This is a genomic window from Rhizobium sp. ERR 1071, from assembly GCF_007828675.1.
GTDB lineage: Bacteria > Pseudomonadota > Alphaproteobacteria > Rhizobiales > Rhizobiaceae > Rhizobium > Rhizobium dioscoreae.
On record NZ_VITM01000006.1, the window covers coordinates 1 to 55,842 of the forward strand.

General features: G+C 60.1%; 57 protein-coding genes, 1 pseudogene and 1 riboswitch (1 of these 59 only partly in view). Of the genes and pseudogenes, 31 read left to right on the forward strand and 27 right to left on the reverse strand.

Annotated elements, in window-relative coordinates:
* The 4 genes and pseudogenes from FBZ99_RS20870 to FBZ99_RS33195 form a co-directional block, all read right to left on the reverse strand.
* Positions 1–299 (reverse strand): annotated as a pseudogene (locus FBZ99_RS20870) (class 1b ribonucleoside-diphosphate reductase subunit alpha); the annotation flags it as partial.
* 116 nt (positions 300–415) lie between these two features.
* Positions 416–811, reverse strand: a complete 396-nt coding sequence (gene nrdI, locus FBZ99_RS20875; RefSeq protein ID WP_113350930.1) for a class Ib ribonucleoside-diphosphate reductase assembly flavoprotein NrdI — start codon at positions 809–811, stop codon at positions 416–418.
* A gap of 11 nt (positions 812–822) precedes the next feature.
* A complete protein-coding gene (nrdH, locus tag FBZ99_RS20880; protein WP_113350929.1) occupies positions 823–1,044 on the reverse strand; it encodes a glutaredoxin-like protein NrdH in 222 nt (73 codons plus the stop codon).
* Positions 1,045–1,159: 115 nt separating this feature from the next.
* Positions 1,160–1,309 (reverse strand): hypothetical protein, encoded by a 150-nt coding sequence (locus FBZ99_RS33195; RefSeq protein ID WP_156090755.1) that lies wholly within the window; start codon positions 1,307–1,309, stop codon positions 1,160–1,162.
* A riboswitch (cobalamin riboswitch) is annotated at positions 1,293–1,511 on the reverse strand. It overlaps the preceding gene by 17 nt.
* Positions 1,512–1,673: 162 nt before the next feature.
* On the opposite strand from FBZ99_RS33195, the gene FBZ99_RS20885 reads away from it, so the two are divergent.
* Entirely contained in the window at positions 1,674–2,912 is a 1,239-nt protein-coding gene (locus tag FBZ99_RS20885; RefSeq protein ID WP_113350928.1) for a metallochaperone AztD, read from the forward strand.
* A 210-nt stretch (positions 2,913–3,122) separates the two neighbouring features.
* On the opposite strand, the gene FBZ99_RS20890 is transcribed toward FBZ99_RS20885, so the two are convergent.
* The gene (locus FBZ99_RS20890) at positions 3,123–3,689 is read right to left on the reverse strand and encodes a hypothetical protein (RefSeq protein WP_331275826.1); all 567 of its coding nucleotides are present in this window, start codon (positions 3,687–3,689) and stop codon (positions 3,123–3,125) included.
* A gap of 232 nt (positions 3,690–3,921) precedes the next feature.
* On the opposite strand from FBZ99_RS20890, the gene FBZ99_RS20895 reads away from it, so the two are divergent.
* Genes FBZ99_RS20895 through FBZ99_RS20920 form a run of 6 tightly spaced genes read left to right on the forward strand, consistent with a single transcriptional unit; the run spans position 3,922 to position 11,246 of the window.
* Complete coding sequence (locus FBZ99_RS20895; protein ID WP_113350926.1) at positions 3,922–4,935, forward strand: LacI family DNA-binding transcriptional regulator; 1,014 nt, start codon at positions 3,922–3,924, stop codon at positions 4,933–4,935.
* Between the two features lie 24 nt (positions 4,936–4,959).
* Complete coding sequence (locus tag FBZ99_RS20900) at positions 4,960–6,279, forward strand: ABC transporter substrate-binding protein (protein ID WP_113350925.1); 1,320 nt, start codon at positions 4,960–4,962, stop codon at positions 6,277–6,279.
* Between the two features lie 51 nt (positions 6,280–6,330).
* A complete protein-coding gene (locus FBZ99_RS20905) occupies positions 6,331–7,176 on the forward strand; it encodes a carbohydrate ABC transporter permease (RefSeq protein ID WP_113350924.1) in 846 nt (281 codons plus the stop codon).
* Positions 7,173–8,006, forward strand: coding sequence for a carbohydrate ABC transporter permease (locus FBZ99_RS20910; protein ID WP_112342903.1), 834 nt, complete (start codon positions 7,173–7,175; stop codon positions 8,004–8,006). The genes FBZ99_RS20905 and FBZ99_RS20910 overlap by 4 nt, the downstream gene beginning before the upstream one ends.
* A gap of 28 nt (positions 8,007–8,034) precedes the next feature.
* A complete protein-coding gene (locus FBZ99_RS20915) occupies positions 8,035–10,143 on the forward strand; it encodes an ADP-ribosylglycohydrolase family protein (protein WP_113350923.1) in 2,109 nt (702 codons plus the stop codon).
* A complete protein-coding gene (locus FBZ99_RS20920) occupies positions 10,143–11,246 on the forward strand; it encodes an ABC transporter ATP-binding protein (protein ID WP_113350922.1) in 1,104 nt (367 codons plus the stop codon). Before FBZ99_RS20915 ends, FBZ99_RS20920 begins: the two co-directional genes overlap by 1 nt.
* A gap of 68 nt (positions 11,247–11,314) precedes the next feature.
* On the opposite strand, the gene FBZ99_RS20925 is transcribed toward FBZ99_RS20920, so the two are convergent.
* Positions 11,315–12,079 (reverse strand): GntR family transcriptional regulator, encoded by a 765-nt coding sequence (locus tag FBZ99_RS20925; RefSeq protein ID WP_113350921.1) that lies wholly within the window; start codon positions 12,077–12,079, stop codon positions 11,315–11,317.
* Between the two features lie 125 nt (positions 12,080–12,204).
* Here FBZ99_RS20925 and FBZ99_RS20930 point away from each other — a divergent pair, with 125 nt between their 5' ends.
* Positions 12,205–13,518, forward strand: coding sequence for an MFS transporter (locus tag FBZ99_RS20930; protein ID WP_113350920.1), 1,314 nt, complete (start codon positions 12,205–12,207; stop codon positions 13,516–13,518).
* 30 nt (positions 13,519–13,548) lie between these two features.
* Entirely contained in the window at positions 13,549–14,751 is a 1,203-nt protein-coding gene (gene manD, locus FBZ99_RS20935; protein ID WP_145634710.1) for a D-mannonate dehydratase ManD, read from the forward strand.
* 20 nt (positions 14,752–14,771) lie between these two features.
* Here manD and FBZ99_RS20940 read toward each other — a convergent pair whose 3' ends face one another.
* The 3 genes from FBZ99_RS20940 to FBZ99_RS20950 all read right to left on the reverse strand — a co-directional run bounded on the left by FBZ99_RS20940 (position 14,772) and on the right by FBZ99_RS20950 (position 16,993).
* Positions 14,772–15,890, reverse strand: a complete 1,119-nt coding sequence (locus FBZ99_RS20940; protein WP_113329262.1) for an FUSC family protein — start codon at positions 15,888–15,890, stop codon at positions 14,772–14,774.
* Positions 15,891–16,108: 218 nt separating this feature from the next.
* On the reverse strand, positions 16,109–16,651 hold the full coding sequence (locus FBZ99_RS20945) for a DUF1269 domain-containing protein (RefSeq protein WP_113350918.1): 543 nt from the start codon (positions 16,649–16,651) through the stop codon (positions 16,109–16,111).
* Positions 16,652–16,702: 51 nt separating this feature from the next.
* Complete coding sequence (locus FBZ99_RS20950; RefSeq protein WP_113350917.1) at positions 16,703–16,993, reverse strand: hypothetical protein; 291 nt, start codon at positions 16,991–16,993, stop codon at positions 16,703–16,705.
* Between the two features lie 274 nt (positions 16,994–17,267).
* On the opposite strand from FBZ99_RS20950, the gene FBZ99_RS20955 reads away from it, so the two are divergent.
* Entirely contained in the window at positions 17,268–17,534 is a 267-nt protein-coding gene (locus FBZ99_RS20955; protein ID WP_233788653.1) for a hypothetical protein, read from the forward strand.
* A 59-nt stretch (positions 17,535–17,593) separates the two neighbouring features.
* Positions 17,594–18,073 carry a pyridoxamine 5'-phosphate oxidase family protein gene (locus tag FBZ99_RS20960; RefSeq protein ID WP_113350915.1) on the forward strand — a complete coding sequence of 160 codons (480 nt, stop codon included), beginning with the start codon at positions 17,594–17,596 and terminating at the stop codon, positions 18,071–18,073.
* A gap of 72 nt (positions 18,074–18,145) precedes the next feature.
* Here FBZ99_RS20960 and FBZ99_RS20965 read toward each other — a convergent pair whose 3' ends face one another.
* The 3 genes from FBZ99_RS20965 to FBZ99_RS33200 all read right to left on the reverse strand — a co-directional run bounded on the left by FBZ99_RS20965 (position 18,146) and on the right by FBZ99_RS33200 (position 20,215).
* Positions 18,146–18,370, reverse strand: coding sequence for a hypothetical protein (locus FBZ99_RS20965; protein ID WP_113329267.1), 225 nt, complete (start codon positions 18,368–18,370; stop codon positions 18,146–18,148).
* Positions 18,371–18,639: 269 nt separating this feature from the next.
* A complete protein-coding gene (gene sfnG, locus FBZ99_RS20970; protein WP_113350914.1) occupies positions 18,640–19,743 on the reverse strand; it encodes a dimethylsulfone monooxygenase SfnG in 1,104 nt (367 codons plus the stop codon).
* A 304-nt stretch (positions 19,744–20,047) separates the two neighbouring features.
* Positions 20,048–20,215, reverse strand: coding sequence for a hypothetical protein (locus tag FBZ99_RS33200; protein ID WP_173002466.1), 168 nt, complete (start codon positions 20,213–20,215; stop codon positions 20,048–20,050).
* 145 nt (positions 20,216–20,360) lie between these two features.
* On the opposite strand from FBZ99_RS33200, the gene FBZ99_RS20975 reads away from it, so the two are divergent.
* Complete coding sequence (locus FBZ99_RS20975; protein ID WP_113350913.1) at positions 20,361–21,155, forward strand: putative nucleotide-diphospho-sugar transferase; 795 nt, start codon at positions 20,361–20,363, stop codon at positions 21,153–21,155.
* 40 nt (positions 21,156–21,195) lie between these two features.
* Here the strand turns inward: FBZ99_RS20975 and FBZ99_RS20980 are convergent, their stop codons facing one another.
* A complete protein-coding gene (locus tag FBZ99_RS20980) occupies positions 21,196–22,125 on the reverse strand; it encodes a phytanoyl-CoA dioxygenase family protein (RefSeq protein WP_113350912.1) in 930 nt (309 codons plus the stop codon).
* 97 nt (positions 22,126–22,222) lie between these two features.
* On the opposite strand from FBZ99_RS20980, the gene FBZ99_RS20985 reads away from it, so the two are divergent.
* Positions 22,223–23,050 carry a helix-turn-helix domain-containing protein gene (locus FBZ99_RS20985; protein ID WP_113389520.1) on the forward strand — a complete coding sequence of 276 codons (828 nt, stop codon included), beginning with the start codon at positions 22,223–22,225 and terminating at the stop codon, positions 23,048–23,050.
* A 38-nt stretch (positions 23,051–23,088) separates the two neighbouring features.
* Here FBZ99_RS20985 and FBZ99_RS20990 read toward each other — a convergent pair whose 3' ends face one another.
* Entirely contained in the window at positions 23,089–23,982 is an 894-nt protein-coding gene (locus FBZ99_RS20990; protein ID WP_113329272.1) for a helix-turn-helix domain-containing protein, read from the reverse strand.
* A gap of 95 nt (positions 23,983–24,077) precedes the next feature.
* On the opposite strand from FBZ99_RS20990, the gene FBZ99_RS20995 reads away from it, so the two are divergent.
* Together FBZ99_RS20995 and FBZ99_RS21000 are read left to right on the forward strand one after the other, a co-directional pair.
* Positions 24,078–25,640, forward strand: a complete 1,563-nt coding sequence (locus FBZ99_RS20995) for a 4-hydroxyphenylacetate 3-hydroxylase N-terminal domain-containing protein (RefSeq protein WP_113329273.1) — start codon at positions 24,078–24,080, stop codon at positions 25,638–25,640.
* A gap of 10 nt (positions 25,641–25,650) precedes the next feature.
* A complete protein-coding gene (locus FBZ99_RS21000) occupies positions 25,651–26,163 on the forward strand; it encodes a flavin reductase (RefSeq protein ID WP_015342805.1) in 513 nt (170 codons plus the stop codon).
* Between the two features lie 87 nt (positions 26,164–26,250).
* Here FBZ99_RS21000 and FBZ99_RS21005 read toward each other — a convergent pair whose 3' ends face one another.
* Together FBZ99_RS21005 and FBZ99_RS21010 are read right to left on the reverse strand one after the other, a co-directional pair.
* The gene (locus FBZ99_RS21005; protein ID WP_113350910.1) at positions 26,251–27,729 is read right to left on the reverse strand and encodes an aldehyde dehydrogenase; all 1,479 of its coding nucleotides are present in this window, start codon (positions 27,727–27,729) and stop codon (positions 26,251–26,253) included.
* Positions 27,730–27,781: 52 nt separating this feature from the next.
* Positions 27,782–29,236, reverse strand: a complete 1,455-nt coding sequence (locus tag FBZ99_RS21010; RefSeq protein ID WP_113350909.1) for an APC family permease — start codon at positions 29,234–29,236, stop codon at positions 27,782–27,784.
* A gap of 317 nt (positions 29,237–29,553) precedes the next feature.
* Here FBZ99_RS21010 and FBZ99_RS21015 point away from each other — a divergent pair, with 317 nt between their 5' ends.
* The 16 genes from FBZ99_RS21015 (at position 29,554) to FBZ99_RS21090 (ending at position 45,131) form a co-directional block, all read left to right on the forward strand.
* Positions 29,554–30,339 carry an IclR family transcriptional regulator gene (locus FBZ99_RS21015; RefSeq protein WP_113350908.1) on the forward strand — a complete coding sequence of 262 codons (786 nt, stop codon included), beginning with the start codon at positions 29,554–29,556 and terminating at the stop codon, positions 30,337–30,339.
* Positions 30,339–31,592 carry a Tm-1-like ATP-binding domain-containing protein gene (locus FBZ99_RS21020; RefSeq protein WP_113350907.1) on the forward strand — a complete coding sequence of 418 codons (1,254 nt, stop codon included), beginning with the start codon at positions 30,339–30,341 and terminating at the stop codon, positions 31,590–31,592. Before FBZ99_RS21015 ends, FBZ99_RS21020 begins: the two co-directional genes overlap by 1 nt.
* Positions 31,589–32,239, forward strand: a complete 651-nt coding sequence (locus tag FBZ99_RS21025) for an HAD-IA family hydrolase (RefSeq protein ID WP_113350906.1) — start codon at positions 31,589–31,591, stop codon at positions 32,237–32,239. The genes FBZ99_RS21020 and FBZ99_RS21025 overlap by 4 nt, the downstream gene beginning before the upstream one ends.
* Before the next feature lie 17 nt (positions 32,240–32,256).
* Complete coding sequence (locus FBZ99_RS21030; RefSeq protein ID WP_145634713.1) at positions 32,257–33,612, forward strand: aspartate aminotransferase family protein; 1,356 nt, start codon at positions 32,257–32,259, stop codon at positions 33,610–33,612.
* 2 nt (positions 33,613–33,614) lie between these two features.
* Positions 33,615–34,898, forward strand: coding sequence for an aspartate aminotransferase family protein (locus FBZ99_RS21035; RefSeq protein ID WP_145634715.1), 1,284 nt, complete (start codon positions 33,615–33,617; stop codon positions 34,896–34,898).
* A gap of 6 nt (positions 34,899–34,904) precedes the next feature.
* Positions 34,905–35,924 carry a homoserine kinase gene (locus FBZ99_RS21040; RefSeq protein ID WP_113350903.1) on the forward strand — a complete coding sequence of 340 codons (1,020 nt, stop codon included), beginning with the start codon at positions 34,905–34,907 and terminating at the stop codon, positions 35,922–35,924.
* Between the two features lie 54 nt (positions 35,925–35,978).
* Positions 35,979–36,365, forward strand: coding sequence for a 5-carboxymethyl-2-hydroxymuconate Delta-isomerase (locus tag FBZ99_RS21045; protein WP_113329282.1), 387 nt, complete (start codon positions 35,979–35,981; stop codon positions 36,363–36,365).
* A 41-nt stretch (positions 36,366–36,406) separates the two neighbouring features.
* Complete coding sequence (hpaE, locus tag FBZ99_RS21050) at positions 36,407–37,924, forward strand: 5-carboxymethyl-2-hydroxymuconate semialdehyde dehydrogenase (protein WP_113350902.1); 1,518 nt, start codon at positions 36,407–36,409, stop codon at positions 37,922–37,924.
* Between the two features lie 39 nt (positions 37,925–37,963).
* Entirely contained in the window at positions 37,964–38,944 is a 981-nt protein-coding gene (hpaD, locus tag FBZ99_RS21055; protein ID WP_113350901.1) for a 3,4-dihydroxyphenylacetate 2,3-dioxygenase, read from the forward strand.
* 69 nt (positions 38,945–39,013) lie between these two features.
* On the forward strand, positions 39,014–40,468 hold the full coding sequence (gene gabD / locus FBZ99_RS21060; protein ID WP_145634719.1) for an NADP-dependent succinate-semialdehyde dehydrogenase: 1,455 nt from the start codon (positions 39,014–39,016) through the stop codon (positions 40,466–40,468).
* Between the two features lie 23 nt (positions 40,469–40,491).
* Positions 40,492–41,364 carry a fumarylacetoacetate hydrolase family protein gene (locus FBZ99_RS21065; protein ID WP_113350899.1) on the forward strand — a complete coding sequence of 291 codons (873 nt, stop codon included), beginning with the start codon at positions 40,492–40,494 and terminating at the stop codon, positions 41,362–41,364.
* Positions 41,364–42,167 carry a 2-oxo-hept-4-ene-1,7-dioate hydratase gene (hpaH, locus tag FBZ99_RS21070; RefSeq protein WP_113329287.1) on the forward strand — a complete coding sequence of 268 codons (804 nt, stop codon included), beginning with the start codon at positions 41,364–41,366 and terminating at the stop codon, positions 42,165–42,167. The genes FBZ99_RS21065 and hpaH overlap by 1 nt, the downstream gene beginning before the upstream one ends.
* 11 nt (positions 42,168–42,178) lie before the next feature.
* Positions 42,179–42,985 (forward strand): 4-hydroxy-2-oxoheptanedioate aldolase, encoded by an 807-nt coding sequence (hpaI, locus tag FBZ99_RS21075; protein WP_113350898.1) that lies wholly within the window; start codon positions 42,179–42,181, stop codon positions 42,983–42,985.
* Positions 42,986–43,149: 164 nt separating this feature from the next.
* Positions 43,150–43,938 (forward strand): SDR family NAD(P)-dependent oxidoreductase, encoded by a 789-nt coding sequence (locus tag FBZ99_RS21080; RefSeq protein ID WP_113350897.1) that lies wholly within the window; start codon positions 43,150–43,152, stop codon positions 43,936–43,938.
* A gap of 16 nt (positions 43,939–43,954) precedes the next feature.
* A complete protein-coding gene (locus tag FBZ99_RS21085; RefSeq protein WP_113350896.1) occupies positions 43,955–44,734 on the forward strand; it encodes a MoaF C-terminal domain-containing protein in 780 nt (259 codons plus the stop codon).
* 7 nt (positions 44,735–44,741) lie between these two features.
* Positions 44,742–45,131, forward strand: a complete 390-nt coding sequence (locus tag FBZ99_RS21090; protein WP_113350895.1) for a nuclear transport factor 2 family protein — start codon at positions 44,742–44,744, stop codon at positions 45,129–45,131.
* A 40-nt stretch (positions 45,132–45,171) separates the two neighbouring features.
* On the opposite strand, the gene FBZ99_RS21095 is transcribed toward FBZ99_RS21090, so the two are convergent.
* The 11 genes from FBZ99_RS21095 to hpaR form a co-directional block, all read right to left on the reverse strand.
* Positions 45,172–46,116, reverse strand: coding sequence for a helix-turn-helix domain-containing protein (locus tag FBZ99_RS21095; RefSeq protein ID WP_113350894.1), 945 nt, complete (start codon positions 46,114–46,116; stop codon positions 45,172–45,174).
* Positions 46,117–46,127: 11 nt separating this feature from the next.
* The gene (locus tag FBZ99_RS21100) at positions 46,128–46,844 is read right to left on the reverse strand and encodes an SDR family NAD(P)-dependent oxidoreductase (RefSeq protein ID WP_113350893.1); all 717 of its coding nucleotides are present in this window, start codon (positions 46,842–46,844) and stop codon (positions 46,128–46,130) included.
* A gap of 15 nt (positions 46,845–46,859) precedes the next feature.
* A complete protein-coding gene (locus FBZ99_RS21105) occupies positions 46,860–47,576 on the reverse strand; it encodes an ABC transporter ATP-binding protein (RefSeq protein WP_113350892.1) in 717 nt (238 codons plus the stop codon).
* Position 47,577: 1 nt separating this feature from the next.
* Positions 47,578–48,282 (reverse strand): ABC transporter ATP-binding protein, encoded by a 705-nt coding sequence (locus tag FBZ99_RS21110; RefSeq protein WP_113350891.1) that lies wholly within the window; start codon positions 48,280–48,282, stop codon positions 47,578–47,580.
* Positions 48,279–49,316: a branched-chain amino acid ABC transporter permease gene (locus FBZ99_RS21115; RefSeq protein ID WP_113350890.1), complete on the reverse strand. Its 1,038-nt coding sequence runs from the start codon at positions 49,314–49,316 to the stop codon at positions 48,279–48,281. The genes FBZ99_RS21110 and FBZ99_RS21115 overlap by 4 nt, the downstream gene beginning before the upstream one ends.
* Positions 49,313–50,179, reverse strand: coding sequence for a branched-chain amino acid ABC transporter permease (locus FBZ99_RS21120; protein ID WP_113329296.1), 867 nt, complete (start codon positions 50,177–50,179; stop codon positions 49,313–49,315). Before FBZ99_RS21120 ends, FBZ99_RS21115 begins: the two co-directional genes overlap by 4 nt.
* A gap of 65 nt (positions 50,180–50,244) precedes the next feature.
* Entirely contained in the window at positions 50,245–51,498 is a 1,254-nt protein-coding gene (locus FBZ99_RS21125; RefSeq protein WP_113329297.1) for an ABC transporter substrate-binding protein, read from the reverse strand.
* 59 nt (positions 51,499–51,557) lie between these two features.
* Complete coding sequence (locus FBZ99_RS21130) at positions 51,558–53,153, reverse strand: GMC family oxidoreductase (RefSeq protein ID WP_113350889.1); 1,596 nt, start codon at positions 53,151–53,153, stop codon at positions 51,558–51,560.
* Between the two features lie 3 nt (positions 53,154–53,156).
* Positions 53,157–54,563, reverse strand: a complete 1,407-nt coding sequence (locus FBZ99_RS21135; RefSeq protein ID WP_113350888.1) for an aldehyde dehydrogenase family protein — start codon at positions 54,561–54,563, stop codon at positions 53,157–53,159.
* A 103-nt stretch (positions 54,564–54,666) separates the two neighbouring features.
* Complete coding sequence (locus FBZ99_RS21140) at positions 54,667–55,653, reverse strand: helix-turn-helix domain-containing protein (RefSeq protein WP_113350887.1); 987 nt, start codon at positions 55,651–55,653, stop codon at positions 54,667–54,669.
* Positions 55,654–55,749: 96 nt separating this feature from the next.
* Positions 55,750–55,842 carry the 3' portion of a homoprotocatechuate degradation operon regulator HpaR gene (gene hpaR / locus FBZ99_RS21145; protein WP_113351071.1) on the reverse strand. The gene runs 429 nt beyond the window's last position, so the window shows 93 of its 522 coding nt (coding positions 430–522); its start codon lies beyond the right edge, outside the window; its stop codon occupies positions 55,750–55,752.

Sequence of the window (55,842 nt, forward strand, 5' to 3'; positions counted from 1 at the left end):
CGCTTTCCATCGAAGGTCTTCAGCGTGTAGCTTGTGTAGTATTTGAAGGCGCCGAGGAAGGTCGGGAAACGGAACTTTTTCGCATAGGCGTGGTCGAAGAGATCGCGCACGAAATTGAAGGAATACTGATCCAGCACCTCCTGCTCGTAATAGCCCTCTGTCACCAGATAATCGAGCTTTTCCCTCAGGTTATGGAAGAAGACCGTGTTCTGGTTGACGTGCTGGAGAAAGTACTGCTTGGCCGCCATGCGGTCCTTGTCGAGCTGAATTTTTCCGTGCTCGTCATAGAGGTTCAGCATGGCGTTCAGGGCGTGATAGTCCAAAGCGGTTTCCGCGGCCTTGGCTTGCCGGTCATTCCCGGGATGAGAAAAAGTGTTATGCGGCTTTTCGCCCGCGTCCCGCGACAAAGAAGAGCTTAGCGTATCCAAAATCGTTCCAATCCATGTCTGACATTGGTGACATCCTCATCCGTGCCCAGAAGTTCGAACCGATAGAGATACGGCACCTGGCATTTGGCAGAGATGATGTCGCCGGCGATCCCGTAGGTCGCACCGAAGTTGCTGTTGCCCGCGGCGATGACCCCGCGGATGTTCGAACGGTTGCCCGCATCGTTGAGGAAGCGGATCACCTGCTTGGGCACGGCCCCCTTGCCGCCTTCGCCGCAATAGGTCGGAACGATCAGGACGTAGGGCGAGGCCGCACGAAACTCGTCTCCCACGGCAAGCGGGATACGAGCAGCCGGCAATGCGAGCTTGACAACGAAGCGATGGGTATTTTCCGACCGGCTGGAGAAATAGACGATCCCGCCCACCGCCCGGATCCTTAAGCGAGAGCGCTGATCATGTCGGGACGGAAGCCGGCCCAATGCTGTTCACCGGCAACAACGACGGGAACCTGGCGATAGCCGAGACCCTGCACCAGTTCATAGGCGGCGGCATCGGTCGACACGTCGACGATGGTGTAGTCGATGCCTTGGCGATCAAGCGCGCGGGTCGTTGCTGTGCACTGGACGCAGGCGGGCTTGCTGTAGACGGTGATGCTCATGAGATATCCTCGTATGGATGGGCATGGAAAATCGCTCGGGCATCGGGTGATGCCCGCTCGTCGGGTGAAAAGTGGAGGCAAACCTAGCGGGCGGCCGGACGCTTTTAAGCGTCCGTCACTCGCGCCGGCGACTATGGATACTCAGGAACATGCACTTCACCCCGAAGTTCTTCAGCGAGGTATTCGAGGAAGCGACGGCGGCCATCATGCCGCATGGATCATCGCTCGCCAGCCGGACACCCCGCCCGTGGACGTCAATGCTCAAGGCAGGTCTCCTGGCTCGCGGGTCATAACATTCGTCTCGCCTTCCCAAGACACGGGGGTCTCAGTGACGTCATCGAACGAATGCTCACCGCTCACAGTTGCGGGGGCAGCTCCGGCTTAGCGATCATCATGTTCGCCGACCGGATTCCCGTCTTAGCCTCCAATCCTTGCGAATCAGAAGAACCTCGAACACTATATATAGTATCTTCAGTTAAAATTGCGTCAACTGCTTCGATGGCCTCAAGCCCATTTCGATGTTGATGAATTCCGACAATCTCGCCTGATGCGTGCACAGGGGGGGCTGGACAGATACAGCGTTATTTCATTACGCTGCACACGTAATGTTATTACATAAAGGATCCTTCATGCCTAACACGAGCTCTGGTATCCTCCTGGCGGCCTCATCCCTGGCTTGCGCCCTCCTGCTTGCCTTTCCATCGTTTGCCGACGACGAAAAAGAGATGGAAAGCTGGCGCCTATTCGTCGCCGATCACAGCCTGCCGATCGTCCGCGCGATCGATGCCTCGAGTGGGAAGGAAATCGGCCGATTCGATCTTGACGGCCATGCCTCCCTGTCTCTCAGTCAATCCGGCCGCACCATATTTGCCGTGCAAGGCGAAAAGAATGTGGTCCACGCGATTGCGACCGGCATATCCCTCTCCGACCACGGCGAACATCGCGATATCGAGCTTTCCGATCCGAAATTGCTTCCAGCATCGGTCAAAGGCGAAAAGCCCGGGCACGTGGTGACACACGGCAACGATGTCGCGATCTTCTATGATCGCGACGACAAGTTCGATCTCCTGTCCGAAAGTGGCCTTGCCGAAGGCAAAGCAGATATTCGTTCATTCCGGACGATCGCCGCCCACCATGGCGTTGCCGTTCCGATGGGCAACCATCTTCTCGTGTCGGCGCCGAACATGGAGGCACCTCTCAAGGAAGGCGAATTGCCGCCGCGCTTCGGCTTGCGCGTGTTGGACCGAAAGGGAGAGCAGGTCGGCGATATCAAGCGCTGCACAGGGCTTCATGGGGAAGCGACCTCCGCCCGGCTGGTTGCCTTCGGCTGCGAGGAAGGTGTCCTGATCGCGCGCCCTGGCGGCATCGACGGCCCAAAGGTTGAGATGCTTGCCTATGCCCCCTCCCTGCCAAAGGGCAAGGTCTCGACATTGCTCGGCGGCACGTCCATGCAATACTTCCTCGGCAATTATGGTGAGCAGAACGTCGTATTGATCGATCCGGACAATTCTGACCAACCATACAAGCTGATCGAACTGCCGACACGACGGGTCGATTTCGTACTCGATCCGGCAAAGCCGCAGATCGCCTACATTCTCACGGAGGACGGCATTCTGCACCTTCTTGACGTCGTGAAAGGCGCGATCGTGAAATCCGAAACCGTTACCGAGCCTTACAGCAAGGACGGCCACTGGCGCGACCCGCGGCCTCGCCTGGCGATGGCCGGCAACCTCGTCGCCATTACCGATCCCCGCCACAGCCTCGTGCGCATGGTCGATAATCAATCGCTGAAGGAAGTCCGCACCATTCCCGTCGAGGGGCAACCCTTTGCAATCGTTGCGGCCGGCGGATCGGGAGCGGTGCATTGAGAGCCTGAGATGTAGAGATTGCGATCCGTCTCAGATCATTGATTGTTGGCAGCCAGTCTCTGACTGCCGCCGCCTATTTGGAGCGCCATGTTTTAAGCGCGATGCCATCGATCGCGACCTGTAGATCATCGCAACGGGAGCCGGTTGCGCGGCCAGCTCCCGACAATTGACGATCGATAAGAATCCGATTTGCCAAGCCCGCCCGTGATATCAGGCAGCGTGCGGGCGAAACATTGCGTTCGCGGCACTCTCCAAACGAAGCTTCAGTTCGTAAGCCACAGCGCAGATTGCCAAAGTCGCAACGGAAATCGGGATAAACGACACGGCGGACAAGAGCCCCATACGATCCAACCCATAGGCGATCAGCAGCATAACGGTCTGGTGGAGAACGTAGTAGGTGAGAACTGCCCTGTTGAGATAGCGGATCACGGCGTTTTCCGATCGGCACCAAATCCTCGCATAGCCGAGAACGGCGACGATCGCGCACCACTGGAACGTACCACCAAGCACCCTCCCTACAGACAGCCGCCACATTTCTGGATCACTGGAAGGCAGGCTGGGAAACAGGCATACCAAAGCCACCGCGCAAGCGACCGTCAGAATGAATGCCGGCCTCCGCATGTTGACAATAGCATCCCAGCAATTGTCACGCGTTGCCATCACAGCTCCCATAAGGAACGCGGCCATATAAACGGCATGACTGTACCAATCGGTCAAAAACTCCAGTGATGGGGGAAAAATTGGTCTCAAGACAAGCCGCAGTAAGATAAATAGCAAGGCGGGCGCTACCAGTACCCATTTGCCCGTAAGCTAGGGCGCAAGCTTCCATGAAGCTCGGCCGAGCAGGCCAGAGCGCCCTGAGGCGAACGCCCATATCGATAAACGGCACCTCTCCAAAGCACGGCAGCCTCTCCGCCAAAAGCATGGGCAGAGGCGATGACGACGCTTGACACTCAGCCTGCGAACTTTTATTGATACGTATAACTAATACGTATAAGCAAAGTGAGTGATGAAAAACGGACGAGCAACGCAAAAGGATGTCGCAAGGGCTGCGGGGGTTTCGCAGGCTACCGTTTCCATGGTGCTGAGCGGCGGCGGAGCATCCATCCCGGCGGAGACATGGGAGCGTATCACCAAGGCGGCAAAGGACCTTGGCTACGTGCCAAACCGTTTTGCACAAGCGCTCAAGACGAGCCGCACGATGACCATCGCCTGCATCGTGCCTGACATCACCAATCCGTTCTATCCGTCTTTGATCCGCGGCATTCAGTCGGTCGCTGACGGCCAGAACTACGATGTGATCACGGTCAACACCGACGGGACGCCCGAGCGGGAACGTCATTTTCTCGATTGGGCCCGACAGGGCCGTGTCGATGGCGTGGTCGGCGTCTTCTTCACGCTGAAGGCCAAGGATTTCAATCCATTGGTCGAAGCCGGCGTTCCCATAGTAAGAATTGAATCATCCAAGAAACGCGGCGGCGAAATCCCGATCGACGACATCTATGTCGACAGCAGGGCGGCGGCGCAGACGGTGACGGAATATCTGCTGGGCCTCGGTCATAAGCGCATCGCGCTCGTCGCCGGGCGCGGCGGTCCGCAGGCACACCGTATCGAGGGTTATCGTAAGGCGCTCGCAGAGTTCGGCCATCCCGACCATGTTGTCATCGATGACGAATTTTCCGAGATGGGCGGCGTCCGCGCGGCCGAGAGCATCCTCAACGGCGATTTCAGACCGACCGCTATCTTCGCCGCAAACGACCTGATGGCGATCGGGGTGATGCAGTCGCTGCGCGAGCGCGGCATCCGCATCCCCGAGGATATCGCTGTCGTCGGTTTCGACGATATTTCCGCCGCCAAGCTCGTCACCCCAACGCTGACGACGGTCGCGCAGTTTCAATGGAAAATGGGAGAACGTGCCGCGCAGACACTGATGGATCGCCTGCGCGGAGAGAAGACCGGTGCTGGAACCGCCGTTGAAATGCCCTTCGATCTCATCGTCAGGGGTTCGACGAGCAACGAATAAAACCAAATCGGGAGGAGAAAACCGATGCACAGACGTACAGTTTTAAAAGCCGGCTTCGGCCTGGCTGCCCTGCCGCTTATGTCCCGCTTCACCTTCGCGGCGGATCAGAAGCCGGTATCCTTCTGGTACGAATCCGCTTCGCCGGAGAACCAGGATAACCTCAAGAACATTCTGATCGACCCGTTCAATGCGGCACATCCCGAAGACCTCCTGAGTATCGATTTCCGCGGCTCGGATCTCGACAAGCAGCTGCGCGTCGCGATGCTGGCCGGCACAGGCCCCGATGTCGTCTTCACGGCCGGCCCGAGCTATGTCGCGGCAATGGCACAGGCCGGTCAGCTTATGCCGCTTGACGACTACGCCAAGAAATACGGATGGGACGAGCGTCTGCTGCCGCTCTTCCTCGATCTCGGCCGCTACAACGGCAAGCTCTACGCGCTCGCGAAGACATACGAAACGCTCGGCCTCTTCTACAACAAGACCTTGTTCGAACAGAACAAATGGAAGGTGCCAACGACCATATCAGATTTCGAGGCGCTTGCCGACGAGATGAAGGCCAAGGGCCTCACCCCATTCGGTGCCGGCAATGCCGACTGGCGCCCGGCCAACGAGCATTATGTCTCGATCGCCATCAATTCGATTGCCGGACCCGAGAATGTCTACAAGGCACTGACAGGCGCCATTCCGTGGACCGATCCCGCCTTTGTCCACTCGATCGACAAGCTCGCGGAGTGGTGGGACAAGGGATATTTCGGTGACAACTACTTCTCGCTGACGCTGGAACAGGCCTTCGCGCAGATCGCCAGCGGCCAGGCCGGAATGGCACCGACGGGCACGTGGAATTTCACCAACGTCCAGACCTATTTTCCGCAGAACAACGCGGAGCCCGGCTTCGTCGGCTTCCCGAGCGAGAAGGGCGATCCGATCTTCGCACTTGGCATCGGCTCGACGCTGTCAATCAACGCCAAGTCAGGCAATGCCGATGGCGCCGCTGCCGTTCTCGATTACATGTTCACCGACGACTACTACAGCAAGATGAACTCGGTCTGGCAGGGCGAATGGAACCTGCCGCTGGCCGATCTCTCCAAGGTCAAGCTCTCCGATAAAGTCCTGCCTCTTTACGAGGACGCCATGAAGCAGCTGGCAGGCGCAGTCGCCGCCGGCAAATACGGTTACACGACCTGGACCTTCCTGCCGCCGGCCACAGACACATACCTGGTCAGCGGCATGGAAGAGGTCTGGCTCAAGAAAACGAAGTCGGCCGACTTCCTGAAGAAGCTTGACGAGACCTTCAAGCAGGAACGCGACGCCGGCAAGGCGCCGGCGGTCCCACCCCGCACCTGACAAGCCGCCGCAGGACGGCGTTGAAAGCGCCGTCCTCGTCCGGAGGATATTATGCACCGACTTTATCTCGTTCCGACGATGATCATTAATATCATCATCGTCCTCGTCCCTGCTTTGCTGACGGTGGCACTCGCCTTCTGCAACTGGGACGGCATTTCCTCGCCCACCTTTGCGGGCCTCGACAATTTCCGCGCACTTGCCGGTGACCGCGTCTTCTGGCTGGCGCTCGGCAACAACATCATCTGGACCATCGTCTTCCTGACGGTGCCAATCCTCATGGGGCTGCTTGCCGCCTCGATGCTGCTGATCGTGCGCCGCGGCAGCAATTTCTTTCAGGTCGTCTATTTCCTGCCCGTCGTCATCGCGACCGCGATCACGGCCCGCATCTGGCAGGGTATGATCTATAGCCCCGTGACCGGTGTCTTCGGCCTCCTCAAAAAATACGGGCTGCCGATCCCTAATCCGCTGACCCAACCGCCGATCGCGCTGTTCGGCGTCGCGACCGTCGACCTCTGGCACTGGTGGGGCTTTCTCTGCGTCATTTTCTTCGCCGCACTCCGCCAGGTGCCGCAGGAACAGATCGAGGCGGCCCGCATCGAGGGCGCGACCTATGTCCAGATGATGCGCTATGTGCTGCTTCCCGGCATCCGGCCGACGATCACGCTGATGATGATCATGACCGTCATCTGGTCGTTCCTCGCCTTCGATTTCGTCTACATCCTCACCCAGGGCGGCCCAGCCTTCTCCAGCGAACTGCTTTCGACACTCGCCTATCGCAAGGCCTTTTATGATCTGAACGTCGGACAAGCGGCCGCCGCAGCCCTCGTCATCAGCCTGTTCGGGCTGATCGGCACCTTCTTTTACGTGCGCATCCAGACCAGGGAGGGCGAGCAATGAGGCTCGTGGAAAGCCGCCTGACCCTCTGGATCTGCTATATCCTTCTCGGCATATTCGCCTTCATCGCCCTCTTCCCGATCGCGCTTCTGGTGCTGAACTCGCTGAAGCCGGCGGCTCAGATCGTGCAGAATCCGCTCGGCTTGCCGCAGCCGATCCGTTGGCAGAATTTTGCCAATGCCTGGAACCACGCGAAATTCTCGAAGACTTTCGTCAATTCGCTGATCGTCTCCGGCACGACGATCGCGCTCGTCTGCACCACATCGTCGCTGACGGCCTATGTCATCGCGCGCCGCAAGATCAAAAGCTGGAAGATCTTCACCTTCTATCTGCTGGCGACCACGACCGCACCGATCCAGCTCTATATCTTCCCGCTCTATTTCGGCTTCGCCAAGCTCGGGCTCATCAACAACATCTTCGGCGTGGCACTGATCTACACCGCGCTCTACAGCCCCTTTGCCGTGATGCTGCTCAGAACCTATTTTCTGGCGGTTCCAAAGGAGCTTGAGGAAGCAGCGATCGTCGACGGCGCTACGCATTGGCAGGTCTTCTGGCGGGTGATGCTGCCGATCGTCTCGCCGGGCATCCTCACCGTGGCGCTGATTATCGGATTGAACTCCTGGAACGAGTTCCTGATCGCCACGACCTTCCTGCAAAAGCAGGAGAACATGACCGCCGTCATCGCCTTCTTCCTGCTGTCCGGCCAGTACAGTTCCGATTGGGGTGAGATCATGGCCGCAGCGCTCATCATCGTCGTGCCTGTCGTCGCGCTTTTCGTCTTCATGCAGAAGCGCTTCATCGAAGGCATGGCTGGCGGCTCCGTCAAAGGCTGAACGAATTTATCGATAAATGGAGTAAGCAATGCAGCTTCCGAACGACTATCTCGAACGCGTCTATGCTGGTGTCCTGGGCAAGCTCATCGGCGTCTATCTCGGCCGCCCCTTCGAGGGATGGACCTACCAGAAGATTATGGAGGAACTCGGTCCTATCGAATATTACGTGCATGAACGCCTGAACCAGCCGCTCGTCGTCACCGACGACGATGTCGCAGGCACCTTCACCTTCATCCGCGCGCTGGAAGATTACGGCATCAAGCCGAACCTCTCCGCCGAAGAAATCGGCAAGGCCTGGCTCAATTACATCGTAGAGGAACGCGCGATCCTCTGGTGGGGCGGCAACGGCAACTCCACCGAACACACCGCCTGGCTTAATCTCAAGAAGGGCGTGCCGGCCCCGCAGTCCGGTTCGATCACCACCAATGGCCAGGGCGTTGCCGAGCAGATCGGCGCCCAGATCTTCATCGATGGATGGGCGATGGTTGCCCCCGGTCAGCCGGAACTCGCGGCCAAGCTTGCAGAACAGGCCGGCAAGGTCAGCCATGATGGCGAATCCGTTTATGCCGCCATGCTCTGGGCAGCGATGGAAGCCGAGGCTTTCGTCACCTCCGACATCGACCATCTGATCGATACCGGGCTCAAGCAGATCCCAAGCGATAGCCAGATCGCCCGGCTGATTGCCGACATCAGGGCCTGGCACAAGGCGCATCCCGATTGGCGCGACACACGCCAGAAGATCCAGGACAATTACGGCTACGACAAATATCCCGGCAACTGCCATATCATGCCCAATCACGCACTGATGATCATGACGGTGCTCTATGCGCCGCACGATTTCCAGAAGGCGCAGATGATCGTCAATACGTCGGGCTGGGATACGGATTGTAACGCCGGCAATGTCGGCTGCCTGCTCGGCATAATGAATGGCCTTGATGGACTTGCCGAAGGCCCCGACTTCCGCGGCCCCATCGCCGACCGCATGCTGATCTCATCGGCCGACGGCGGCAATTCCATCAACGATGCCGTGCGTCAGGCCTATTTCCTGACAAATCTCGGTCTACAGCTTGCCGGCCATCAATCGCTCGAGGCCCCAAAGAACGGTGCGCAGTTTCACTTCTCGCTCCCCGGCAGCCAGCAAGGCTTCCGCCCACTGACAGGTCTCGGCGCGGCAAGCAGCGTGCGTGTCGGCAATACCGAATTCGAAAGCGGGCGCGCGCTGACGATCGATTACGAAGCCCTGGGGCCGGCGCAAAGCGCCGTGGTGACGACGCCGACCTTCTCGCCGCGCGAAATGCTCGACATGCGCACCTACGACCTGATGGCGACGCCGCTCGTCTATCCCGGCCAGACGGTAAAGGCCCGCGCCAAGGCCGACGCGCAGAACCGCGGCACAATCGAAGCGCGTTTGCGCATCCGGATCTATGATGAACGCGACCAATTGAGCGACATCGACTCGGCGCCGGTTGTCATAGAGCCCGGCTCGGAAGCCATTCTCGAATGGACCCTTCCTGAGACCGACGGCCAGCCCATCGCGGAGATCGGCATCACAGTAGCCGGCAGCGGGAGGCGCGCCGATGGCCGCGTGTTCCTGGATTATCTCCGCTGGGACGGCGCGCCCCAACTGACATTGAAGCGCCCGGCTGGCGACGGCGATTTCTGGCGCATGGCCTGGGTGAACGGCGCAAGCTTCTTCTCCAAGCGCTTCCCGGCCGCCTTCCGCATCGCGCAGAACCGAGGCGAAGGCATCATCATTCACGGCACGCGCCAATGGACCGATTACCAGGCCTCAGGCCAAGTTATGATCCATCTCGGCAATTACGGCGGCCTTGCCATCCGTGCTCAGGGCCTGCGCCGATACTACGGCGCACGCGTGACGCGCGACGGCAAGATGCAGATCGTCAAGGTGCGCGACGAGGAAACCAAGGTTCTTGCCGAAACCGCCTTCAAGACCGAGTTCGACAAGCTTATCGCCATGAAGGTCTCGGCGCAGGGTGCGCGCATCACCTTCGAGGCCGACGGTGTTTCGGTGACGGCGGAAGATACCGCCGCCGATGCCTTTCGTGACGGCGGCGTCGGCCTTCTCATCCATGAAGGCGCCTTGTCGTCGAACGAGATCCGGATAGGAGGAGTATGATGGCAACGGTCACCATCGATAAGGCACGCAAGGCTTATGGCGCCGTGGAGGTTCTCCACGGCGTCTCGGCCGACATTGCCGACGGCGAATTCGTCGTCCTTGTAGGCCCCTCGGGCTGCGGCAAGTCAACCCTGCTCAGGATGATCGCCGGCCTTGAAGATATTACCGGCGGCACGATCGGCATCGGCGGGCGCGTCGTCAACAACCTGCCGCCCAAGGAACGCGACATATCCATGGTCTTCCAGAATTATGCGCTCTACCCGCATATGACGGTCGCTGAAAACATGGCCTTCTCGCTGACACTTGCCGGAGCCGCGAAGGAAGAAAAGCAAAAGCGCGTGGCACATGCCGCGCAGATTCTCGGCCTCACCGATCTCCTCGGGCGCTATCCCCGCCAGCTCTCCGGCGGCCAGCGCCAGCGCGTCGCCATGGGCCGTTCGATCGTCCGCAATCCGCAAGTCTTCCTGTTCGACGAACCTCTGTCCAATCTGGACGCGAAGCTTCGCGTCGCCATGCGTGCCGAGATCAAGAGCCTGCACCGGCGCCTGGCAACGACGACCGTTTACGTCACCCACGACCAAGTTGAAGCCATGACCATGGCCGATCGCATCGTCGTCATGAACGGCGGCCATATCGAGCAGATCGGTAAGCCGCTCGAGCTTTACGACAACCCGCAAAGCACCTTCGTTGCCGCATTCATCGGCTCGCCGGCCATGAACCTCCTGAATGGACGTTTCGACGCTGATGGCGGAAAGCCTGTCTTCAAGACCAATGAGGGCATCCTGCTGCCCCTGCCCGACAATGCACCCAGGGTTTCCGGCGTGGAAGGCGTCTACGGCATCCGGCCGGAATATTTCACCCTCTCGCCCGCAAATGTCGGCATTCCCGCGCGCGTGGTGGTCGTCGAGCCGCTTGGTTCCGAGACGCATATAACGGCGACGGTGGGCGGGCAGACAATCGTCACCGTCTTCCATGACCGGCTCGATATCGAACCGGAAGGGACGATCTGGCTGCAGCCGCGGACGGAACGGATCTGCCTGTTCGATGCTGGCGGGCGCCGGCTGACCGATAAGGCCGTCGAGCGGGACCTGCAACATTCGTGACGCCAAAGCGCCGTCGTAAGGCGGCACTTCAACCCGCGCCATGTCGAATTTGCGGGATACCTGCTCGATCAGTTGATCGGCCCGGCGACACCGGTCCTGACAGCTATATCGGCAAGGCTGACATCGAGTGTTGCCGGATCGATCGACTGGCGCACCTTCAGCAACATATTGCCGAGGTCCTCCATCATCTCACGCACAAACTTCTCCGTGCGGTCTCGATCTCCCGAAACGATGAAGCGCAACAGCGATATATGGCTTTCGACAGTCGTCTCCATCGGCGCGCCAGGGCCGAGATAGGTGTGATAGATCCATCCGGTACGGCGATAGAGCGTCTGGAGTGGAATGAGCGTGTTCGCCAGGAGCGGCTCTCCGGATGCCGTCAGGATCGCTCTGTTCAATAGCCGGTCGGTGACATTGAATCGCTCAAGGCTGAGTTCCGCCTTGGAAGCCTCCAGATCGGTAATGAAGGTTCTGAGGATCTTGTGATCCTGAGGCGTCGCCCGCTCGGTCGCAAGCCCGCAGGCAATCGCCTCCATTTCCGTACGCAAGGGAAGCAAGGTCCGCTCCTGCGCCAGATTGACAGGCGCGATCCGTAGGCCCGAGCGCGGGCTGACATGGATGAGCTGATTTGCGGAAAGGCGCTTGACCGCATCATGAACGGGCGTGCGGCCGAGCCCCGCCTGCTGCTGCAACTGCTGGATCGTGTAGCGTGCGCCGGGCATCAGTTCTGTGGAAACGATCATGCTTTCAAGGCGATCATAGGCCTCCTCCGACAGGCTTCGAGACTGTTTTTCCTTCTTGACCATCGCGCTGTCGATCTTTTCCCGCTCCAACTCACCAACGTCCCTCCCGCCCGATTCACGAGGGTAGGCATTGACTTTTGGCTGCTTATATCAAAATCATTGCGTCATGTGAAATTTCAGATTAGTAGCGTGATATTTCTTAGAGGGAGGAATCTATGACAATCGAACACGCATCAGCTGTTGGCGCCATGCGCCGGCCATCCACCAATCGACGCTGGTGGATCGGCGCGCTTCTCGCGCTCGGCGTTCTCGTCAATTATTTCGACCGGGTGAACCTGACGGTCGCTTCGCCGCTCATTCAGGACGATTTTCACATCGGCCCTGCAGAAATGGGCATCCTGTTCAGCGCCTTCGGCTGGACCTACGGTTTCCTGCAAATTCCCGTCGGAATGCTGCTTGACCGTTTCGGCGTAATGCGGGTCATGCGTTGGAGCACATTCTCCTGGGGTGTCGCCTCCGTCATCACGGCCTTTTCGACGGGCATGCAGACGCTTTTTCTTTCCCGCATGCTTCTGGGCGTAGCGGAAACTCCGGGCTTCCCGGCCAATTCGAAGGCGACCGGCTATTGGTTCCCGCGCCATGAACGCGGTCTCGCAACCGCACTCTTCGATGCTGCCGCGAAATTCTCCAATGTCATCGCCATCCCGCTGGTCGCCTTCCTGATGCTGCATTTCGGCTGGCGCGGCGGCTTCCTGGCGACGGCTATCATCAGCTTCGTCTTCTTTGTCATGTTCTGGCTGTTCTACCGCGACCCCAGTGTCGACAGGAACCTTTCCGATGAGGAGCGGGCCTATCTGAAGGCCGGCGGCGCTGCCCAGGAAGGCGAAGCCTCGGCCAATGCCGTCGGCATGCTCGGCTACCTCCTGCGCAATCGCAAGGTCTGGGGCCTTTCGATCGGCTTTGCCGCCTATGGCTATGCTTTCGCCCTCTTCATCTTCTGGCTGCCGGATTATCTGGTCAAGGAGATGCATATGGACATCCTGAAATCGGCAAGCTTCACGACGATCCCATGGATCTTTGCGACGATCTCGGATCTCCTGATCGGCGGCTGGCTGATCGACCATCTCATCCGCAAGGGCCACGACGAATCCAAGGTTCGCAAGTCGATCATCGTTTTCGGCATGCTGATGGGTCTTGCCGTCGTCGGCGCCGGCCTCACGGCCGATCCCTATTGGGCCATTCTCTGGATCACGATTTCGCTGAGCGGCCTTGCCGCTGCCGCACCGGCCGGATGGTCGATCCCTGCGCTGATCGCTCCCAAAGGTGGCGCGGCCACGGTTGGCGGCATCATGAACTTCCTCAACAGCGTCACCGGCATCGCCGCGCCGATCATCACCGGCTTCATCGTCGGCGCTACGCAGTCCTTCAGCCGCGCCTTCCTTCTGGCCGGCGCGATGCTGGCGATCGGCATCGTCTCCTATGTCTTCGTCCTCGGCCGCATCGAACCGATCGCCGATCCGAAGGCATGATTTAGATCCTTAGACCATGAAAGGGTTCCCATGAAAATCACCAATGCGAAGGTCATCGTCTGCTCGCCCGGACGCAACTTTGTCACGCTCAAGATCGAGACGGACGAAGGGATTTACGGCATCGGCGACGCCACGGTGAACGGCCGCGAACTGGCCGTCGCCTCCTATTTGCAGGATCACCTCGTTCCCTGCCTCATCGGCCGCGATGCATCGCAGATCGAGGATATCTGGCAGTATTTCTACAAGGGTGCCTATTGGCGCCGCGGCCCGATCACTATGGCGGCAATCGCCGCCGTGGACGTAGCGCTGTGGGACATCAAAGCCAAGGCGGCCAACATGCCGCTCTATCAACTGCTCGGTGGCGCCAGCCGCACGCATATGCTGGCCTATACCCATGCCAACGGCGAGACGATCGAGGAAACAGGCGACAAGGTCGCCGCCTTCAAGGAACAGGGCTGGAAGGCAATCCGCGTGCAGAGCGCCGTTCCCGGCCTGCCCATCACCTATGGCGTCGAAAAGGTCGGTTCGCTGGCCCAGGCGGAAGACAAGCCACGGGAAACGCTATGGGATACGCCGACCTATCTGCGGTTCCTGCCGAAGCTCCTCGACCATCTGCGCGATCGCTTCGGTTATGATCTCCACCTGCTGCACGACGTCCACCATCGCCTGACGCCGCAGGAAGCGGCAGGGCTTGCGAAGGACGTGGAGCGCCACAGGCTCTTCTGGCTCGAAGACGCAGTTCCAGCCGAAAACCAAGAATCCTTCCGCCTCATCCGCCAGCACTCGACCACGCCGCTCGCACTCGGCGAGGTCTTCAACTCGATCCATGATTGCCGCCAGCTGATCCAGGAAGAGCTGATCGACTATATCCGCACGACGCCGCTGCATGCCGGCGGCATCACCCATGTGCGGCGCATCGCCGATCTCGCCGGCCTCTATCACATCCGCACGGCCTGCCATGGCGCGGCCGACATGTCGCCGATCACGATGGGCGCTGCTCTGCACTTCGATCGCTGGGTGCCGAATTTCGGCATTCAGGAATATGCCTTCCATCCGGACGAAGCCAAAAACGTCTTCCCTCACGAATGGCATCTGAAGGACGGCCATCTCTACAGCGGCGAAAAGCCGGGCCACGGCGTCGACTTCGACGAGAAAGCGGCCGAGAAATATCCGTATCGGCAGGCCTATCTCGACGTCGCGCGGCTTTCCGATGGGACCATGTGGAGTTGGTGATTGTTTCAGGGCCGGCCGGCTTACCCGAGCCCGCCGGCCTTTTCATTGACATCGCTTTCGCGGATGCGGTCGGCAAGATCCAAAAAATTCTGCCGCATCCGGCGCAAGGTGAAATCAAGGCCGAATAGACGGCCGGTTTCGCTGAAGCCCATCGATTGGGCCTCTGTCGAATTCTGCAGAGCGCTGAAAGCGGCTTCGAAGGCCTCATCACCGGCGGAGAGCACCTTGGGATCGATCTCGCCGCCTGAACGAAGCGCCCGGCCACATGCTTCCGCGAAGCGGGCCTGTGCCTCGAGCACTTGCCCTGCTTGCGGCCCGATCGCTTCGACGATCGCCGGTGGGAAGGGCGTTTCCACGATATGGCTGACATAGGTCATGTCGTTGCGAATGCGCCAGAGAGAGCGAGGGATGGCCTCAGAAATCCCATGCCTCGTCAACCAGAAGGCGCGCTCGCGCTGGGCGTCGGTCAAAAGCGTTTCCGTTGCCATCAGCGATTGACGCAGCGCGATATTGGCTTCGGAAGCCGAGACCGGCTCTCCTTTTTCGACTGCGGTTGCCAGAGTGCGCAATATCTGCGCCATGACATCGAGGGCCGATCCGAAACGATCGAGCACCATGGTCCGCGAACGCGTCGGCAGGATGAAGAGGCTGGCGAGCACGCCCACGACACCGCCCAACGTGATCTCGGCGATGCGGTCGATGACGAAAATCTCGACGGGAACGGCGGCGGAATGCGTCAGCATGACGATCGCCGCCGTCAGCCCTGCATTGCGCAGGCGAGGCACGCGCGCCGACACAAAGCTAGAAAAGCCGACGACACAGATAAGTGCGATCCCGATAGCGAGCGGCTCGTGCGGTGTGACGAACACCGCTGCTCCTCCGAGCATAGCTCCGGCGACGGTCGCCACCAGACGGTCGACAGCCATGCCGGCGGTGGCGCCGACAGATGCCTGCATGACGATCAGCACCGTGAAGACGGCCCAATAGCCTTGCTGAAGTTGCAGAAGCTGGGAGACGGCATAGGTGATCGTGCAGGCGATCATGACACGCAACGCCTGCACCGCCGCGCGCTTGGTCTGGATCAGCGATATCCTGGGCTTTGGCGGGGGCTGGCTTTGAGGCGATACGGGTTCGGTCATCGCGCTACTTTTGGTCTGAAAACGTATGCTGACAATGGCCGTTAGGGTCTTGCCCCCTCCCCTGCTGCAACGCCGATCGCGGGATGAACCCGCGAATTACAATGGCAGTGTTCGGCCTGATATGGAAGGAGAGCGAATAATGGCAAATCATCCGATGGCTCGCCGTGTCCTCTGCGGAAGCACGGCTTTGACTGACCGCTACGGATCGGATTTTACGCTCAAACGGTGGCGGACGCCGCAGACGTCGGCGAGGTCTCCTCAACGAGAACTTGTCGCAGCCGTGCTTCCTGTTCCGGTGAAAGCGAGGTGCGCAACAGCCGCGCATGCTCGCCCTTGAATTCGGCGAGGACCTTCTCGGGCTGAACCTTGCGGATCAGCAGGAAGAGCGCGGAACTATGCACCGGAATGGTTTCGGCGAGCTTTTCGATGAGGCCGTCATCGATGCCGTAATCGGCCATCGATCCGGCGAGAGCACCGGAGCCGGCACCGATCGCACCGCCGACCACCAGGCCCGCAAGAGGATTGAGGAAGATCAGGCCAACGAGCGAGCCCCATAACGCACCCGAAAGACCGCCGCTTGCGGCACCGGCAGCGGTCAGATTGACACTCTGCTTGAGACGGACCTTACCGGATTCGTCGCGAATGGCGATAACGGCATCTTCCAGATCGATCAGATATTCCTTCTCGAGCTGAACGAGACGATTAAGGATAGCATCCGCCTTATCGGCATCATCGAAACCAAGCACTATGAGTTCTGACATCGAAATCCTCCGGGTGGTGTTGTCGAGACAAGAAGTAGGGCATCGGGCCGACTAGTGAACAGCCGTGCTGATCAACCGGTAAGGATGAGTAGCATTGAACTGCGAGATCATTGCGACAGCCTGCTGCAGCAATTCTTCCGCTTGTTCGGGATTGTCGCGCGCCAGTTCGTCGGCATGGATGCGGATCGCTTGCGCCATATTGGTGGAAAGCGCCGCAAATTGCTGATTGCCTTCGACGAGAGCCTCGCGTGCGTTGCCCTCCAGCGTCCGGGCGGCGTCGATGAGGATTTCCTCGCGCTCTTCGACGGTGAGGTCTTCGATGGTTCTGGTTCTATCTTCCATTTTGGTCACTCCTAACAGACGTGATTGCAGCCGAGCTCATAAAGCCTCGACTGCTACTCACGTAGGAAGACGTAAATTCGGGTTCAAGGTTCCCTTCTACTCATCCCGCCGGCCGCGAAACCTTGTCATTACGCCCCAGCCGATACGGAACAATGCGGCTGCCGTACGGTTTGATTGATATGGCCCGGCCGCCTTTTCACGCGGAAAAGCTCCCGGCCCTGCTGCATTCGACATGACGCGAGATCTTACGGATCAGACGAACAGGAAAATCGACATGACGGACACGCAACAAGACAAAGGCCATGCAAGGACCGAGCATGACGCTACGCATCATGGCATCGGATCCGTTCCGGCCGACCAGACCAAAGGCGAGATCGACGCGACGTCGGAGCACGTCAAGGAGCGCACTCCCGACGACCTGCCCAATATCGAAGCGGAGAAGGAGGCCGTGCGCCAGCACGACGATGCCTTTGTCGTAAAGAGCGATCTCGAAGATGCGGATGAGCGTGAGGCTGCACCAGGAACCCGCGAGCAGCCGTAGGCTTCATCGGGATGATTTCACCCGCTCCATCCTTTTGCAATCAAGAACAGGAGACAGCCATGACCGAGACCGACGAAAACGCCCGCGTTTGGGAGCTGGTCGACAAGATCGGCTTTTGCATGTTGACCACGCAAATATCCGGCAGCCTGCGCGCCCGGCCGATGGCGGCGCATCCGGAGCCAATTGAAAATGCAATCTATTTCCTGACGGATGTTGCGGGCCACAAGGATGAGGAGATCGCCCGCTGGCCGAATGTCTGCCTCGCCTTTGCCGACACCAGGGGTCAGAAATATGTTTCGATATCCGGAACGGCTGAAGTCAGCAACGACCGCGAACGCGTCAGGGATCTCTGGTCCACGGGCGCCAGGGCCTGGTGGGATAGTGCCGATGATCCTTCGATCCGTGTTTTGAAGGTAACACCTGTCTTCGCCGAATATTGGGATAGCCCCGGCAGCATCATCAGCTACATCAAGATGGCGGCCGCCGCAGTCTCGAATAGAAGACCCGACATGGGCGACAATGTAAAGGTCGAGCTTTAGCCTTTAGCTGGAGCCATGCCGCGCATAGATGGCGACATGGCTTGCCTCAAGCCCTGAGAAGGGCGCGAATTGCTATTCTTCCCATTCCTCGTCATCGGCGGAAAGCAGATCCACCAGCGCTGCCACCTTGCCGTCTGGCAGATGGCGGCCTTCGCCGATCAAAGCCTCATCGCTGTTGACCCAAGCCCATGCCTCGGACAGTTCCGTCGGCGTTGCACCTGTCGCAACGATATCAGCGATAAGGGTCTCGTCTACAGGGCCGAGTACGGAGGTGACGTCTTGTGAAGTCAATATCATGTCCTGCTCCTCTTCCTGTTTGTCAGACCATGAGCATCCCTCGAATATAGAAACTTAGGGATAAACTTCCACCCGTGACCAGGCCGCGTCAGTATGAAATATCTCCATCAATCGATTGAAATATCTGGGAAAAGATCCCGCTCGCCGGCAAAGGAAAATCTTGCCGGTGAGGGAGGTCGTTTGCATATCGCTGCCGCGGTTCGCCGAAATATGGGGCGCCAGCTTTGAAAAGCGCAGGAGATCAAAGCGGTGTTACGTGGGGAAAGCGCTTACTCCGCAGCCACAGCAACAGCATCCCGAGTTTCCTCAAGCGCACGCACCAGCGGAATGACGTGCTTGCCGAAATATTCGACCTCCTCCTGGAAATGCAGGAAGCCGAGAAGGATCAGATCGGCACCCGCCTGCTTCAGAGCGATAATGCGCTCGGCAACCTGCTGCGGTGTGCCGATCAGGTTAGAGCGGAAACCGTCATTATACTGCACCAGATCTTCGAAGCTGGATTTCGCCCAATTGCCCTCGCCTTCCGGTGAAGCCTTGCCGGCATTCTTCACCTCGTGCCCGAAGGCCTTGACGGCATCGGGATTGGCTTTCTCGACAATCTCGGCAAGAACCGCCTTGGCCTCCTCTTCCGTCTCGCGCACGATCGCGAAGGCGTTGACGCCGATGCGCACATGATGGCCGTTCGCTTTTGCCTTGGATTGGATATCGTCCACCTGCTTGGCAATCTCCTCGGGCGTGTTGCCATTGGTGAAATACCAGTCGGATACGCGCGAGGCCATGTCGCGGGCCGCACGCGACGAGCCACCCTGGAAAATTTCCGGCTGCGGATCGATCGGCTTCGGCTTCAGCGAATAATCGGTAAACCGATAGAAATCGCCACGGAAAGTGAAGCTGTCTTCGGTCCAGATGCCGCGCAGCGCCCGGATGAACTCCTCCGAGCGGCGGTAGCGCTCGTCATGATCGAGCCAGTGCTCGCCGATGGCCGCGAACTCGCCGCGAAACCAGCCGCTGACGATATTGACGGCGACGCGGCCGTTGGTCAGGTGGTTGATGGTGGCGATCTGCTTCGCTGCCAGCGCCGGCGTCCATGGCCCGGGCAGGATTGCCGCAATGACTTTCAATTTCGTCGTCGATTCCAGCAGGGCATGGCTGAAGGAAACGGATTCATGCTGAAACTCCGCGCCGTAGCCCGCCGTGAAGCGTATCTGGCTCAGCGCATAGTCGAAACCACTCGCCTCGGCGATCTGCGCAAGCTTTCTGTTGTAGTCGATCGTCCAGCTCGTGCGCTGCTCGATGTTCGAGATGACCAACCCGCCCGACACATTCGGCACCCAATAGGCGAATTTCAAAGCGTCTCTGTTCGCATCGCTCATTGATATCTCCCGGTTTGAATTGTCCTCTGCCGAGTACAAGGATGAAGATTCCAACCCATTGCGATTACATTCTATAGATTCTCTAGATTATCGAACAAACCTATCCCAAGTTTCAGCTGTTTTGCGAAAAAGCTGCGTTGCGAACCTCGCCCGATGGGGACGATGACGTGACAAGGAAGCTTGGGGCCCAAAGGTGGAACGGCCGTCGAAGGCCATAATGCAGCCGCAAAGCGCGCAAATCAAAGCGCCGCCGTCCCCATACCTGATCGGACAATCGACCCGAGATCGCATAGGTCTCGAGCTGTCAGAATGTTGGGCCGGCTCCGCCGTTCTTCAGCGTGAAATAAGCAAAGGCTGCTACGAAAAATGCAATGATGGCCAAAATCGCCAGCAAACGCTTGAGCCAGGGAGGCGTTTGTCTCGGCGGTTTCGGCTTCGGACGGCGTTCAAACTTGATGACATTATCGGACATGACAATCGATTAGCGAAGATCAAATGGTTTGCCAATCCTGTACGAACGCCAACGATGTGACGTTTCCGCCATCGGCCAGATTAAATGCTCCATTCATCCAAACTCTCAATCTTGTCCGCTACGCTTCGGGGTGGCGGATAGTCGATTGAAGCTCACACATCCCGAAGGTGCCTTCTTGAATATCCTCAATAAAATTCGCCCCTGGAGCCCGCAGCAGCGTGCATTGATCGTCCCCTTCCCGGCAGAACAGGATCTGGCCGAACGCAAATCCGCGGCAACCAGCGCCGACGGCCCGATTGTGGCGTTTTTTACCGAAGGCAGTTTTTACGAACAGGAAAAGGAGCGTATGGCCCATTCGGCGGAGCGGATCGGGCTGAAGGTACATGCAACGGCAGTGCCCAGCGCCGGCAGCTGGGTACTGAATGCCGGGCTGAAACCCGGCTTCCTTCTGCAGGAAAGGGCGAGGCTGCGCGGGCCTATTCTTTATGTCGACGTCGATGCAGTCTTCCACCGCAATCCCTGGCAAGAGCTTCGTAAACTCGAATGCGATATTGCAGTCTACTATGAGTTCGATGCCCGTCTTATCAGCGCGACGATTCTCATCAACGACACGCCCGGCGCGGCGGAGCTCATCGAGCGCTGGCGGGAAGGATGTCTTGCCAAGCCTGACGTGTGGGATCAGGTGGTTCTGGAGGAAATCATCGCCGAGGACGCAGCGAGCGCGAAGCCCCAATTCCGTGTAGCCAGACTGCCTGCGTCATTCTGCTGGATATTCGATCGGGTCGAGAATGGTGCCGTCAGCGAGGTCTTCATCGAACAGCTCCAGGCAAGCCGCGAGGCGACCAAGCGCAAACGCTGGTTTGGCCGCATCGGCAAACGGCTGAAGCGCCGTCGCGATCGTGTCGAGGAAATCGAGCGCGTCCTAAACGGTGACAATTAGGGCACGCTTCGAACGAGCCTGCCACACGATCAAACCTGAATCACAGCATGTCGCCCAGCGTCCAATGATTGTTCCATCGCGCATCGATCTCATCCTCGACATTCTGATAGCGAATATCGGTGGAAAGGCGCAGTCTGCGCTGGCCGTCCTGATTGGTGGTGGCGGCGTGGATCATGAACGGTGAATGGAGCATGACGTCGCCCGCCTCATAATCGGCGACCAGCCAGCGCGTGTCGAAGCGCTCAGCCATGCCAGGCAGATCTTTCGAAACCCAGCCACCCTCCGTCATATTGCGGTTGAACGCGCTGACACGCTCTTCGGGGCTGAGGTCCCTGTTCTTTTCGCCAAACTCCCGCTCCATCTCTAGGCCGATTGCGTGCGATCCCTCCAGATAGGTCAGTCCGCCCATTTCAACCGGGATATCGCCGATCGGTATCCATGCCGTGACGATCCGGCTGGTGCCGCCCCGAAGATAGACCAGATCATAATGCGCCGGCGTCGCCGTCGCCGTTCCCGGCCGCACATGGCGCATGATCTTGCGCTTATGCAGATAGGAGATGCCCGAGAGGAATGCATCCATGAAGCGCGAAAGACGCGGCTGCGCGCAGAAGCCCTCATAGGCGACCGAGCGCACGAGCGACATCAGGCAACGATCGACCTCTCTGCCTTCCGGCGCCGAAGCGGACGATATCCCATCCCTCGGATCCGTTCCCTTCTCGACCAGCCCCGTCTTCGCCATGTGACTGAAGACCCAGCCGCGAAAATCGATCACGTCCTTGCGCGGCAGAAATCCCTTGAGCCACACATAGCCGTTCTCCTCGTAGAGCGTGCGGATTGCCTCAACACCGATGCACGGATCGGTCGGGGTGAGATAACCGAGCCGATGGGGCGCGGTGGAGAGAACCTTTCCATTGGCAACAAGGTTAAGTGCACTTTTGTCGGAAAGGACGCTCTGCATGGGAATCGACATTTCACTCGCCTACGGTTTGATTTGATTGCCCATTGAATCTAGCAGCCAGCGATGCTTCACTACATGGACGAAAGTGATACTGGACTTTTCGCTCACCATGACATCGACAACACATGCCATCTACCGCTCGCCACTTGCCTCCACCGGAGGACTGGCCGTCACCGGCAGCGGCAGGCAGCATGCCATGCATGCCGTTAAAGCACGGAAGCTGCCGAGCTATGCGGTGGTGCTCGTCGAAAGCGGCCAAGGCTTTCTCGAAACGGATGCCGGCGGCCGCAGAAGCGTGAAAGGCCCGGCGCTCTTTTGGCTCTTCCCGAACCGCCAGCACTCTTATGGTCCCGATGCGCAAGGCTGGAGTGAGCGATGGGCGCTTTTCGAAGGCTCTCTCGTGCGCGACTTCCTGCGACTGCGCCTCATCAGCGAGCAGAATCCGCTTACCACCCTTCGTAATCTCGATAATGTGCAGCGTCTCTTCGGCTCCATCCACGACGACCTTATCGAAGACACCAACCTATCAAGAGCAGCTGCTTCATCCGCTCTTCATCAGATCGTCATTCTGGCTGCACGGCAGGCGAGCCAGATCGCTCCCTCTCCTCGGCAAGGCTCGGATATCGGCGAGATCATCGAGGCTCTTCGCCAAAGAGCAACAGAAGCTCTCGACATGGCGGCTTTTGCAGCTGAATGCGGCATGTCGCCCGCCACGCTGCGCCGAAAAATTTCGGCGGAAGTCGGGTTGCCGCCGAAGGGGTTTCAGCTTCGCGTGCGCATGGACCGTGCAAAGGAGTTGCTGACGATGACGGATGACAAGATCGAGATCATCGCCTCAAAAGTCGGATTCGATGATCCGTTCTACTTCTCCCGGCTGTTCCATGAGCGCGAAAACTGCACGCCGCGCGATTTTCGCGCCCGCTACCGGAGAAGCTGATCGATCAAGATAGGCCGAACACGTCGCAACGGCCCTTGTCAAGCCGCATCATTCCCCGACGGCGCTCGCTCCAAATTCCGGCGCCGCCAGGCCGCCGGTGCCTCCCCCACCCGCTTGCGAAAAAAGCGTGAGAAATAGGCGGGATCTTCAAAGCCTACTTCACGACCAATATCCTCGACGGAGCGGATGGTGAACATCAGCAGACGCTTGGCTTCCAGCAGCCGCCGGTCCAAAAGCATCTCCTTGACACTGTGCCCGAACACCTCGCGCGCCGCCTTATCGAGCAGATGCGGCGTCGTGGCGAGCAGGTCGACATAGGTGCCGACCGGCCAATCGCTCTTGTAATGGCGGTCTATGGCGCTGCGTAGCGCCAAGGCAAGCGTCACGGTCGGTGAAGCTGAAGGCAGCGCCGCGCTGCCGCCAAGCCGGTTCATCAGCGACAGCACGACGCCGATCAGCCCCAGCATGACTTTTTCGCTTTGGCCGCCGCGCTCGCGATATTCGGCGCTGACCATTTGCAGCAGCGTGTCGATCTTTTGCCAGGAAGGATCGCCCGGCCGTGCCGTCAGAAAGGTCGGCACGTCAAGGCTTAGATCCACCTGAGGTACCAAAGCCTTTAAAGTATCGTCCGATATCGAGACGACGATGGCATCGGACTGATCGTCGACATCGAATCCATGAATGATGTTACTCGGCACGAAGCTGATCGTCGGAGCGGAAAAATTCCAAGTCCGATCCTCGATCCGGTAGCGACCGTCGCCCTTGTACCAATAGGTGATCTGCCCCATCAACGGGTGTTTATGAGACGCGACATGCCCAAAATGCAGCGTTTTGCGGTCCATGACCGTTTCCACGTGCAGAAATCCGACGTCAAGCGCCCGGCTCGGCACGCCATAGACAAAGAAATTCGGGATTTCGTTCTTCTGCGACATGCCGGAAAAAGTACCAGCGAATTGCCCCCTTTGTCCATGGTCGCGCCGAGGGTTCGGACGTAGCATTGATCATGATCTCAAGGGAGGAATACGAGATGCGAGCTGAAGATCACCGCAGCGACAAGACCCGTCCGTTTACCGGCGCCGAATATCTGGAAAGCCTGCGCGATGGCCGCGAAGTCTATATCAATGGCGAGCGCATCGCTGATGTGACTGCGCATCCCGCCATGCGCAACTCCGTCCGCTCACTCGCCCGCATGTACGACGCGCTGCATGACGAAAAGACTAAGGAACGTCTGACCTCGCCGACGGATACGGGATCGGGCGGCTATACCCACAAATACTTCCGAGTGGCGAAATCTTCCGCCGAGCTTGTGGCACAGCAGGGCGCCATCGCCGATTGGGCGCGCATGTCCTATGGCTGGATGGGCCGCACCGCAGATTACAAGGCGGCCCTTATGAATACACTCGGCGCTAATGCCGACTGGTACGGCCCGTTCAAGGACAATGCGCTTTCCTGGCATAAGCGCGCGCAGGAATCCGTGCTCTTCATGAACCATGCGATCGTCAATCCGCCGATCGACCGCCACAAGCCCGCCGATGCCGTCAAGGATGTCTTCGTCCACATTACCAAGGAGACCGATGCTGGCATCTATGTCTCCGGTGCCAAGGTGGTGGCGACATCCTCCGCACTGACCCACTATAATTTCCTCGCCCAGAGTTCGGCGACGGTCACGGAAGACCCGTCGCTCTCTGTCATGTTCATCGTTCCGATGAATGCGCCTGGCATTAAGATGTTCTGCCGCGTCTCCTATGAGCAGACCGCCAATACTGTGGGACATCCCTTCGACTATCCGCTGTCGTCACGCTTCGATGAGAACGACGCCATTCTGGTGCTCGACAATGTCTTCGTGCCCTGGGAGGATGTGCTTGTGCTGCGCGACGCGGCAAAGATCCTCTCCTTCCACCCCGCTTCGGGCTTCATGCATGGCTATTGCTTCCAGGGCTGCACGCGTTTCGCCGTGAAGCTCGATTTCATCGCCGGATTGCTGGCTAAGGCGCTGCGCGCGACCGGCGGCGATGCCTTCCGCGGCAATCAGGCGGCACTTGGCGAGGTCATCGCACTTCGCCACATGTTCTGGTCCTTCTCTAATGCCATGGCCTACAATCCGCAGCCCTGGGCGAATGGCGCGGTGCTGCCAAACATGGAAGCGGCCCTCTCCTACCGCACCTTCATGTCAGAGGCCTATCCCCGCGTCATCGAAACGGTCCGCAAAGTCATCGCGTCCGGGCTGATCTATCTGCCTTCCTCGGCCAAGGATTTCGGTAATCCGGAGATCGACCGCTACCTCGCGCAATATGTACGCGGTTCCAACGACATGGGTCATATCGAGCGCATCAAGATCATGAAGCTGCTGTGGGACGCCACCGGCACCGAGTTCGGCGGACGCCATGCCCTTTACGAGCTCAACTATGCCGGCGCGCCGGAGGAAGTCCGCCTGCAGGTGCTGAAGGGTGCCGAGCGCGGCGGCCGGCTGAAGGAAATGGAAGCGCTCGTCGATCAGTGCATGAGCGATTACGACGAGAATGGCTGGACCGGAGATACGTGGTTGCCGCCTTTGGGTGACACCTCCCCCGTCCGCAACGCCGCCGAGTGAGGACGTTGCCATGGAGGAGCAACTCTCGAAAACAGAATTTCGCAACGCCATGGCCAGGGTTTGCGCACCGGTGAATGTCATCACCACCAACGGCCCCGCCGGCCGCGGCGGCTTTACCGCCACCGCCATGTGCAGCGTCACCGACGAACCGCCGACGCTGCTGGTCTGCATGAACAGCCGCTCGGCGCAAACTAGCCTCTTCCTCGATAATCGCCGCTTCTGCGTCAATGTTCTGACGCAGGAGCACAAGGAACTGGCCGGTTATTTCGCCGGCCAACGCGCCGACATGGAAGAGCGCTACGCCGCCGCGGAATGGATCAACTTCCGCTCTGGCAGCCAGGCGCTTTCCGATGCCATCGTCTCCTTCGATTGCCGGCTGACGGAAGCGCGCTTGGTCGGCACGCACCATATCTTTATCGGCGAAGTGATGGATATCCGCAGCCGCAAGGATGGGCATGCGCTGCTCTATTTCGACCGCAACTATGTGCATGTGCCGACCCAGACGGGGAGCTTCGGCGGCTAGGTGCCGCAGGAACAGCTATCGATCGTGGGAGCAAAAAAGGGGGCCGGCGATAACGCGGCACCCCTTCTTGCGTAATAAAACAATCTGTCAGAGCTGAATCCAGGCCGTCTTCAGATCGACATACTTGTCGAGCGCATGCAGCGATTTGTCGTGGCCATTGCCGGATTGTTTGACGCCACCAAGTGGTACGCTGTTATCGGCACCGCCATAGGTATTGACATGCACCACGCCGGCGCGGATGCCCCGGACCATTCGATGAGCCTGCGACAGGTTCGATGTCCAGACGGCCGAGGCAAGGCCATATTCCGTGGCATTGGCGATCCGCAGGGCCTCTGCTTCACCTTCAAAGGGAATGATCGACAGGATCGGCCCGAAGACCTCTTCCCGCGCCAGGGTCATCGACGGCTTCACGTCGAATACGGTCGGCCGCATGTAATAACCGCCCGTCTCCTCGAGAATACGCGAACCACCAGTGCGCAACGATGCACCCTCCGACAGCGCCTGCGAGACGTAGCCAAGATCCTTCTTCAGCTGGATCTCGCTGGAAATCGCCCCTGCCTCCGTCGTCAGCTGCAGGGGATCGCCGGCTTTCATGCTTTCGGCGATGCGAGCCACCTTCTCGGAGAAGGCTTCATGAATCGACTTCTCCACAAGCAACCGGGAGCCGGCGACACAGACCTGGCCGGAATTGCGGAAGATGCCATAGGCGGAAACCTTGGCCGCATGATCGAGATCGGGCGCATCGGCAAAGACGATGTTCGGCGACTTGCCGCCAAGCTCCAGATAGACGCGCTTCAGGTTAGAACGCGCCGAATATTCCAGGAGCCGCCGCCCGACAGGGCCGGAACCGGTGAAGGCAAGCACATCGACCTCCATGTGCAGCCCCAGCGCCTCGCCGCAGACCGCACCTCGGCCAGTCACGACGTTGAGCACGCCTTCGGGCAATCCCGCTTCGGCGCAAATTTCGGCGAGCCTGAGCAGCGTCAGCGACGCGCCCTCGGCCGGCTTCAGCACGACGGAATTGCCTGCGGCGAGCGCCGGTGCGATCTTCCAGGCGCCGATCATCATCGGAAAATTCCACGGTACGATAGCGGCAACGACACCGATGGCTTCGCGGTGGACCAGACCGAGAATATTCTCCGCCGTCGGCGCGATCTCCCCATAAACCTTGTCGATCGCCTCGGCATAGTAACGGAACGTGCCTGCGGCGCTGCCGGGCTCGGCCTTCAGCGCCATCGAGATTTCAGTGCCGTTGTCGCGCACGCCGAGGACGGCGAGCTCGAGCGCGTTCTTCTCAATCAGTTCGGCAATCTTCAGCAGCACTTTCTTGCGTTCGGCCGGTGCCGCCTTCGACCAGCTGCCCTTTTCGAACGCCTGCCGCGCGGCCTTGACCGCGAGATCGACATCCTCCGTGCCGGCGTCAGCAATCGTGGTCAGCTTTGTTCCATCGATCGGCGAAATGACGTCCATGGCGGCTCCGCTGATCGGCTGGCGCCAGGCACCTGCGATGAACAATGCCTGCGGCGAAACGGATAATGTCCGGAGCTGGTCGATCTTGTCCTGCATCTCATTCTCTCACAAAGAGGGTGGCGGGGTCCTCCGCCACCGCGATTGGAACTCAAGCTTCCTGGCCGGCGCCGAGGCGGGCATAGCCGGCCGCATCCGACGACTTCAGGCGAGCCGCCGCGATGAAGCCGATGATCCCTGCGAGCAGCACGAGCCCCGGCAAGACCACGGCCAGCACGCCATTGGCGCCGGCAATCGCGCCGAAATTCGCCGAGATATAATAGACGAGCGCCAAAAGGATCAGACCCGTCAAGATGGGCAGCACCTTGATCGCGAGCACATTGCGCTCAAGTCCCGGATTGCAGCTGAAGAACACCACGATCGAGAAGGCTGTAAACGCCATCAGCAGGATGATCGCCAGCGTCGCGACATTGGTGAGCCAAGAGAAGAGCGCCAGCACCGGATCCTGACCCGTCACCGCAAAGAGCGCGACGACGAGCACGGCAATAACGGTCTGGATGATCGAGCCGACATGCGGGCTCTGGAAGACTGGATGCGTGACGCCGACCGATTTTGGCAGCAAGCCTTCGCGGCCAGCAACATACATGTAGCGGGCAACGCCATTGTGAAAGGCGAGAATGCCGGCAAACAGGCTGGTGATGAAGAGCACGCTCATGACAACGGTGATCCAGTGGCCGACATAGCGTTCGGCGAGGCCGAAGAGGAACGTCGTGGGATCGGCAAGACCCTGCAGGGTCGGGACGAGCTTGTCGACACCAGCGCCGGTCACCATCAGCCAGGACGTCAGCATATAGAAGAGGCCGATGATGAGAACGGAAATATAGGTCGCGCGCGGCACGGTCTTTTCCGGTTCGCGAGCTTCTTCGCTGTAGATAGTGGTCGCTTCGAAGCCGATGAAGGCGGCAAAGCAGAATAGGAGACCCACGGCCGGCGTTCCGCTCCAGAAGGCGGTCGGCGTGAACGGCGCGGCCGTCAAACCGGTATCGCCACCCTTGATGAAGATCGCAGCATCGATGACGAGCACGACGAGATATTCGAGAATAACGAGCACCGTCAGCACTTTCGCCGACAGATCCACACGGCGGTAGCCGAAGACGGCGACGAAGGCGATGCCGATGAAGCTCCAGACCCACCAGGGAAGATCGAGACCGAGCTGCTCGGCAAAGAAGCCTTTGGTCGCCGCACCGAAAAGCCCGAGAACCCCGACCTGCATGGCATTATAGGCGAGGATCGCGATCAGTGCAGCGGCACCGCCCATCAAGCCGCCAAGGCCCTGGGCCGTATAGGCATAGAAGGCGCCGGCATTGCGAATGTGACGCGCCATGGCGACATAGCCGACCGCAAACAGCAGCAGAATACCCGTCACCAGCAGAAAGGTCAGCGGAATGCCTGGCCCGTTGCCGAGCATCATCGAAAGCGGCACGCCGCCGGCCACCGCCGTCAGCGGTGCGGCAGCCGACACCACGAGGAAGGTCACGGCACCGACGCCGAGACTGTTCTTGCGCAGCTGGTTGTCAGCCGCACCTTGCGAATTTTGCGTGTTCATCTGCGTTCGTTCCCCTTGTTTAAGAACATCCGATCATCGCCGCGATTGCACGCGTGCGACCTCCACCAAAAACCGGACTGACGATCGGGGCCTATGTTTTGTTGATCTTACCGCCGTCAGCGCTTATGGTTCATTATTTGAACCACAGCTTCAAATACAGACTTGCAAACATTGCCGGCCTCTGTCAAGTTATTTCGCATGTTAAGTATCTTGGGTCGCTGCTATCGTGCCGCGGCGCAGGGTCAACAGGCTGATTTGACGGGAAGCCCCGGCTGGACGCGTAGAATCAGACCCTGACCAACCCAAGAGGAGGAATAATGAGCACGATCGGAAAGGCGCTGGCATTGCTGGATACTCTGTCACGGCTGGACAAGGAGGCGGGTCTGACCGACATCGCCCGCCTCTGCGCGCTGGACAAGGCGACGGCACGACGCTTTCTCGTGGAGCTGGAAAAACACGGCTTCGTCGAGCAGGATCCAGAGACGCGCCGCTACCGCATCGGCTCGGCACCGGTTCGCCTCGCCCGTATCCGGGAAGCGCGCTTTCCCTTCCTGCGGGTCGCAATCCCCTTCATCAGGACACTTGCCGAATCCTCGATCGAGACCGTGCATCTGTCCGAATTTTCGGGCGGGCAGCTTTCTACCATTCATGTTGAAGACTCACCGCGCGCCCACCGCATCATCGTCGATGTCGGAAGCCTCCTTCCCTTTCATGCGACGGCATCAGGCCTCGCCTTTCTGGCCTTCTGCCCACCCGTGGAAATCGACGAAGCGCTTAAAAAGCCGCTGGAAAAATTTACCGACCACACCGTCACCGACCCCCAATTGCTGCATAAAATGCTCGATGAAACCGCTGCACGGGGCTTTTCCGTCATTGACCAAGGTCTCGAGGTCGGCGTCATCAGCACGGCGGCACCGGTGCGCACGCCGAGCGGCCGCCCGATCGGTTGCGTGGCAATCGCCGCCCCGCTCTCTCGCACCACGAAGGCTACCATCCAGGAATTCGGCGCGCAGGCCGCCGCCACGGCCAGCACGATCTCAGAAAAATACTACGGGTCGGAAAGACCCACGGGAACCATTGCGAAACTCAGGAGGACGGATTGATGAGCCCGGAGGCTCCCTCACCGCGGATACTCGTCATCGGAACCGGTGACACCAAATGCGACGAACTGCAATTCATGGCGTCCGTCATCAAGCAAGCCGGCGGCCAGCCGGTCATGATGGATGTGAGCATTCTCGGCGACCCACCTTACAGCCCCGATTATTCCAAACATGACATTGCGAAGGCTGCCGCAACGACAATCGAAGCCATTACCGAAAGCGGCGACGAAAACAGCGCCATGGCGGCTATGGCGAAGGGTGCGTCGGCCCTGACCCTCCGCCTCTATGACGATGGACTAATCGACGGCATTATCGTGCTCGGTGGCTCTATGGGCACGGATCTGGCGCTCGATGTCGCTGCCGTCCTGCCGCTCGGCGTGCCGAAATTCGTGGTTTCGACCATTGCCTACTCCCACCTCATACCGCCCGAACGCATCGCGCCCGATCTTATGATGATCCTGTGGGCTGGCGGTCTCTATGGTCTCAACAGCATCTGCCAGTCGGTTCTTTCCCAGGCCTGCGGCGCAGTGGTCGGCGCTGCAAAGCACGGCACCAAGCCCGATCGCGAACGTCCCCTCGTCGGCATGACCTCCCTTGGCTCCTCCTGCCTGAAATATATGAAATATCTGCGGCCAGAGCTGGAAAAGCGCGGCTACGACGTCGCCGTGTTTCATTCGACCGGCATGGGCGGACGGGCCTATGAAGCGATCGCCTCGAAGGGTGGCTTTGCCGCCGTCTTCGACTTCTGCATCCAGGAAGTCAGCAATCATCATTATAGCAGTGTCGTCACCTCTGGGCCCGATCGTCTCGAAAACGCCGGTCGCGCCGGCATTCCGCAGATCGTCGCACCTGGCGCGATCGACATGGTCGATCTTCAGGCATGGCAAGCCCTGCCAGAGATCTTTGTGGATCGCCCGTATCACGCCCATAACCGGCTGATCGGGTCGGTAACGACATCGCCGGAAGGGCGGCGTGCAGTCGCCCGTGTGATCGGAGAAAAACTGCGGCGCGCTGAAGCGAAGGTCGCCTTCCTCCTGCCGACTGAAGGCTTGCAGGAATGGGACAAGCCGGATGAACCCTTGCATGATCCAGAGGGCCTCGACGCCTTCCTCGACGAAATGCGCCGAGCCGTTCCGCCCAGCGTTACGCTGCAGGAGGTCGATGCGCATATCAACGCCCCGGCCTTCTCGACCGCTGCCCTTGCCATCTTCGATCGATGGGTTGCCGAAGGCGTCATTCCGGAGGGGCGGCCATGAGCCAAGACCGCGCGCTTATCCTCGACTTCGGTGGTGTCGTTACCCGCACCCTGTTCGAAACCCATGATATCACCGAGCGCACACTCGGCCTTCCCAAGGGATCGCTGACGTGGCGCGGCCCGTTCGACACGACGACGGACCCGCTTTGGGTCGAAATGCAGAACCGCGAGATCACCGAACGCGACTATTGGCTGAAGCGCACGAAGGAAGTCGGCAAGCTGGTCGGCGAAAACTGGACGGACATGCAGACCTTCGTGCGCCGGGCGCGCGGCGCCGAGCCGGAGCTGGTTCTGCGGCCAGAAGCCCGCGACGCCATCCTGCGCACCAAGGAGGCCGGCCTCAAGCTGGCAATCCTGTCGAACGAACTCGACCTTTTCTATGGCGTCGAATTCCGTCAGCGCTTTCCGCTGATCGAGCTTTTCGACGTCATCGTCGATGCCACCTACACGAAGATCCTGAAACCCGATCCCCGCGCCTACGAGCTCGTCCTTGCCGAGCTCAACCTCCCGCGCGAGGCCTGCGTCTTCGTCGACGACCAGAAGAAGAACATCGAGGGCGCCGAAGCCGTGAGCTTGCCTCACGTGCATTTCGACGTGACCCGCCCTGCCGAAAGCTATGCCCGCGCACTTGCGATGCTGGGGCTCTGAACCAAGAGGAATTTGACATGCGTGAGACCAATTTCATCATCGAAAACAACGCCCGTCACCTGTGGCATCCGATGGCTCACCCCGCTGAGATGCAGGCCAATCCGCCGCGCATCATCAACTCAGGCGAAGGCGTCGAGATCGTCGATATCCAGGGCAGGAAAGTGCTCGACGCGGTCGGGGGCCTCTGGAATGTCAATCTCGGCTACTCCTGCGAGCCGGTGAAGAAGGCGATCCGCGACCAGCTCGACGAACTGCCTTATTATTCGACCTTCCGCGGCACGACGAACTCACCCCTGATCGAACTGTCCTACGAGCTTGCCGAATGGTTCAAGCCGGACGGCCTCAGCCGTTCCTTCTTTACCTCAGGCGGCTCGGATTCGGTCGAGACCTGCCTGCGGCTGGCGCGCCAGTACCACAAGGTCAATGGTCAGCCCGAGCGCACCAAGTTCGTCGCGCTGAAGAAGGGCTATCACGGCACGCATTTCGGCGGCGCCTCGGTCAACGGCAACCAGAACTTCCGCCGCAACTACGAGCCGCTGCTTCCAGGCGTCTTCCACCTGCCGGCACCCTTCACCTACCGCAATCCCTTCAACACCACCGATGGTGCGGAGATTGCGGCTGCAATCGGCAGGCTCTTCGAGGATGAAATTGCCTTCCAGGGTGCCGACACCATTGCGGCCCTGATCGTCGAACCGGTGCTCGGCGCCGGCGGCGTCATCGTTCCGCACGAGACCTTCCTGCCGCTGATGCGCGAGATCTGCGATCGGCGCGGCATCCTGCTGATCGCCGACGAAGTGATCACCGCCTTCGGCCGCACCGGCGCCTGGACCGGATCGCGTCTCTGGGGCGTGCAGCCGGACATGATGTTGACGGCCAAAGCGATCACCAACGGCTACTTCCCCTTCGGCGCGGTGATGATCTCCGACAAGGTGGCGCAGGTCTTCGAAGGCAACAAGGGCGCTGTCGGCAGCATCGGCCATGGTTACACCTATTCCGGCCATCCGGTCGGTGCCGCCGCAGCCCTTGCCACCTTGAAGGAAACCAAGCGACTCAATGTCGTCGATAATGCGGCTGCTCGTGGCGAAGAACTGCTCGCCGGCCTGAAAAAGCTGCAGGACAAGCACGAACTGGTGGGCGATGTGCGCGGCAAGGGCCTGATGTGCGCCCTCGAACTCGTCAGCGATCGTGCAAAGAAAAGTGGCGCAGCTAAGGACGTCATTCAGAAGGTGCAGGACGCGACCTATGATGCCGGCGTTCTGGTCCGCACCTCCGGCGCCAATGTCATCATGTCGCCGCCGCTCATCGTGACGGCGGAGAATGTCCAGACCATCCTGACCGCGCTCGACGCAGGTCTCACCGCGGCAAGGGGCTGATCATGTCCGACAATGCAGCCCTCATCGCGCGTCGCGAACGGCTTCTCGGCCGGAACATGTCGCTCTTTTATGACGACCCCGTGCATCTGGTGCGCGGCGAAGGCGTCTGGCTCTGGGATGCCGATGGGAAAAAGTACCTCGATTGCTACAACAATGTGCCGCATGTCGGCCATTGCCACCCGCGCGTGGTGGAAGCGATCGCGCGGCAGGCCTCGACGCTGAACACGCATACCCGCTACCTGCACGAAGGCATACTTGATTACGTCGAGCGGCTGACGGCAACCTTCGACAGGAGCCTCAACGCGGCGATCCTGACCTGCACCGGCAGCGAAGCCAACGACGTGGCGTTGCGCATGGCGCAAGCCATGACCGGCAAAACCGGCGTTATCGCCACCAACCACACCTATCACGGCAACACGGCAGCTGTGTCGCAGCTGTCGACCCGCATGCCGCCGGTCGGCGGCTTCGGTGGCCATGTGCGCCATGTGCCGGCGCCGGACAGCTATCGTCCGCTCGGCGGCGAAGGCGGAGAGGCCTTTGCTACGGCCTTTGCGGCCGAAGTGGAGAAAGCAATTACCTCGCTTCAGGAGAGCCCGCACGGCTTTTCGGCCATCATCATCGATCCGTTCTTCGCCAATGAAGGCTTTCCGGACCTGCCGCCGGGTTTTCTCGACAAGACGGTTGCCGCCGTGCGCAAGGCCGGCGGCCTCGTGATTACCGACGAGGTACAGCCCGGTTTCGGCCGGACCGGCACGCATATGTGGGGTCACCAGCACGCTGGCATCGTTCCCGATATCGTCACGCTCGGCAAGCCGATGGCCAACGGCCATCCGGTCGGCGGCGTCATTGCCAATGTCGATACGATCAACACTTTTCGCAAAGCATTCCGCTATTTCAACACCTTCGGCGGCAATCCGGTCTCCTGCGCGGCGGCCATGGCCGTGCTCGATGTCATCGAGGATGAGAACCTTATCGAGAACGCCCGCAATGTTGGCGAATATACGCGCGATGCCTTCAAGCGGCTGGCCGAGAAGCACTCGATCATCGGCGACGTGCGCGGCAGTGGCCTCTTCATGGGCACTGAGTTTGTGCTGGACAGGCAGACGAAGGAGCCGGCTACCGCTGAGGCAACCCGGATCATCAACGCCATGCGCGAACGCGGCGTGCTGATGGGCAAGATCGGCATTCACCAATGCGCCACGAAGATCCGACCGCCCATGCCGTTTACCCGGAGCAATGCCGACTACATGTTGTCGATCTTCGACGATGTCCTATCCGGCCTGTGAGGCAATATGGCTGATCAATTGCCTCAGGCCATCCGCGATGCCCTGCAGAGACGTGCGCTGGAGGCCCTCGACCATTGGCCTGTGCAGGCCCATGAACCTCTCCTGATGAAATATCGAGAGAATGCCGTCTTCCGCATCACGCTGGAGGATGGTCAGTTCGCCGCACTGCGGCTCCATCGGCCGGGCTACCATGACGAGACGAGCCTGCGCTCGGAACTGCACTTCATGGCGGCGCTCAAGCTCGGCGGCCTTGATGTGCCGAGTCCCGTTCCGACAAGCAGAAAGCAGAGCCTCGTCCGACTGCCAGCCAACAGGCATTTTGCCGAACAGCATGCCGACGTGGTGAGCTGGATCGACGGCGTGCCGCTTGGCCAAAGTGGCGTGCCGCTGTCGCATTCGGCAGAGATGCAGGCCGACATCTTCTTTCGCGTCGGACAGAGCATGGCGACCATGCACGAGCTTGCCGATGCTTGGGAGCCTCCGGAGCGTTTTCGCCGCCCAGCATGGAACGTCGAGGGTTTGGTCGGCGAAAAGCCGTTATGGGGTCGCTTCTGGGATTGCCGGGGCCTTTCGTCCGAGAGCACCACTGCGCTCTCGGCATTACGCGACGAACTACGCCGCACCCTTGGAGATGCAGAAGCTCAAGACTTCGATTACGGGCTGATCCATGCCGATCTGGTGCGGGAAAACATCTTTCTGACGGGAGCCGACGGCGATGTCGCCTTCATCGATTTCGACGATGCGGGACATGGTTTCCGCCTGTTCGATCTTGCCACCACCCTACTCAAGAACCGCAGAGAGCCCGCCTATCCTGCAATCGAGCAAGCGCTGATAGCAGGTTATCGCAGCCGGCGATCCCTCTCCGACGCGGCGCTGGCGGCCCTGCCCCTATTCATGGTGCTGAGGAGCCTTACATATATTGGATGGCTCGCGGGACGTCCGGAAATTCCGGGCAGTGTCGAGCGCCTGTCGCGTTACGTCAATGAAAGCATGGAGATGGCGAGAAAGCTCAATATCGCCGCTTGACATCTTCCGCATAATTATTAACGTGTTAAGTAAATAAGAGATCGGGAGGACTCAATGCCACATCTCGCCATCGAATATTCGGCCAATCTGGAGGGTCGCACCGATATCGGTGCGCTCTGCGAGCGACTGCTGAAGACGGTGCTGGAGACCGGACTTTTCGAGGTCGGGGCTGTGCGCGTGCGCGCCTTTCGCGCCGAGCACTACGCCATCGCCGACAAGCTGCCCGAAAACGCCTTCATCGACTTGAACTTCCGCATTGGCAAGGGCCGCACGCAGGAAGAAAAGAAACGCACCGGCGAGGCAATCTTCGCCGCAGCGATCGACGTTCTCGGCCCGCTTTTCGAGACGCCGCATTTCGCCCTTTCGCTTGAGATCCGCGAGATCGATGCGGAGCTCAGCTGGAAGAAGAACGCCATTCATCCGCGGCTTCGCGGCAAGTGACATTCCCTTCGTGGGACGACATAACACCAAAGGAATAGACGATGTCCAAACTGCAGGAAAACATCGCAAAGGCGGAAGGCTTTCTCGCCCGTTTCAAGGATCGCGGCATTCTCAACCGCATCAATGGCGAGGATGTCTCGGCCGATGACGGTTCCACTTTCGAAACGATTTCGCCTGTGGATCTGAAGCCGCTCGCTACCGTGGCCCGCGGCAAGGCAGCCGATATCGATCGCGCTGCAAAGGCCGCAAAGGCTGCCTTCGCAGAGTGGGCCGCGATGCCTGGTGAAGCCCGCAAGAAGCTCCTGCATAAGATCGCCGATGCGATCGTCGCGCGCGCCGAAGAAATCGCCTTCGTCGAGTGCATGGATACCGGACAATCCCTGAAATTCATGGCGAAGGCCGCTCTACGCGGTGCGGAAAACTTCCGCTTCTTCGCCGATCGCGCCCCGGAAGCCCGCGACGGCAAGACGTTGCGTGCGGAAGGTCAGGTGAACCTGACGACACGCGTGCCGATCGGCCCGGTCGGCATTATCACGCCCTGGAACACGCCCTTCATGCTGTCGACCTGGAAGATCGCGCCGGCGCTTGCCGCCGGATGCACCATCGTCCACAAGCCGGCCGAATTCTCGCCACTCACTGCGCGCCTTCTAGTGGAGATCGCCGAGGAGGCCGGCCTGCCGAAGGGTGTATGGAATCTCGTCAACGGTCTCGGCGAGGATGCCGGTCGCGCATTGACCGAACACCCGCTGATCAAGGCGATCGGCTTCGTCGGCGAAAGCCGCACCGGCTCGATGATCATGAAGCAGGGCGCCGACACGCTGAAGCGTGTGCATTTCGAGCTCGGCGGCAAGAACCCTGTCATCGTCTTTGCCGATGCCGATCTGGAACGCGCAGCCGACGCTGCCGTCTTCATGATCTATTCTTTGAATGGCGAGCGCTGCACGTCGTCCTCGCGCCTGCTGGTGGAGGAAAGCGTCTACGACAAGTTCACCGCGATCGTCGCTGAGAAGGCCAAGCGCATCAAGGTCGGACATCCCCTTGATCCGGAAACCGTCGTCGGCCCGCTCGTCCATCCCGTGCATGAAAAGAAGGTGCTGGAATATATTCAGATCGGCCGTTCGGAAGGCGCGACGCTCGCCGCTGGCGGCGAGAAAGTCAACGGCCCCGGCGGCGGTTGCTATGTCTCGCCCACGCTCTTCACTGGCGCCAACAACCAGATGCGCATCGCTCAGGAAGAAATCTTCGGGCCGGTTCTGACCGCCATTCCCTTCAAGGACGAAGCCGATGCGCTGGCGCTGGCTAATGAGGTCCAATACGGCCTGACCGGTTATCTCTGGACCTCGGACGTCACCCGCGCCTTCCGCTTCACCGATCACCTCGAAGCCGGCATGATCTGGGTGAACTCGGAAAATGTGCGTCACCTGCCCACACCCTTCGGCGGGGTTAAAAGCTCCGGCATTGGCCGCGACGGCGGCGACTGGTCCTTCGATTTCTACATGGAAACCAAGAACATCGCCTTCGCCACCAAGCAGCACGCCATCCAGAAACTCGGCGGCTGAGCCGCTAATATCTATAAGTACGCATAAGAGGAGGAACAAATGCCCCTGCCGAAACCCAATCTCTATCCGCCTTTCAACATCGTGCGCCTCAGCCATATCGAATTCGGCGTCACCGATCTTGCCAAGTCCCGCGCCTTCTATGTCGACACGCTCGGCCTGCAGGTGACGGATGAAACGGCCGATACGATCTATCTCCGGGCAATGGAGGAACGCGGCCATCACTGCATCGTGCTGAAGAAATCAGACAAGGCCGAAGCCCGCGATCTCGGCTTCAAGGTCTTCAGCGACGAAGATCTCGACAAGGCGGCGCATTTCTTCAAGGGCAAGGACCTGCCGGTCGAATGGGTCGAGCGCCCCTACCAGGCGCGGACCTTCCGCACCCGCGACCCGCATGGCATTCCGCTTGAATTCTATTCGAAGATGGACCGTCTGCCGCCGATCCATCAAAAATACGCCCTCTACAAGGGCGTGAAGCCGCTGCGTATCGACCACTTCAACTGTTTCTCGACCAATGTCGATGAAAGCGTCGCCTTCTATAATGAGCTCGGTTTCCGCGTGACCGAATATACCGAGGATGCGGAAACAGGCCGCCTTTGGGCCGCCTGGACGCATCGCAAGGGCGGCGTCCATGACATTGCCTTCACCAACGGCCGCGGTCCGCGCCTGCATCACACCGCCTTCTGGGTGCCGACGCCGCTTAACATCATCGACCTGCTCGATCTGATGGCGACGACCGGCTGGGTCGCCAATATCGAGCGCGGGCCGGGCCGCCACGGCATCTCCAACGCCTTCTTCCTCTATATTCTCGATCCCGATGGCCACCGCATCGAAATCTATTGCTCGGACTATCAGACGGTCGATCCCGATCTGGAACCGATCAAGTGGGACCTCAAGGATCCGCAGCGTCAGACACTTTGGGGCGCACCGGCTCCCAAATCCTGGTTCGAACATGGTAGCCTGTTTGCCGGTGCGGAAGTGGCCGAGCCTGATCTGAAGGCGCAGCCGATTATCGCGCCTTAAGCGTTACCATTGAGAGCGGGTGAAAAACGCCCGTTCCTCATCAACGTTCGAAAGTGCGAGGAGTCCGTCATGAATTTGAAAGACGCAACATTGTTCCGGCAAGCCGCATTGGTCGGCGGCGAGTGGATCGAGGCCGATCCCTCCAACGCGATCAAGGTCGACAACCCGGCAACGGGCGAGATCATCGGCCTCGTTCCCAATCTGGGCGCGGCCGAGACCAAAAAGGCGATTGCTGCAGCCGAAGCCGCGCAGGAGGAATGGGCCGCCCGCACTGCTAAGGAGCGCTCCGGCATCCTCAGGCGCTGGTTTGAGCTGATGATGGAAAACCAGGACGATCTCGGACGTATCTTGACGGCCGAACAGGGCAAGCCCCTGCCTGAAGCCAAGGGCGAAATCGCCTACGGCGCCAGCTTCATCGAATGGTTTGCCGAGGAAGCCCGCCGCGTCTATGGCGACATCATTCCCGGGCACCAGAAGGACAAGCGCATTCTGGTCATGAAGCAGCCGATCGGCGTCGTCGCGGCCATCACCCCCTGGAACTTTCCAAACGCCATGATTACCCGCAAGGCCGGCCCTGCCTTTGCCGCCGGCTGCGCCATGGTGCTGAAGCCTGCCTCGCAGACGCCATTCTCGGCCATTGCAATCGCCATTCTTGCCGAGCGCGCCGGCCTGCCCAAGGGCCTATTCAGTGTTCTCACAGGCTCGGCCCGCGCCATCGGCGGCGAGATGACCGCAAGCCCGGTCGTGCGTAAGCTCACCTTCACCGGCTCGACGGAAGTCGGCGCCGAGCTCTACAAGCAGAGCGCGCCGACCATCAAAAAACTCGGGCTGGAGCTCGGCGGCAACGCGCCTTTCATCGTCTTTGACGATGCCGATCTCGATGCCGCCGTCGAAGGCGCGCTGATCGCCAAATTCCGCAACAATGGCCAGACCTGTGTCTGTGCCAATCGTCTCTACGTGCAGGATGGTGTCTATGATGCCTTTGCCGAAAAACTCTCGAAGGCGGTCGGCTCGCTGAAGACCGGGAACGGCTTCGACGAAGGCATCAATCTCGGCCCGCTAATCGACGAGGCGGCCCTTGCCAAGGTCGAAGAGCATGTCGCCGATGCGCTTTCCAAGGGCGGCCGCGTCGTTGCCGGCGGCCATCGCCACCAGCTCGGTGGACGCTTTTATGAGGCGACGGTACTTGCCGACGTCACGCCTGCCATGGCCGTAGCCAGGGAGGAAACCTTCGGTCCCGTGGCTCCCCTCTTCCGCTTCAAGGATGAGGCCGATGTCATTGCACAGGCCAACGACACCGAGTTCGGTCTTGCCTCCTATTTCTATGCCAAGGATCTCGCTCGCGTCTTCCGCGTCGCCGAAGCCCTGGAGTATGGCATGGTTGGCGTCAATACCGGCTTGATCTCGACAGCCGAAGCGCCGTTCGGCGGCGTCAAGCTTTCCGGCCTCGGCCGTGAGGGTTCACGCTACGGCATCGAGGAATTCACCGAAATCAAATATGTCTGCCTCGGCGGCGTCGTCTGAGGTCAGGAGAAGGCCGTGAAAGCATGACTCATCCCAGATTCCTGTCTTTTTCGAGAAACGGCCGTCATGGCTACGGGCTCGCGGTCGACGGTGGTGTCGTCGACCTCTCTGCCCGCTATGGCGCGACATGGCCGACGCTGCGCGAAGTGATCGAGGTCGGTCGCCTCGTTCAACTCGCCGAGGAAGCCAAGACGTTGAAGCCGGATTTCGCGCTCGACGACATTCGCTTCGAAATTCCCATTCCGTCGCCGGAAAAGATCATTTGCGTCGGGGTCAATTTCCCCGATCGCAACGAGGAGTACAAGGATGGGCAGGCTGCTCCCCCCAATCCCTCGCTTTTCATCCGCTTTTCGCGATCGTTCACAGGGCATGAACAGCCATTGATACGGCCGCCGGAAAGCCCGCAGCTCGATTATGAAGGTGAGGTCGTCATCGTCATCGGCAAAGGCGGTCGCCGCATTGCCGAGGCCGATGCCTTCTCGCATATTGCCGCTCTTTCGCTTTGCAATGAGGGCACGATCCGCGACTGGGTGCGGCATGCGAAGTTCAATGTCACCCAGGGCAAGAACTTCGACAATACCGGCTCGATCGGCCCGTGGCTGATCCCCTTCACGGATGCGGCCCAGATTGAAGACATAGCGCTCACGACCCGCGTCAATGGCGAAGTGCGCCAGAGCGACCGCACCAGCCGAATGATCTTCTCCTTCCGCAAGATCATCAACTACATCTCCACTTTCACTACGCTCGTCCCCGGCGACGTCATCGTCACGGGCACGCCGACAGGCGCCGGCGCCCGCTTCGATCCGCCGATCTGGCTAAAGCCGGGCGATGTCGTCGAAGTCGAAGCCGATGGCCTCGGTATCCTGAAAAATACCATTGCCGACGAGGTGCGCTGATGCTGTCGCAAGATGAAATCCAGGCTGCGGCCGAAAGCCTCGATCAAGCGGAGCGGACGCGCGTCCAGACCGGACTCCTCTCCCTCAAGCATCCCCAGATGACGATGGACGATTCCTATGCCGTTCAGGGCGCCTGGGTCAAAAAGAAGATTGCGCGCGGCCGCGAGCCGATCGGCTGGAAGATCGGGCTGACGTCGAAGGCAATGCAATATGCCCTAAACATCAACATCCCGGATTCCGGCGTACTCTTCGACGACATGGTGTTCGAAGATGGCGCCACCGTGCCGGCCGACCGCTTTATCCAGCCGCGCATCGAGGCCGAGATCGCCTTTGTCATGAAGGCGCCGCTCAAAGGCCCGAATGTTTCGATCTTCGATGTGCTGAATGCCACCGACTATGTGACGCCGGCTCTTGAGATCCTCGACACGCGCATCCTTCGCGTCGATCCCGATACGAAAAGGGCGCGCACAATCGTCGACACCATCTCCGACAATGCCGCCAATGCCGGCATCGTCACAGGCGGCCGCGCCGTGCGGCCTGATGAGATCGACATGCGCTGGATGGGTGCGATCGTCAGCCGCAATGCCGAAGTGGAAGAAACCGGGCTTGGCGCCGGCGTGCTCAACCAGCCCGCACGTGGCATCGCCTGGCTTGCCAATCGACTGTCGCAATATGGCGATGGCATCGAAGCCGGCCAGATCGTGCTTGCCGGCTCGTTCATCCGCCCGATCGAGGCGCGGCATGGCGATACAATCAATGCCGATTTCGGTCCCTACGGATCGGTTAGCCTGTTCTTTGCATGAAGGAGCGAGCCATGCCTGCGCCGAAAAACCTCTTCAAACAGGCCCTGAAGGAAGGGCGGGCGCAGATTGGCCTCTGGCAGGCGCTCGCCAATGCCTACACGGTCGAAATCTGCGCCGGCGCCGGCTACGACTGGCTGCTGCTGGATGCGGAGCATGCCCCGAACGATGTGCCGCTTCTCGTCTCGCAACTCCAGGCGATGAAGGGCACGGCGAGCCATGCTGTGATCCGCCCGCCAATCGGCGAGACCTGGATCATCAAGCAGATGCTCGATATAGGCGCACAGACTTTGCTGATCCCGATGGTCGACAGCAAGGAAATGGCCGAGGCCATGGTCAAGGCTGTTAGATACCCGCCGCATGGCGTGCGCGGCGTCGGCGCAGCCCTTACCCGCGCCTCCGCCTTCAACCGCATTCCGGATTACCTTGCGACGGCCAATGACGAGATCTGCCTGCTGCTGCAAGTGGAAAGTCGCGCCGGGCTTGCGGCGCTCGACGACATCGCCTCGACGGTAGGCGTCGATGGCGTCTTCATTGGACCATCCGATCTCGCAGCCGACATGGGCTATCTCGGCAAACCGGGCGCCCCGGAAGTTCAGGCAGAAGTCGAAAAAGCGCTCACAAAAATCCAGTCGCATGGCAAGGCCGCCGGCATCCTGATCGGCGATCTTTCGCTGGCCAAACGCTATCTCGAACTTGGTGCCACTTTCGTCGCGATCGGCAACGACGTCACCCTGCTTGCCAATGCCACAATCAAGCTCCTTGACGATTTCAAGAAGGCCGACGCCGCCAAGCCGCCTCACGACGTCAAGGTCTATTGAGCGCCGACGCCACCTTTCCTGCGTCGCGTGACCTTGCGCCTCATCGCGCAAATTTCGGCATAGAGAAAGCCTTGTGCACGCTCAGTCAAAACGGACTGCACAGCTGGACGCGACTCCTCCGCGAGCATCGGTCATGATGAACCCGAAAGCCAAGAGGAGAAAACATGCGTTTCAAGAACAAGACTGCCCTGATCACCGGCGGCGGCACGGGCATCGGCGCAGCCGTCGCCCGCCATATTAGGCAGAAAGGCGGCAATGTCGCACTCGTCGGGCGCCGTCCCGAGCCGCTGAGAAGTGTTGCCGATGAAATCGGCGCGACCATCGTCGCGGCCGATGCCTCCGACGGCGTCGCGATGAAGGCTGCCGTCGAGAAGGTCGTCGAGGCCCATGGCGGCCTCGATATCCTGATTGCCAATGCCGGCGGCCATGGCGTCGGGCCGACGATCAGCATGTCGGACGAGACCTGGGATCTCGCCGTTCGTCTGAACCTCAACACCGCTTTCGTCAGCGCCCGCGAATCCCTGCCGCATCTCATCAGGAACCAAGGCAACATCGTCGTCCTCGCCTCGATTGCCGGACTCTTTGCCGGGCCGGATGCGGCGGGCTACGTCACCATGAAACATGGCTGCATCGGCCTCGCGAAATCGCTGGCGCGTGACTATGGCCGCAGGGGCGTGCGCACCAATACCGTCTGCCCGGGCTGGGTCACGACCGCCATGGCCGATGAGCAGATGGAATTCATCGTCGAGAAATACAAGCTGAACAGCATCGAGGAGGCCTACGCGCTCGTCACCAAAGACGTGCCGCTCGGCCGGCCGGCAACCGCAGAGGATGTCGCCAATGCCGTCTGCTTCCTGGCTTCAGGCGAGGCATCAATGATCAACGGCGCGGTGCTTACCGTCGACGGCGGCGCCGGCACCGTCGACCTGCCGACGCTGGCTTTTGTAGAATAACGGGGAGGAAATAGAGATGAATCAGAATCCCAAGGACTGGAAAACCTACGACGAATTCGCCTATGGCATCGACACGAACCGTCTGCCCGCCACGGAGGCCCTGACCGGCTCGACGCACAAGATCGCGTTCGACGATGGCCGTAGGTTGGAACTCTCCTTCGCCAAGGGTGAGGTGAAATGGTCGGATGGCAAGGACAGCGGGACCGACTTGTCCGAGGTGATCGAAGTCGCGCCGAAGACTTATTTCGTCGAGATCATCTTTGCCGGCCGCCCCAGGGAAGCCGAGACGCTGATCCTCAACACCGAGACGCGCCGAGTGCTTTCCATTTACTCGGTCGTTCGCGAGCTCAAGGATTCCGTCGGCGAACCGCAGGTCGCGCAGATCTTCCGGCCAGGTGTTATTGAAGGTGATGCCGCAAGCGGGCCGGTGCCGCACGAGAGCCGCGACCTGATCGGGCTCAGGGCTCATTTCACCTACAGCCCCAATCATGTCTACGAGCACACCTATCTCTCGTCGCAGCGCTATGCCTGGCAATGCCTTGTCGGTGTGCAGCGCGGCCACGGCGATGTTGATCTCACGACGACCTATAAGTTTGATGAAAATCTCTACATCTTCACCTTCCGTGAATTCAAAATCGCGGTCGCATCCACATTCTTCTACAATTTCAAGGATATGCGCTCGACAGGCAAGTTCCTCGGCATCACTGGCGACGGGCGCATCCAGAACAGCCCGGCCGGCGCCTTCATCCGCAAGGCCTCGATGACCTATTACCTGCCCGGCCAGGAACCCGTGTGAGGACGCCATGCGCACAGCATTCGATATCGTAAAGGCGCACTACGACGCCAATGACCGCCGCGACATGGATGGCATGCTTGCCGACATCGCCGCCGACTGCCGCTGGACCGAGATGGATGGCTTCCCCTGCGCCGGCACCTATGTCGGCCCGCAGGAGATCTTCAGAAACGTCTTCCAGGCACTCGGAGAGGCCTTCGAAGGCTACACCTTCAATCTCGAACGCCTGCTCGACGCCGGCGACGAGGTCGTTGGCGTAGGAGACTATAGCGGCACCAACAAGCAGACGGGAAAGACCTTCAAAGCCCGGGTCGTGCATGTCTGGGGCGTGGCGGGCGGCAAGATCCGGCGTTTCGAACAGTTCACGGACACGCTGAGAGTGGCTGAATCCATGAAATGAGAAACGAGGCGACCCGGCTCCGGCAGGGCCGCTTCATCAACTAAGACATATTGGCCTTGCGCCATTGCGACGGCGACACACCATATCGAAGGCGGAAGGCGCGCGAGAAATGCGCGCTGGAGGAAAAGCCGAGCGCGAATGCGATCTCGGATATTTCTCCCGCGTAGCCGCCGGCATCTCGCAGCTTTTCCGCAGCCTTTTGGACGCGCAAATCCCAGATGTAATCGGAAGGCGTCAGGCACTCCACTTCGAATGCGCGATAGACGTAACGCACCGAACAGCCCATGCGGCGCGCGATCATGGTTATCGTCAAGTCCGGCCGTTCGAGATTGAGATCGATGAAATCCCTGATCCGCTGCAGCAGTGTGTGAAGGGGGTTTGCGACCGGTATTGCCTGTTGCAGGTCGGCGCCAATCATGGTGCGCACGAGCTCGATCATGGTCTGGCCGACACTTGCGCGCCTGGCCTCGTCAAGATGATCGATCTCATGAATGGTCGAATCCATCAGCGACAAAAGGATCCGGCACATGCCATCCTTATCAGCATGCGCCGTGAAAGGTTGCGACAACCGTTCTAGGGCCGTCGCGGGCAGGCTATGGCGCGGCAATTGCAGCAACAATTGGCGGACCGGCGTACTGTTCGTCAGCATATAGGGGCGGCTGGGATCGTAGACGACAAGCGCATTCCGCGAGACGGGCGCATGCAATCCGCCCTGCGTCAGCGAAGCGCAGCCCTCAGTCTGCGCGATCAGTTTGATCGCGTCGGGATCATTCGGCGCTGCCGTCACATGATCGCCGAAGACGACATGCCGATCCGCCTCCAGCCGCGTCAGCCGGCAAGTACCCAGCATGGCAGAGGTCATGCGGCTCTTTTCCTCATCCGCCGTGCTGAAATCAAGCCGGACATTACCGAAGAGATTGCGCGCCAGCCCTGCGAACGATCGACCGCTGGCGCTATCGACATGCCGGTGAAGTGCTGCGGTCATGATTGCTGTCCTCAGGAGGTGAGATAACCGCCATCGACCGGCAGGCAGGCGCCGGTGATATAGCGCGCGGCATCAGATGATAGAAAGACGATCGCATCGGCGACTTCTTCGGACGCGCCCCAGCGGCCGGCGGGAATACGCCGCAGGATCGGCGTCGATGATCGTTCGTCGGCAAACAGCGCGCGGCTCAATGGCGTGACGATCCAGCCGGGTGCCACCGCATTCACGCGGATATCCGCCTGGGCGTATTCCTGGGCGAGCGATTTCGTCAGCTGCACGATCGCGCCCTTGCTTGCCGCATAGGCCGGCCGATCAGCAGCACCGAAGGTCGAATACATTGAGGCTATATTGACGATCGCCGACCCCGCCCGCATGCGCGGACGGGCTAGCCGGCAGCAATCCACGATCGACGTGAGATTGATCGCCATCACCTCGTCGAATGCGGTCTTCTGCCATTCGCCCCGATCCCGGCTAACACCGGTGCAATTGACGAGAATATCGATTGTCTCGATCGAGGAGAAGAAGGCTTCCAGCGCGCCAGGCTTCAGTACATCGAGTTCGCGATACTCGATCTGCCGACTTGTTGGCGCGATCGAGGCACCGAGCCCGAAACTCACCACACGGGCGCCGAGATCGGCAAAGCTCTGCGCGGTCGCTGCCCCTATGCCAGATGTACCACCGGCTATGACGACCGTTCGCCTTGCAAAAAGATCGGCAGAGAATGTCATGAAGGCTCCCTCGCGTCAGCTTGCCAGATAGGCGCCGTGCAGAATGTGCGGCTGGGCCTTGAGCGTCGCCGCGGCGCCGGAAAAGACCAGGCGTCCGCGCTCCAGCACAAGAGCCTGATCGGCAAGATCGAGGGCGAGATTGGCGAACTGCTCAATCAGCAAAACGCCTATGCCGCGCGCGGCGGCGATTTTCAGCGCCTCGGCCAACCGCTTGACGACGGCCGGTGCAAGGCCGAGCGACAGCTCGTCGACGATCATGAAGCGCGGCTTGGCGACGAAGGCCTGCGCCATCGCCACCATCTGCTTCTGGCCGCCGGAAAGATCCGATGCCGATTGACGCCGCCGTTCCGATAGTTCGGGAAAGATCTCATAGGCATGAGCCAGTCCCTCTCGTCGGGCAGCCGCCGATGTCTCCAGCGCTGCCACGAGAATATTATCCTCGACGGAAAGCTGCCCGAGCACGCGATGCCCCTCCGGCACGAGCGCAAGACCAGCGCGGCGAATGCGGTCAGGCGAGAACCCTTCGAGCGCCGCGCCGGCGAGGCATACGGAACCGCCACGCGGCAGGACGCCCGCCATGGCCATAACCGTGCTCGACTTTCCGGCACCGTTGGCCCCAAGCAGTGTCGTGATCTTCCCAGCCGTGACGGAAAACGAAATGTCATGGATTACGCGCTTGCCGCCGCGCTCGACGACGAGATTTTCGACGCTGATTTCCGACGTGGCGTCCATATCAGAACTCCCCTAGATAGGCGCGCCGCACATTGGGATCGGCAAGCACAGTCTGTGTCGGGCCAAGCGCCAGAAGCTTGCCGTAGTCGAGCACCATCGTTTCGCTGCACATGGAGCGGATGAGATCGACATCATGGTCGATAATCAGCACTTGTGCTCTGAATTCCGCTGGGATGCGCAGCACCAGCTCGCGAAAAGCCTTGCCCTCTTCTTCCGTCAGACCCGCTGCCGGTTCATCAAGCAGGATAAGCTTCGGCTCGCCGACAACGCATTTTGCCAGCTCGACGAGACGGCGCTGGAAAAGATTGAGGGATTGGCCGGGCCTCTCGGCGACATCGGTCAGCCCGACAAAGGCAAGGGCCTGCTCGACCGCACGGGCATGGTGGCCGGTGCCAACGACATGATCGGCGATCGCGGCAATATTGCCGGCAACGGTCAGATCCTCCACCACCTGCTCTGTCTGGAACGAGCGTCGCAGGCCGGCGCGCACGCGCTGCAGGGGCGTCATCGCCAGCAGCGGCCGCTCGCCGAGCGAGACCGATCCCTGGATCGGTCTCACGAAACCGGAGAGCACATTGAGCAACGTGGTTTTGCCTGCGCCGTTCGGGCCGATGAGACCGGCGACGGGCGCTGTCAGTGCCGCGCTCAGCTCATTAATCGGTCGGACACCACCGAACTGGACGATGAGATTGTCGATCTTGATCATCGTGCCCTCCCCGTGGAGAGAACGGCATTCAACCGGGCAATAAGAGCCGATATCTGGCCGGCAATGCCCGTCGGCGCGGTCGCCAGCGCATGGAACAGGGCGACGCCGAAGATCCCGATCGTGACATAGCCATCAATGCCGAGATCCGTGAGCAGGGCCGGCACGGCACGCAGCAACAAACCGGCGATGACGGCGCCGTACCAGTTGAAGACGCCACCGACGATGGCAAGTGCGAAGAGATTGAGGCTCTCGAAGGCGCCGAAGGCACGCCCGTCGAGCTGACCGACATTGCCTGCGAGCAATCCACCCGCAAGACCGGCAAGAAAGCCGCTCAACGCAAAGGCCCAGGCCTTATAGATCAGCACATTGACGCCGCTGGCAACCGCAACCGTCTCGCCTTTGCGGATCAGCGCCCATGCGCGACCGGGTCGGGCAAGTTTGTGCCATTGCGCGATCAGCAGGCCGATCGCTGCCGCGACACAAACATAGAGGAAATAGGAGACCTCGCCATCGGCGACTATTGGTCTTGCGAGCATTGCACGGCCGGAGCCATCGGCGCGACCCAGGAAGCCGGGACCGCCATCCGGAAAGCCCCAGGCGCTGATGACGATCTGAAAAGCGCCCGCCAGCATCAGCGTTACCAGCGCAAGATAAAGACCGCGCAGGCGCAAGGCGGGCAAGCCGAAAACCAGCCCCACGATCGAAGCGACCATACCGCCCGCAAGCAGGCTCAATTCAAAAGGCGGATGAAAGGCATGGCCGACACGAAGCGTCACCCAGCCGCCGACGCCGACAAGCGCGAACTGGCAAAGCGAGACGAGACCAAGCTGACCATAGAGGATGGCAAGCCCCGCAACGGACAGCGACAGAGCAACCGCGGATGTGGCGGCAGAAAGCCAGAAAGAATTGGCGAGCAAAGCGACGACGAGCGAGAAGATCAGCATCGTCACAGGCACGTGAAGAAGCTGCTTCGGCAGGCGCATCATCGATATGCTTCCGGCTGTTGGGGTGATTGTTTGCTCCTGAACGGTCATCGGTCCTTCAACGCGGCCCTGGCCGTGCCTCCGAGAATGGTGACCGCGACAAGCGCGATGATGAAGGGTGCTGCTGCGCGATAGGGCGATATCCAGGCGACAGGCGTCAGCACGGCCTCGGCAATACCGATCAGAATGCCGGCGACGGCCGTTTGCCACAGCGACTGCAACTGACCGAGGATCGCTGCGGCGATCGCCGGGATCACCAGCAAGGTCAGGAAGGTGCCCTGTAGCCGGACGAGATCGGCAAGCAGCAGGCCGGCAAGACCGGCGAAGATGCCAGTCATGATCCAGGCGGCGGTTTCCGTATAAAGGATGCGCACGCCAAGCATGGCGCTGAGATCGCGATCATTGGCAAGCGCCCTCATATCGAGACCAAGGCGCGTGCGAGTCAGAAGCAGAGTGATGGCAATGACCATGACGACGGCAAGAATGATGGCGATGATACGCGTAAAGGTCAGGCGCACGGCGAAAAGAGAGATGAACATCTGGTCGGTCGGGAATTGCAGGCGGCGCGGCAGCTCGCCCCAGATGACACCCATGATCGCGATCAGGATCAGCGCCGGTGCCAGGGTCCCGACGGCGCGCACGACGATATCGCGATGCGACAGCATGGGCGCGAGGACCCGACCATAAAGAAAACTGATCGTCGTCGAGACGGCAACGGCGGCGAGGATGGCGACGGGGAGCGGCATCTTCCACTCCAACAGTTGCCAGGCGCAATGCGCACCGATCGCGCCGAAGGCACCGAATGCGAAGTTGAGAACGCCAGTCGCCCGAAACAGGACGACCAGGCCGACGCCGGACAGCGCGTAAACAGCGCCGATCCCAAGCCCGGATATGATGAAAGGCAGGATGTTCATAAATCGATCCTTTCGGGTCGTTCGGTTCCGCGGATTTGCCGCGGAACCGAGGCAAGCGTCTGGGCTCAGTTGATGCCGGCGGACTTTTCAAAAGCACGCACGTCCTTCAGCTCCGGATCGGGCGATTGGGCGCAATCGGAAACGACTTTCCACTTTCCACCCTCGGCAACCGCCATGCGTGTCGTCGAATTGGCATTGTGGCGCGGCTGGCCATCGCCGAAGTACCAGGGAGCGCAGAAGATATCGCTCCTGAAGTCCTTGATCTCGCGCACGGCGGCAGAAGCCGTCTCGCGGTTGATCTTGGCAGGGTCAAGCGTCATCAGTGCCTTTTCGGCGATGCGAGCTGCGAGGTAGCCAGCCTGAGCAAAGGTATCGCGCGGATCAGACTTCTGGCCGTACTGATCCATGACGGCGAGCCAGTTCTGATTATCCGGCGTCTGCGCGTTCAGATCGTTGAATTCCATGTTGACATAGAACTTGTCGTCCCAACCCGAACCAATGGTAGCTGGAACCGAGAGATCATAGGCCGAGGCCGCGCTGAGGAAGGTGATCGTCTGGTTGAGCCCCTGTTCTTCGGCAGCCGTCAGCAGCGGCACGGCAACGCCCTTCGACAGGCCAAGCACGATGACATCCGGCTTGCTTGCGGCCGCCTGCAGGATGATCGATGTGGCGTCTGCAGAGCCCGGATCCATAAGGATCGTCTGGGCCGCAAAGCCTTTTTCCTTGGCAAGCAGCATCACGCCGTCACAGGACCAGGTGCCGACATTCGGGATGTTCGGGCCGATACAGACGACGGACTTCGCATTCAGCTTGTCGAGCGCGTAGCCCATGGCGCCGAGCATCGAGACGCGCGGCCCGGCATTGGTCGGCGCATAATTCTCAGCAAAATAGCATTCGCGCGGCACGCCGACGCCGGCGACGACAAGGATGCCGGACTTCTTGTAGAAATCGGCATTGGCGCCGCACTCGACATAACTGGAATTGCCGACCATCAGCACGGCCTTCTCGTCGTTGACGAGCTTGGCGGCGAGCTGCGCGGCGATTTCCGGATTCCACTGATCGTCCTCGACCAGATATTTGACCGGCCGCCCCTTGATGCCGCCATTGGCATTCAGGCAATCAAAATAGGCCTTTGCCGCCTTGGTGGAGTTGGAAAAATCATCCGGCCCGGTCTTGCCGGTAATGGCGCCGATGATGATCGGTTCGCCGGTTGCCGGCTTGCCAGTGTTGTCGCCGCAGGATGCGGCCGCATGCACGCTGAATGCCGATGCGAGCGTCAGAAAAAGGCCGATTGCCAGCCCTCTTAGATTGATAGGCATTGTCTCCTCCAGTTTGTTGTCCCGCTCCCCACGGGCTCTTTTCTTCCCCGACGTCCGGCTCAGCCGGAAATCGCCTTTCCAGTCATGAAAGCCGCAGCCTTGGCCGCGATCATCATCGTCGGTGCATTGGTGTTGCCGGATACCAGTGTCGGCATGATGGAGGCGTCGCAAACGCGCAGACCCTCGATCCCACGGACCTTCAGATCCGGCCCAACGACGGCCATGCGATCGTCCGCCCGGCCCATACGGGCCGTTCCCGCCGGATGGAACACGGTCTTGCAGGACTGGCGAATGTAATCGCGGAGCGCTTCGGGATCTTTCTCGACGCCCGGCTTCGGCAGCACGCGGCGCTTGACCAGCCTGGCAAGCGCCGGCGCGTCGAGGATGCGGATCGCCGTTTCCACACCGCGCACCAGGGTTTCAAGGTCGGCCGGATCGGAAAGCAGGTTGGCATTGAAATCCGTCTGCTCGGTCGGATCGGCGCTTTTCAATCGTATCCAACCGCGCGAGCGCGGCCGCAGATAGCATGGGCCAATACTCAAGCCGTGGCCTGGTTCCGGATCACGATCGACGAAACCGATCAGAACAGGCAGGACGTGGAACTGCACATCCGGCTGGCCGGTGCCTGACGTATCGATGAAACCGCCGCATTCGACGACATTGGACGACAGCAGGCCGCGATGCGAAGTCAGATAGCGCAGCATATGGCCGGCGGCCCGCAGCCCCTTGTCATGGCCGAGGATCGAGATCGGCTCACGCGTCTCGCCCTGTACCGGCACCTCGAGATGATCCTGATAATTGGCACCGACACCCGGCAGATCGGCAACGATCTTGATGCCCAGCGAAGAAAGATGCGCGCCGTCGCCGACGCCGGACAGCTGGAGGATCTTCGGTGTTGCGATAGCACCTGCGGTCAGCGCGATCTCCCGGGACGCCCTGAAGACTGTGCCATCGAGCAGCTCGACACCGGCGGCCTTCTGCCCTTCGAACAGGATACGGCCGACCTTGCGCTCCGTCAGCACGGTCAGGTTCGGCCGCTTCTCCGCCTCGCGCAAAAAGGCCTGGGCCGAGCTCCAGCGACGACCGCCATAGGTGGTGCTCTGATAGAAGCCGACACCGGCCTGATCCGCACCGTTGAAATCATCATTATGCGGAATGCCGATTTCGGTCGCCGCCTTGATGAAAGCCTCGCTCAATGGATGGCGATGGCGCGGGTCCGAGACACGCAGACCGCCCTTTTTCCCATGGTACTGGCCGTTCAGCCGCTCATTGTTTTCCAGAGAACGGAAGGCCGGCAGCACATCCTCGTAGGACCAGCCCTGGCAGCCCATCTGCGACCAGGTATCGTAGTCGTTGCGATGACCGCGAATATAGATCATCGCATTCACGGAGCTGCCGCCGCCGAGCACATTACCCTGTGGCACGATGCTCGGACGCCCATTCAGGCCCTTGTCAGGGTTCGAGGCATAGGGATGGATGTCAATGCCCTTGCCCAGCACCTTGAAGAAGGTCGCAGGAATGTGGATCCATGGGTCGGAATCCCGGCGGCCGGACTCGATCAGCAGCACCTTATGCGCCGGATTTTCTGAAAGCCGATTTGCCAGCACGCAACCCGAAGAACCGCCACCGACAATGATATAGTCGTAAGTCGTCATGGCTCAGCTCAATACGGTCTGGATCGTGGTGAATTCCTTCAGCCCTTCCGCGCCGAATTCGACGCCGATGCCGGACTGCTTGACGCCGCCGAAAGGTGCGTTCGGCTGGATCGTGCCATGCTTGTTGATCCAGACCGAGCCGCATTCGAGCTGCATCGCGTAGCGCTTCGCCTTCTCGACATCGGAGGACCAGACGGAGCCGCCAAGCCCGGCAGGATTCTGGTTGGCGCGAGCAACCACTTCGTCGATGTCGCTGTAGCGGATGATCGGCAGGGCCGGACCGAACTGCTCCTCATCGACCAGGCGCACGCCATGATCTACATCTGCGACGAGCGTGATCGGATAGAAATAGCCCGGGCGATCCATCGGTGCGCCGCCGGTCAGGATGCGCCCGCCATTGGCGCGCGCATCCTCGACCAGTTCGCGCACCTTGTTGAACTGCATCTCGTTCTGCACGGGGCCGAGAATGCTTGCCTCGTCCAGCCCGTCGCCGACGGCGATCTTGGAAGCATAGTCCGCAAGACCACGGCACACTTCCTCATAGATGCTGTCATGCACGTAGAGACGCTTCAGCGCCGCGCAGGTCTGGCCATTGTTGATGAAGGCGCCCCAGAAGAGGCCCTCGATAATGGCCTTCGGATCGGCATCAGGTAAAACGACGCCGGCATCGTTGCCGCCAAGTTCCAGCGTGAGGCGTTTGAGGGTCGCAACCGCAGATGCCATGACCTTCTTGCCCGTTTCCGTCGAGCCGGTGAAGGTCATCTTGGCGATGCCCGGATGGGAAGAAAGCGCCGCACCAATCCTGTTTTCGCCGGTGACGACGTTGACGACGCCGGGTGGGAGAACCTCGTTCATGATTTCGACGAGACGGATGGTCGACAGCGGCGTCAAGGGCGACGGCTTGATGACGACGGTGTTGCCGGCACGAATAGCCGGAACGATATGCCAGCACGCGATCATCACGGGCCAGTTCCAGGGCGTGATCGAACCGACGACTCCGATCGGCTTGCGATGCAGCTCGACGCGGCCTTCATTATCGTCCTGCAGGATCTCGATTGGCAGATCCAGCTCGGCAGTATGGCGCGTCCATGCCAGCGCGCCACCGATCTCGAAGCGAGAGCCGAGACCATTGAGCGGCTTGCCCTGTTCGCGTGTGAGCAGCTGGGCCAGCTCCTCGGCGTGCTCGCTGATCTTTTCCGCAACGGCATGGCAGGCCGCCGCACGTTCCCCGCTCGATACCTGCGACCAGCCCTTGAAGGCTTGCGCGGCCGCGGCAACGGCGCGATCGAGATCCGCTTCGCCGGCAAGCGGCATAAAGCCGACCACGTCGCCATTCGATGGGTTTTTTACCGGCGCATGATGGGACGTGGCAACAGGCTCGCCACCGATAAGCAGGGTGTACTGCTTCACGACATTTTCCTCCCGTGACTTTCGGGAGGACTATGGCTTTTGCCCCAACATCCGTCTTGGGGAGAAACGCGCCTCGTCTTGGACTGAAGCGCAGCCCCGCGGTTCAGTCCGATCTATGGGCCGGCTCTGCGGCGCGCAGCAGCTCGCTCGGCGCACAATCGAACAGTTCCTTGAAGCTGCGATTGAAATAGGAAATGTCATTGAACCCGGCCGAATAGGCGACTTCGGCTATCGTCGTCGGGTTGCGCTGCTCCTTGAGCTGCTCGATCTTTTCCCGTGCAAAGCGCAGCCGCTTGTCCCGAATGACCGTCGTGCAGGTCATGCCCATGCCCTGAAAATCCTGCTGCAGTGTACGGATCGAAATGCCGAGCCGTGTCGCCAGCCATTTGGCGCTGAGGTCGCTATCGGTCAGATGCTTGTCGATGAGGATATCGACCATCTGCATGCGCTTGCTGGCGCTTTCATGCAGAGAATTCAGGCTTGCCGTCTGGGCGCCTGTGGAGAGGAATGCCTGGCGGGTCGTGTCGAACATCAGCTGGCGAAGATAGGGCGAAGCTGCTTCATTATCCGGCGTGGTCATCATCTTGGCGATCAATGCACGCAGCATCATTGCCATCGGATCGCTCGCCTCGAGCTTGCGCGCAATATCAAAATCGATCTTGCTCTCGGAATACATCAGCTGCCGGGGCAGATGCAGCGACAGGTGATTGGAAAAGTGCCCGCGGAAATAGAAAGTTGTCGGTCGCGTGGAGTCGACAAGAATGCATTCGCCGACATCGAGGATGTTCTGCTGGCCGGAATGCTCGACGCCGCAGACGCCTTCCAGCTGCAGGATCAGGAACAGGTGCTCATTGGCGTCGCGGCGAATGTCATCCCAATCGCGATGAACATAGTCGAGATCATTGGAAACATGGGCGAATTCCATGCCGCAGACGTCGATGCGGCTGGCTGTGCCTATGACACTGTCACCGCGCTGCACCGTGTGCGGATTGAAGTTGCCGCAAATGCTCTGAAGATCGTCAACCCACTGGTCGTAGGGCGTCGGCGACCAGGTCCGGTCGACCAGGCTGCGATTTTGTAGCAGGTCCAACTCCGCCTCCCAACAGTGTCAGCACCGCGGAAGACTGCTACAGATCTCCTGACGCGTCAATCAAATACTTAACACATTAATAAAATCGAAGAGGCCTCATTCCTCACCGGCTGGGCCGTTCTCCAATTTCAGCGAGGCAAGCTCCTCCAGCATATCGAGCAGCTTCTCCACCCGCTCTTCGCCGAAACG

What these genes read in the sequence shown, in the direction of transcription:
- nrdH (WP_113350929.1), bottom strand. Translation starts at nt 1,044, where the DNA reads ATGAGCATCACCGTCTACAGCAAGCCCGCCTGCGTCCAGTGCACAGCA.
- FBZ99_RS20885 (WP_113350928.1), top strand. Translation starts at nt 1,674, where the DNA reads ATGCCTAACACGAGCTCTGGTATCCTCCTGGCGGCCTCATCCCTGGCT.
- FBZ99_RS20895 (WP_113350926.1), top strand. Translation starts at nt 3,922, where the DNA reads ATGAAAAACGGACGAGCAACGCAAAAGGATGTCGCAAGGGCTGCGGGG.
- FBZ99_RS20900 (WP_113350925.1), top strand. Translation starts at nt 4,960, where the DNA reads ATGCACAGACGTACAGTTTTAAAAGCCGGCTTCGGCCTGGCTGCCCTG.
- FBZ99_RS20905 (WP_113350924.1), top strand. Translation starts at nt 6,331, where the DNA reads ATGCACCGACTTTATCTCGTTCCGACGATGATCATTAATATCATCATC.
- FBZ99_RS20910 (WP_112342903.1), top strand. Translation starts at nt 7,173, where the DNA reads ATGAGGCTCGTGGAAAGCCGCCTGACCCTCTGGATCTGCTATATCCTT.
- FBZ99_RS20915 (WP_113350923.1), top strand. Translation starts at nt 8,035, where the DNA reads ATGCAGCTTCCGAACGACTATCTCGAACGCGTCTATGCTGGTGTCCTG.
- FBZ99_RS20920 (WP_113350922.1), top strand. Translation starts at nt 10,143, where the DNA reads ATGGCAACGGTCACCATCGATAAGGCACGCAAGGCTTATGGCGCCGTG.
- FBZ99_RS20930 (WP_113350920.1), top strand. Translation starts at nt 12,205, where the DNA reads ATGACAATCGAACACGCATCAGCTGTTGGCGCCATGCGCCGGCCATCC.
- manD (WP_145634710.1), top strand. Translation starts at nt 13,549, where the DNA reads ATGAAAATCACCAATGCGAAGGTCATCGTCTGCTCGCCCGGACGCAAC.
- FBZ99_RS20940 (WP_113329262.1), bottom strand. Translation starts at nt 15,890, where the DNA reads ATGACCGAACCCGTATCGCCTCAAAGCCAGCCCCCGCCAAAGCCCAGG.
- FBZ99_RS20945 (WP_113350918.1), bottom strand. Translation starts at nt 16,651, where the DNA reads ATGTCAGAACTCATAGTGCTTGGTTTCGATGATGCCGATAAGGCGGAT.
- FBZ99_RS20950 (WP_113350917.1), bottom strand. Translation starts at nt 16,993, where the DNA reads ATGGAAGATAGAACCAGAACCATCGAAGACCTCACCGTCGAAGAGCGC.
- FBZ99_RS20955 (WP_233788653.1), top strand. Translation starts at nt 17,268, where the DNA reads ATGACGGACACGCAACAAGACAAAGGCCATGCAAGGACCGAGCATGAC.
- FBZ99_RS20960 (WP_113350915.1), top strand. Translation starts at nt 17,594, where the DNA reads ATGACCGAGACCGACGAAAACGCCCGCGTTTGGGAGCTGGTCGACAAG.
- FBZ99_RS20965 (WP_113329267.1), bottom strand. Translation starts at nt 18,370, where the DNA reads ATGATATTGACTTCACAAGACGTCACCTCCGTACTCGGCCCTGTAGAC.
- sfnG (WP_113350914.1), bottom strand. Translation starts at nt 19,743, where the DNA reads ATGAGCGATGCGAACAGAGACGCTTTGAAATTCGCCTATTGGGTGCCG.
- FBZ99_RS33200 (WP_173002466.1), bottom strand. Translation starts at nt 20,215, where the DNA reads ATGTCCGATAATGTCATCAAGTTTGAACGCCGTCCGAAGCCGAAACCG.
- FBZ99_RS20980 (WP_113350912.1), bottom strand. Translation starts at nt 22,125, where the DNA reads ATGTCGATTCCCATGCAGAGCGTCCTTTCCGACAAAAGTGCACTTAAC.
- FBZ99_RS20985 (WP_113389520.1), top strand. Translation starts at nt 22,223, where the DNA reads ATGACATCGACAACACATGCCATCTACCGCTCGCCACTTGCCTCCACC.
- FBZ99_RS20990 (WP_113329272.1), bottom strand. Translation starts at nt 23,982, where the DNA reads ATGTCGCAGAAGAACGAAATCCCGAATTTCTTTGTCTATGGCGTGCCG.
- FBZ99_RS20995 (WP_113329273.1), top strand. Translation starts at nt 24,078, where the DNA reads ATGCGAGCTGAAGATCACCGCAGCGACAAGACCCGTCCGTTTACCGGC.
- FBZ99_RS21000 (WP_015342805.1), top strand. Translation starts at nt 25,651, where the DNA reads ATGGAGGAGCAACTCTCGAAAACAGAATTTCGCAACGCCATGGCCAGG.
- FBZ99_RS21005 (WP_113350910.1), bottom strand. Translation starts at nt 27,729, where the DNA reads ATGCAGGACAAGATCGACCAGCTCCGGACATTATCCGTTTCGCCGCAG.
- FBZ99_RS21010 (WP_113350909.1), bottom strand. Translation starts at nt 29,236, where the DNA reads ATGAACACGCAAAATTCGCAAGGTGCGGCTGACAACCAGCTGCGCAAG.
- FBZ99_RS21015 (WP_113350908.1), top strand. Translation starts at nt 29,554, where the DNA reads ATGAGCACGATCGGAAAGGCGCTGGCATTGCTGGATACTCTGTCACGG.
- FBZ99_RS21020 (WP_113350907.1), top strand. Translation starts at nt 30,339, where the DNA reads ATGAGCCCGGAGGCTCCCTCACCGCGGATACTCGTCATCGGAACCGGT.
- FBZ99_RS21025 (WP_113350906.1), top strand. Translation starts at nt 31,589, where the DNA reads ATGAGCCAAGACCGCGCGCTTATCCTCGACTTCGGTGGTGTCGTTACC.
- FBZ99_RS21030 (WP_145634713.1), top strand. Translation starts at nt 32,257, where the DNA reads ATGCGTGAGACCAATTTCATCATCGAAAACAACGCCCGTCACCTGTGG.
- FBZ99_RS21035 (WP_145634715.1), top strand. Translation starts at nt 33,615, where the DNA reads ATGTCCGACAATGCAGCCCTCATCGCGCGTCGCGAACGGCTTCTCGGC.
- FBZ99_RS21040 (WP_113350903.1), top strand. Translation starts at nt 34,905, where the DNA reads ATGGCTGATCAATTGCCTCAGGCCATCCGCGATGCCCTGCAGAGACGT.
- FBZ99_RS21045 (WP_113329282.1), top strand. Translation starts at nt 35,979, where the DNA reads ATGCCACATCTCGCCATCGAATATTCGGCCAATCTGGAGGGTCGCACC.
- hpaE (WP_113350902.1), top strand. Translation starts at nt 36,407, where the DNA reads ATGTCCAAACTGCAGGAAAACATCGCAAAGGCGGAAGGCTTTCTCGCC.
- hpaD (WP_113350901.1), top strand. Translation starts at nt 37,964, where the DNA reads ATGCCCCTGCCGAAACCCAATCTCTATCCGCCTTTCAACATCGTGCGC.
- gabD (WP_145634719.1), top strand. Translation starts at nt 39,014, where the DNA reads ATGAATTTGAAAGACGCAACATTGTTCCGGCAAGCCGCATTGGTCGGC.
- FBZ99_RS21065 (WP_113350899.1), top strand. Translation starts at nt 40,492, where the DNA reads ATGACTCATCCCAGATTCCTGTCTTTTTCGAGAAACGGCCGTCATGGC.
- hpaH (WP_113329287.1), top strand. Translation starts at nt 41,364, where the DNA reads ATGCTGTCGCAAGATGAAATCCAGGCTGCGGCCGAAAGCCTCGATCAA.
- hpaI (WP_113350898.1), top strand. Translation starts at nt 42,179, where the DNA reads ATGCCTGCGCCGAAAAACCTCTTCAAACAGGCCCTGAAGGAAGGGCGG.
- FBZ99_RS21080 (WP_113350897.1), top strand. Translation starts at nt 43,150, where the DNA reads ATGCGTTTCAAGAACAAGACTGCCCTGATCACCGGCGGCGGCACGGGC.
- FBZ99_RS21085 (WP_113350896.1), top strand. Translation starts at nt 43,955, where the DNA reads ATGAATCAGAATCCCAAGGACTGGAAAACCTACGACGAATTCGCCTAT.
- FBZ99_RS21090 (WP_113350895.1), top strand. Translation starts at nt 44,742, where the DNA reads ATGCGCACAGCATTCGATATCGTAAAGGCGCACTACGACGCCAATGAC.
- FBZ99_RS21095 (WP_113350894.1), bottom strand. Translation starts at nt 46,116, where the DNA reads ATGACCGCAGCACTTCACCGGCATGTCGATAGCGCCAGCGGTCGATCG.
- FBZ99_RS21100 (WP_113350893.1), bottom strand. Translation starts at nt 46,844, where the DNA reads ATGACATTCTCTGCCGATCTTTTTGCAAGGCGAACGGTCGTCATAGCC.
- FBZ99_RS21105 (WP_113350892.1), bottom strand. Translation starts at nt 47,576, where the DNA reads ATGGACGCCACGTCGGAAATCAGCGTCGAAAATCTCGTCGTCGAGCGC.
- FBZ99_RS21110 (WP_113350891.1), bottom strand. Translation starts at nt 48,282, where the DNA reads ATGATCAAGATCGACAATCTCATCGTCCAGTTCGGTGGTGTCCGACCG.
- FBZ99_RS21115 (WP_113350890.1), bottom strand. Translation starts at nt 49,316, where the DNA reads ATGACCGTTCAGGAGCAAACAATCACCCCAACAGCCGGAAGCATATCG.
- FBZ99_RS21120 (WP_113329296.1), bottom strand. Translation starts at nt 50,179, where the DNA reads ATGAACATCCTGCCTTTCATCATATCCGGGCTTGGGATCGGCGCTGTT.
- FBZ99_RS21125 (WP_113329297.1), bottom strand. Translation starts at nt 51,498, where the DNA reads ATGCCTATCAATCTAAGAGGGCTGGCAATCGGCCTTTTTCTGACGCTC.
- FBZ99_RS21130 (WP_113350889.1), bottom strand. Translation starts at nt 53,153, where the DNA reads ATGACGACTTACGACTATATCATTGTCGGTGGCGGTTCTTCGGGTTGC.